This window comes from Polaribacter sp. IC066, assembly GCF_007997085.1.
GTDB lineage: Bacteria > Bacteroidota > Bacteroidia > Flavobacteriales > Flavobacteriaceae > Polaribacter.
The window spans coordinates 1-57,671 of sequence record NZ_VORR01000008.1; the positions used below are offsets into that span (position 1 = coordinate 1).

General features: G+C 30.6%; 53 protein-coding genes and 1 pseudogene (1 of these 54 running past the window's edge). 25 read left to right on the top strand and 29 right to left on the bottom strand.

Annotated elements, in window-relative coordinates:
• Nucleotides 1–1,736: 1,736 nt before the first annotated feature.
• Entirely contained in the window at nt 1,737–2,033 is a 297-nt protein-coding gene (locus tag ES044_RS03845; protein WP_147118592.1) for a hypothetical protein, read from the bottom strand.
• A gap of 235 nt (nt 2,034–2,268) precedes the next feature.
• On the opposite strand from ES044_RS03845, the gene ES044_RS03850 reads away from it, so the two are divergent.
• Nucleotides 2,269–2,550, top strand: coding sequence for a twin-arginine translocase TatA/TatE family subunit (locus ES044_RS03850; RefSeq protein ID WP_189663217.1), 282 nt, complete (start codon nt 2,269–2,271; stop codon nt 2,548–2,550).
• Nucleotides 2,551–2,638: 88 nt separating this feature from the next.
• On the opposite strand, the gene ES044_RS03855 is transcribed toward ES044_RS03850, so the two are convergent.
• The 3 genes from ES044_RS03855 to ES044_RS03865 all read right to left on the bottom strand — a co-directional run bounded on the left by ES044_RS03855 (nt 2,639) and on the right by ES044_RS03865 (nt 4,277).
• Nucleotides 2,639–3,280: an O-methyltransferase gene (locus ES044_RS03855; RefSeq protein ID WP_147118593.1), complete on the bottom strand. Its 642-nt coding sequence runs from the start codon at nt 3,278–3,280 to the stop codon at nt 2,639–2,641.
• Between the two features lie 163 nt (nt 3,281–3,443).
• Nucleotides 3,444–3,707, bottom strand: coding sequence for a hypothetical protein (locus ES044_RS03860; protein WP_147118594.1), 264 nt, complete (start codon nt 3,705–3,707; stop codon nt 3,444–3,446).
• 3 nt (nt 3,708–3,710) lie between these two features.
• Nucleotides 3,711–4,277: a sigma-70 family RNA polymerase sigma factor gene (locus ES044_RS03865; protein WP_147118595.1), complete on the bottom strand. Its 567-nt coding sequence runs from the start codon at nt 4,275–4,277 to the stop codon at nt 3,711–3,713.
• A gap of 257 nt (nt 4,278–4,534) precedes the next feature.
• On the opposite strand from ES044_RS03865, the gene panB reads away from it, so the two are divergent.
• From panB to ES044_RS03880, 3 genes are all read left to right on the top strand, one after another.
• Nucleotides 4,535–5,353 carry a 3-methyl-2-oxobutanoate hydroxymethyltransferase gene (gene panB / locus ES044_RS03870; protein WP_147118596.1) on the top strand — a complete coding sequence of 273 codons (819 nt, stop codon included), beginning with the start codon at nt 4,535–4,537 and terminating at the stop codon, nt 5,351–5,353.
• A gap of 162 nt (nt 5,354–5,515) precedes the next feature.
• Nucleotides 5,516–6,472 carry a 2-hydroxyacid dehydrogenase gene (locus ES044_RS03875; protein ID WP_147118597.1) on the top strand — a complete coding sequence of 319 codons (957 nt, stop codon included), beginning with the start codon at nt 5,516–5,518 and terminating at the stop codon, nt 6,470–6,472.
• Nucleotides 6,473–6,709: 237 nt separating this feature from the next.
• Nucleotides 6,710–7,108, top strand: coding sequence for a DoxX family membrane protein (locus ES044_RS03880; RefSeq protein ID WP_147118598.1), 399 nt, complete (start codon nt 6,710–6,712; stop codon nt 7,106–7,108).
• A 143-nt stretch (nt 7,109–7,251) separates the two neighbouring features.
• On the opposite strand, the gene ES044_RS03885 is transcribed toward ES044_RS03880, so the two are convergent.
• The 4 genes from ES044_RS03885 to ES044_RS03900 are packed head-to-tail and all read right to left on the bottom strand — an operon-like array spanning nt 7,252 to nt 13,823.
• Nucleotides 7,252–8,109 (bottom strand): class I SAM-dependent methyltransferase, encoded by an 858-nt coding sequence (locus ES044_RS03885; RefSeq protein ID WP_147118599.1) that lies wholly within the window; start codon nt 8,107–8,109, stop codon nt 7,252–7,254.
• 45 nt (nt 8,110–8,154) lie between these two features.
• Nucleotides 8,155–10,032 carry a tRNA uridine-5-carboxymethylaminomethyl(34) synthesis enzyme MnmG gene (gene mnmG, locus ES044_RS03890; protein ID WP_147118600.1) on the bottom strand — a complete coding sequence of 626 codons (1,878 nt, stop codon included), beginning with the start codon at nt 10,030–10,032 and terminating at the stop codon, nt 8,155–8,157.
• Nucleotides 10,033–10,077: 45 nt separating this feature from the next.
• Nucleotides 10,078–10,491 (bottom strand): rRNA maturation RNase YbeY, encoded by a 414-nt coding sequence (ybeY, locus tag ES044_RS03895; RefSeq protein ID WP_147118601.1) that lies wholly within the window; start codon nt 10,489–10,491, stop codon nt 10,078–10,080.
• A 2-nt stretch (nt 10,492–10,493) separates the two neighbouring features.
• Complete coding sequence (locus ES044_RS03900; RefSeq protein WP_147118602.1) at nt 10,494–13,823, bottom strand: DUF4175 family protein; 3,330 nt, start codon at nt 13,821–13,823, stop codon at nt 10,494–10,496.
• A 614-nt stretch (nt 13,824–14,437) separates the two neighbouring features.
• Here ES044_RS03900 and gltX point away from each other — a divergent pair.
• From gltX to ES044_RS03915, 3 genes are all read left to right on the top strand, one after another.
• The gene (gltX, locus tag ES044_RS03905) at nt 14,438–15,958 is read left to right on the top strand and encodes a glutamate--tRNA ligase (RefSeq protein ID WP_147118603.1); all 1,521 of its coding nucleotides are present in this window, start codon (nt 14,438–14,440) and stop codon (nt 15,956–15,958) included.
• 2 nt (nt 15,959–15,960) lie between these two features.
• Nucleotides 15,961–16,518: a hypothetical protein gene (locus ES044_RS03910; RefSeq protein ID WP_147118604.1), complete on the top strand. Its 558-nt coding sequence runs from the start codon at nt 15,961–15,963 to the stop codon at nt 16,516–16,518.
• A gap of 164 nt (nt 16,519–16,682) precedes the next feature.
• Nucleotides 16,683–17,606: an SPFH domain-containing protein gene (locus ES044_RS03915; RefSeq protein WP_147118605.1), complete on the top strand. Its 924-nt coding sequence runs from the start codon at nt 16,683–16,685 to the stop codon at nt 17,604–17,606.
• 412 nt (nt 17,607–18,018) lie between these two features.
• Here the strand turns inward: ES044_RS03915 and ES044_RS03920 are convergent, their stop codons facing one another.
• The 3 genes from ES044_RS03920 to rnr form a co-directional block, all read right to left on the bottom strand.
• Nucleotides 18,019–18,210, bottom strand: a complete 192-nt coding sequence (locus ES044_RS03920) for a twin-arginine translocase TatA/TatE family subunit (RefSeq protein ID WP_018943876.1) — start codon at nt 18,208–18,210, stop codon at nt 18,019–18,021.
• A 43-nt stretch (nt 18,211–18,253) separates the two neighbouring features.
• Nucleotides 18,254–18,943, bottom strand: a complete 690-nt coding sequence (locus ES044_RS03925; RefSeq protein WP_147118606.1) for a head GIN domain-containing protein — start codon at nt 18,941–18,943, stop codon at nt 18,254–18,256.
• A gap of 217 nt (nt 18,944–19,160) precedes the next feature.
• Complete coding sequence (rnr, locus tag ES044_RS03930) at nt 19,161–21,386, bottom strand: ribonuclease R (protein ID WP_147118607.1); 2,226 nt, start codon at nt 21,384–21,386, stop codon at nt 19,161–19,163.
• 145 nt (nt 21,387–21,531) lie between these two features.
• Between rnr and ES044_RS03935 the strand changes: the two genes are divergently transcribed.
• The 4 genes from ES044_RS03935 to ES044_RS03945 all read left to right on the top strand — a co-directional run bounded on the left by ES044_RS03935 (nt 21,532) and on the right by ES044_RS03945 (nt 24,563).
• Entirely contained in the window at nt 21,532–22,428 is an 897-nt protein-coding gene (locus tag ES044_RS03935; RefSeq protein WP_223269142.1) for a diacylglycerol/lipid kinase family protein, read from the top strand.
• A gap of 281 nt (nt 22,429–22,709) precedes the next feature.
• A complete protein-coding gene (locus ES044_RS18435; RefSeq protein ID WP_189663218.1) occupies nt 22,710–22,886 on the top strand; it encodes a hypothetical protein in 177 nt (58 codons plus the stop codon).
• A gap of 660 nt (nt 22,887–23,546) precedes the next feature.
• Nucleotides 23,547–23,975 carry a ribose 5-phosphate isomerase B gene (gene rpiB / locus ES044_RS03940; RefSeq protein WP_147118609.1) on the top strand — a complete coding sequence of 143 codons (429 nt, stop codon included), beginning with the start codon at nt 23,547–23,549 and terminating at the stop codon, nt 23,973–23,975.
• Nucleotides 23,976–24,122: 147 nt separating this feature from the next.
• Nucleotides 24,123–24,563: a GNAT family N-acetyltransferase gene (locus ES044_RS03945; protein ID WP_147118610.1), complete on the top strand. Its 441-nt coding sequence runs from the start codon at nt 24,123–24,125 to the stop codon at nt 24,561–24,563.
• Between the two features lie 2 nt (nt 24,564–24,565).
• Here ES044_RS03945 and ES044_RS03950 read toward each other — a convergent pair whose 3' ends face one another.
• Entirely contained in the window at nt 24,566–27,058 is a 2,493-nt protein-coding gene (locus tag ES044_RS03950) for a TonB-dependent receptor domain-containing protein (protein WP_317131217.1), read from the bottom strand.
• Nucleotides 27,059–27,086: 28 nt separating this feature from the next.
• Nucleotides 27,087–27,941: a FecR family protein gene (locus ES044_RS03955; RefSeq protein WP_223269143.1), complete on the bottom strand. Its 855-nt coding sequence runs from the start codon at nt 27,939–27,941 to the stop codon at nt 27,087–27,089.
• Nucleotides 27,942–28,118: 177 nt separating this feature from the next.
• Between ES044_RS03955 and ES044_RS03960 the strand changes: the two genes are divergently transcribed.
• Nucleotides 28,119–28,706, top strand: coding sequence for a porin family protein (locus tag ES044_RS03960; RefSeq protein WP_147118613.1), 588 nt, complete (start codon nt 28,119–28,121; stop codon nt 28,704–28,706).
• Nucleotides 28,707–28,904: 198 nt separating this feature from the next.
• Here the strand turns inward: ES044_RS03960 and ES044_RS03970 are convergent, their stop codons facing one another.
• From ES044_RS03970 to ES044_RS03985, 4 genes are read right to left on the bottom strand one after another with little or no spacing between them, the layout of a single operon-like run.
• Nucleotides 28,905–29,474 carry a pseudouridine synthase gene (locus ES044_RS03970; RefSeq protein WP_223269144.1) on the bottom strand — a complete coding sequence of 190 codons (570 nt, stop codon included), beginning with the start codon at nt 29,472–29,474 and terminating at the stop codon, nt 28,905–28,907.
• A 1-nt stretch (nt 29,475) separates the two neighbouring features.
• Nucleotides 29,476–30,273 (bottom strand): aldose 1-epimerase, encoded by a 798-nt coding sequence (locus ES044_RS03975; protein WP_147118615.1) that lies wholly within the window; start codon nt 30,271–30,273, stop codon nt 29,476–29,478.
• A 10-nt stretch (nt 30,274–30,283) separates the two neighbouring features.
• Nucleotides 30,284–30,646: a hypothetical protein gene (locus ES044_RS03980; RefSeq protein WP_189663219.1), complete on the bottom strand. Its 363-nt coding sequence runs from the start codon at nt 30,644–30,646 to the stop codon at nt 30,284–30,286.
• Nucleotides 30,639–31,247: a hypothetical protein gene (locus ES044_RS03985; RefSeq protein WP_147118616.1), complete on the bottom strand. Its 609-nt coding sequence runs from the start codon at nt 31,245–31,247 to the stop codon at nt 30,639–30,641. Before ES044_RS03985 ends, ES044_RS03980 begins: the two co-directional genes overlap by 8 nt.
• Nucleotides 31,248–31,362: 115 nt before the next feature.
• Between ES044_RS03985 and recA the strand changes: the two genes are divergently transcribed.
• Together recA and ES044_RS03995 are read left to right on the top strand one after the other, a co-directional pair.
• Complete coding sequence (gene recA, locus ES044_RS03990; protein ID WP_147118617.1) at nt 31,363–32,379, top strand: recombinase RecA; 1,017 nt, start codon at nt 31,363–31,365, stop codon at nt 32,377–32,379.
• Between the two features lie 74 nt (nt 32,380–32,453).
• Entirely contained in the window at nt 32,454–32,993 is a 540-nt protein-coding gene (locus ES044_RS03995; protein WP_147118618.1) for a GNAT family N-acetyltransferase, read from the top strand.
• A 243-nt stretch (nt 32,994–33,236) separates the two neighbouring features.
• Here ES044_RS03995 and ES044_RS04000 read toward each other — a convergent pair whose 3' ends face one another.
• From ES044_RS04000 to ES044_RS04010, 3 genes are all read right to left on the bottom strand, one after another.
• Nucleotides 33,237–33,395, bottom strand: coding sequence for a PspC domain-containing protein (locus ES044_RS04000; protein WP_147118619.1), 159 nt, complete (start codon nt 33,393–33,395; stop codon nt 33,237–33,239).
• A gap of 359 nt (nt 33,396–33,754) precedes the next feature.
• On the bottom strand, nt 33,755–34,186 hold the full coding sequence (gene dut, locus ES044_RS04005) for a dUTP diphosphatase (protein ID WP_147118620.1): 432 nt from the start codon (nt 34,184–34,186) through the stop codon (nt 33,755–33,757).
• 4 nt (nt 34,187–34,190) lie between these two features.
• Nucleotides 34,191–35,039 carry an alpha/beta hydrolase gene (locus tag ES044_RS04010; RefSeq protein WP_147118621.1) on the bottom strand — a complete coding sequence of 283 codons (849 nt, stop codon included), beginning with the start codon at nt 35,037–35,039 and terminating at the stop codon, nt 34,191–34,193.
• 74 nt (nt 35,040–35,113) lie between these two features.
• Here ES044_RS04010 and ES044_RS04015 point away from each other — a divergent pair, with 74 nt between their 5' ends.
• The 3 genes from ES044_RS04015 to ES044_RS04025 are packed head-to-tail and all read left to right on the top strand — an operon-like array spanning nt 35,114 to nt 38,085.
• Nucleotides 35,114–36,109 carry an NAD(P)H-dependent glycerol-3-phosphate dehydrogenase gene (locus ES044_RS04015; RefSeq protein WP_147118622.1) on the top strand — a complete coding sequence of 332 codons (996 nt, stop codon included), beginning with the start codon at nt 35,114–35,116 and terminating at the stop codon, nt 36,107–36,109.
• Between the two features lie 43 nt (nt 36,110–36,152).
• Nucleotides 36,153–36,812, top strand: coding sequence for a hypothetical protein (locus ES044_RS04020; RefSeq protein ID WP_147118623.1), 660 nt, complete (start codon nt 36,153–36,155; stop codon nt 36,810–36,812).
• Between the two features lie 4 nt (nt 36,813–36,816).
• On the top strand, nt 36,817–38,085 hold the full coding sequence (locus ES044_RS04025; protein ID WP_147118624.1) for an MFS transporter: 1,269 nt from the start codon (nt 36,817–36,819) through the stop codon (nt 38,083–38,085).
• Here ES044_RS04025 and ES044_RS04030 read toward each other — a convergent pair whose 3' ends face one another.
• Complete coding sequence (locus ES044_RS04030) at nt 38,086–38,847, bottom strand: DUF547 domain-containing protein (RefSeq protein ID WP_147118625.1); 762 nt, start codon at nt 38,845–38,847, stop codon at nt 38,086–38,088. It abuts the gene before it with no gap.
• Between the two features lie 22 nt (nt 38,848–38,869).
• Here ES044_RS04030 and ES044_RS04035 point away from each other — a divergent pair, with 22 nt between their 5' ends.
• Nucleotides 38,870–39,574: a TIGR04283 family arsenosugar biosynthesis glycosyltransferase gene (locus ES044_RS04035; protein ID WP_147118626.1), complete on the top strand. Its 705-nt coding sequence runs from the start codon at nt 38,870–38,872 to the stop codon at nt 39,572–39,574.
• A gap of 152 nt (nt 39,575–39,726) precedes the next feature.
• Here the strand turns inward: ES044_RS04035 and ES044_RS04040 are convergent, their stop codons facing one another.
• Together ES044_RS04040 and ES044_RS04045 are read right to left on the bottom strand one after the other, a co-directional pair.
• On the bottom strand, nt 39,727–40,062 hold the full coding sequence (locus ES044_RS04040; protein WP_147118627.1) for a hypothetical protein: 336 nt from the start codon (nt 40,060–40,062) through the stop codon (nt 39,727–39,729).
• Between the two features lie 431 nt (nt 40,063–40,493).
• A complete protein-coding gene (locus tag ES044_RS04045) occupies nt 40,494–42,140 on the bottom strand; it encodes a glycerol-3-phosphate dehydrogenase/oxidase (RefSeq protein WP_147118628.1) in 1,647 nt (548 codons plus the stop codon).
• A 105-nt stretch (nt 42,141–42,245) separates the two neighbouring features.
• Between ES044_RS04045 and ES044_RS04050 the strand changes: the two genes are divergently transcribed.
• Nucleotides 42,246–42,725: a TerB family tellurite resistance protein gene (locus tag ES044_RS04050; RefSeq protein ID WP_147118629.1), complete on the top strand. Its 480-nt coding sequence runs from the start codon at nt 42,246–42,248 to the stop codon at nt 42,723–42,725.
• A gap of 86 nt (nt 42,726–42,811) precedes the next feature.
• On the opposite strand, the gene ES044_RS04055 is transcribed toward ES044_RS04050, so the two are convergent.
• Complete coding sequence (locus ES044_RS04055; RefSeq protein WP_147118630.1) at nt 42,812–43,033, bottom strand: hypothetical protein; 222 nt, start codon at nt 43,031–43,033, stop codon at nt 42,812–42,814.
• 324 nt (nt 43,034–43,357) lie between these two features.
• Here ES044_RS04055 and ES044_RS04060 point away from each other — a divergent pair, with 324 nt between their 5' ends.
• Nucleotides 43,358–44,833 carry a Na+/H+ antiporter NhaC family protein gene (locus ES044_RS04060; RefSeq protein WP_147118631.1) on the top strand — a complete coding sequence of 492 codons (1,476 nt, stop codon included), beginning with the start codon at nt 43,358–43,360 and terminating at the stop codon, nt 44,831–44,833.
• Between the two features lie 246 nt (nt 44,834–45,079).
• Entirely contained in the window at nt 45,080–45,568 is a 489-nt protein-coding gene (locus ES044_RS04065; protein WP_147118632.1) for a hypothetical protein, read from the top strand.
• Nucleotides 45,569–45,774: 206 nt separating this feature from the next.
• Here the strand turns inward: ES044_RS04065 and ES044_RS04070 are convergent, their stop codons facing one another.
• The 5 genes and pseudogenes from ES044_RS04070 to pheS all read right to left on the bottom strand — a co-directional run bounded on the left by ES044_RS04070 (nt 45,775) and on the right by pheS (nt 48,546).
• Entirely contained in the window at nt 45,775–46,167 is a 393-nt protein-coding gene (locus ES044_RS04070) for a hypothetical protein (RefSeq protein ID WP_147118633.1), read from the bottom strand.
• Nucleotides 46,168–46,355: 188 nt separating this feature from the next.
• Nucleotides 46,356–46,613, bottom strand: a complete 258-nt coding sequence (locus ES044_RS04075) for a hypothetical protein (RefSeq protein ID WP_147118634.1) — start codon at nt 46,611–46,613, stop codon at nt 46,356–46,358.
• A 146-nt stretch (nt 46,614–46,759) separates the two neighbouring features.
• Nucleotides 46,760–46,888: pseudogene (locus ES044_RS19430) on the bottom strand (PIN domain-containing protein); the annotation flags it as partial.
• A 143-nt stretch (nt 46,889–47,031) separates the two neighbouring features.
• Entirely contained in the window at nt 47,032–47,199 is a 168-nt protein-coding gene (locus ES044_RS19435) for a PIN domain-containing protein (protein WP_189663220.1), read from the bottom strand.
• A 327-nt stretch (nt 47,200–47,526) separates the two neighbouring features.
• Nucleotides 47,527–48,546, bottom strand: a complete 1,020-nt coding sequence (gene pheS / locus ES044_RS04090; RefSeq protein WP_147118635.1) for a phenylalanine--tRNA ligase subunit alpha — start codon at nt 48,544–48,546, stop codon at nt 47,527–47,529.
• A 134-nt stretch (nt 48,547–48,680) separates the two neighbouring features.
• On the opposite strand from pheS, the gene ES044_RS04095 reads away from it, so the two are divergent.
• The 4 genes from ES044_RS04095 to ES044_RS04110 form a co-directional block, all read left to right on the top strand.
• A complete protein-coding gene (locus ES044_RS04095; RefSeq protein WP_147118636.1) occupies nt 48,681–51,686 on the top strand; it encodes a PEP/pyruvate-binding domain-containing protein in 3,006 nt (1,001 codons plus the stop codon).
• A 197-nt stretch (nt 51,687–51,883) separates the two neighbouring features.
• Complete coding sequence (gene gdhA, locus ES044_RS04100) at nt 51,884–53,221, top strand: NADP-specific glutamate dehydrogenase (RefSeq protein ID WP_147118637.1); 1,338 nt, start codon at nt 51,884–51,886, stop codon at nt 53,219–53,221.
• A 157-nt stretch (nt 53,222–53,378) separates the two neighbouring features.
• Nucleotides 53,379–54,734, top strand: coding sequence for an NADP-specific glutamate dehydrogenase (gene gdhA, locus ES044_RS04105; protein WP_147118638.1), 1,356 nt, complete (start codon nt 53,379–53,381; stop codon nt 54,732–54,734).
• Nucleotides 54,735–55,083: 349 nt separating this feature from the next.
• Nucleotides 55,084–57,671, top strand: the 5' portion of a protein-coding gene (locus tag ES044_RS04110) for a M66 family metalloprotease (RefSeq protein ID WP_190311490.1). Its footprint extends 1,228 nt past the window's final position; only the first 2,588 of its 3,816 coding nucleotides appear in the window; its start codon is at nt 55,084–55,086; its stop codon lies off the right edge, out of view.

Here is a 57,671-nt window from a genome sequence, read left to right on the forward strand (position 1 = left end):
CGTAAACTTTGGTTTTTTAAAGGTCTATTTTCATCTTTAGATGGTGGAACGGAACTATTTCGACTATTTTTACGATGCGTTAAGTCCTCGATTTTATCAAGTAGAGTCTCAATTATTGATTCTAATTATATAATTCTTGACTCTAATTCTGCAATACGTTTTTTGTCGGAGTTCAATTTATAATGCTTTGATACAAAGGAAACAAACACAATTTAAAAGCACTAAAAATCAAACATGTAATTGTTACCTAGTAACTAACAAATGTTAACAAGAAAGTTCTTTTTCCTAAAAGCAAAGATAGAATTGTTAATAACTAGCTCTTTTTTGAAATCTAGGCTGAATAGTTACAAATAAACATAACAGATAAATACAAGCTTTGTAGCTTTCATTTATCTGCTATTTTTTATATACTTGGTTGTGCCCAATACGATCAAGTTAACATTAAAAAGATTACTATTAGAAAAGGGCTCAATAATAACATCATTATTAAAAATCTCTTTTTTAAACTGATATCTTCACGCCATTCCAGCAGAAATCCCTTCTTAAAATATTTTCTTAACATTATTATTAATTTTTGAGGTAATTTAATTTTTTAAGATTTATAAATCTATCTACTACAAGGTGCAACTTTTATTAAATCACATTCTGTTCTTCACACCAAGAGCTTATAATTTATAAAAGTAAAAATAATATCCTTGCTAATCGTAATACACTTTTAACTATTTTAAAGCAAGTTGTTAAAAAAATTTCCTTGCTCTCACGATTTTCAAAATCTAAACTCGTCTACTTATTTTTAACTTCTTTTATAGCTTACACATATTTTGACATAAGGTGGTAAACCTCTACTTCTTAATCCATAGAATTTTTAGCAATTATTTATTTGTAAATTTAAGAATTAAAAATGTAAAAGTCAATCCCTGTTTACCATGATATTTGGGTATCCCCGTAAATCGGTAGAAACCTCGTAGTAAACAGAGAGAAGATAAAACTAACTGTATGATAATTGGTGTTTTAAAAAATCGTAAAACGGTCATCAAACTATTTTTTTTGGCTTTAAGAGCCATCAAACAAATACAACACGAAAAAATATAACTGTTCTTTTTTAAGTTAGATGCCCCACTTTTAGAAGATATTAGAGAAGAAATATGAACGATTCATATTGATACATTAACGCCTATTAAAGCATTGATAAAATTGAATGAGAGAAGCGGATGTTCGTAAATAAATAAATTTGTTACACCTAAAAAAACAAAATTAACTATCAGTTTTTTTTGTTTACCCTTAAAAAAAGCGCAAATCTTAACCTTTGCGCTTCGTTGTTACTTTTTAAATGTTCTTTTACAATCTACTAACTTATTTTTTTTTCTTTAAGTGTTATAACGCACAATAAGACTTAATACGTACTTAATGATACACAACCAAGAGGCATTCATAGCGCACTATAGTAACCCCTAATAATGAGTTTTCAGTGTACATTTCATAATAAAACTGTATTCTCAAGTATCATAAGAACCCTTAAACGAAAGTCACCTTTTTAGACCGTTTTATCATGGTAATTGCAGTTTAAAAATTATTTTCTAAATTGTTCTTTTCAATTTTAATAATTTGTTAGTAGCCGTTATATAGCTGTTGTAAATAGGCTCAAACTGCATCAATTCATCAAACCTATAAAACCCTTTAGGCTCGCCACTCAGAACTTTATCACCGTTTTTTAACACCATACTCTTAAAAGGTTCTCATGTCTTAATTTGTTGAAGGGCAATAGCGCCTTTAAATTTACTAACTTGAATAATTTCAGCCGCTAATAGTTTCTTTTGTCCAGAAACTTTATCTAGAAAATATACTTTAGCACTAATGTTGTTAGCGCCCCTAACCTTTTTAATAAGATTAGTTTCTACATAGAACATAAATTTAGAAGACGGTCTGCACTCAAACTGCTGTTTTAAAAGCACCTCAATGGCATTCATGTCTTTTAACATTAAGTTAGAAGTTACAGATTTCTTTTCTTTTGTGGTAAACGAAAATATTACCATCAACAGCGCAGCTAGCGCCAAGACTTTTTTTAGGAGATACATAATACATTTAAAGGGGTTACTTTTGTAAAGTTAATCTTTTTTAGAATAAAAACAACTAATTAAAAATAATGATCATTAGCAGATCCCATATCAACATCCGAAAAATCAACCAAAAATAAAATAGTAAAACAGATAAAATATTAATAAAGGTTATGAAATAGTTTAATTAATTTACTAGTATCTTTGTACTATTATGAAAATACATTTTTTATTTATTGGAGGACCTGAAATATTTATCATCATGTTAATTGTGGTGATGGTTTTTGGTGCTGATAAAATTCCTGAAATTGCCCGAGGTTTAGGCAAAGGAATTCGTCAGGTTAAAGATGCTACTAACGATATTAAAAGAGAAATTAGTGATACCTCAAAAAGTCATGGTTTAGATGCAGATCTAGGCAAAGACATTAAAAAAGAGGTTGAGAGTGTAAAAGAAAATATTGATGATTTAACAGGGCCTATAAAAAGACAGTCCTAAATTTTTTGACTTTTTTATTTTCTTTTATAATTTTAGTAAAATCACTAAAGCTTTAGCAAAAACTGAATAAATTTAGTTAAAATTAAAGTTACTTTACTCTACTAATTGTTAAACCATCTCTTATGGGCAGCAATACAGTTTCTATTCTATCATCTGTATTTAAGAGTTTATTATACTCTAAAAGCATTTTTGTGTCTATATCTTTTGGGTCTAGGGCTTCTACAATTTTACCACTCCAGAGTACATTGTCTGATAAAATAATACCGCCAGCATTCATTTTATCGATAATAAGATGAAAATATTTAACGTAATTAGATTTATCGGCATCAATAAAAACCAAATCAAATTGCTCATTTATAGTAGGTATAATTTCTAAAGCATTCCCCACTTTTTGTTCAATTTGTTTTCTAAAACCAGACTTTTCAAAATATTTATTTTGTAAAGTTGCCAATTCTTCATTTTTATCAATCGTAATAATTTTTCCTTTGGATGCCAATCCTTCTGCGAAACACAAAGCAGAATATCCTGTATAGGTTCCTATCTCTAAAATATTTTTTGGTGCAATTAGCTTTGAAATCATCGATAAAATTCTACCTTGAAAACCACCACTTAACATTCTAGGGTTTAGTACCTTTTGCCAAGTTTCTCTGCTTAATTCTTGCAAAATTTTAGGTTCTTGTTGTGAATGTTCTACAACATATTGATCTATAGCTTCTGGTATAAAATGCATCTTATATTTGGTCGAGCGCAGCCGATACCTTATTTAGTGAAAAGTTCTCGACTGCGCTCGAGATCCACAAGTCAAAAATACAAAAACGGAACCTATATTTCTATAAATCCCGTTTCAATCTAACAAAAAATCAAAAATTGTAGTTTTTCAAGCTACAAAGCCTTTATACTTTTACTTTCTTTAATTCTATAGCTAATTTTTCTTTTTCTGCTTGTGACAGGCAATTTTTGTGTTGTTTACAATTAATCGCCTTTATTTGAAATAAAAACGTCATTCTATTATTCTGGTTAGAGTACAATCTACAAATTTTACATTGAAAAAAGTGCCCGTTTAACTTTAATTTTTCTGCCAATGTAGCTTCTTTATATTGGCTTTTGTCGCAAATCAGTGTAGCTTCATCACAAGAGATCATAAATTTTTTAAACATTTCTTAAGTATTAAACCAGTTATCTTCCATACATTTTCTTAATTGAGTTCTAGCTCTATGAATTATAACCCATAAATTAGACGCTGTTATGTCTAACTCCTTACAAATTTCTTCCGTTTCAAATTCTTGAATGGTTTTCATTCTAAACACCATCGCATACTTTTCTGGCAAGTTATCGATACACATATCTAACTGTGTCTTTAATTCTTCGTTTTCTAATTTTTTTTCAGAGTCGTTATCCCAACTTTGAGGCACACGTTCTTCAATCCAACTTCCTTCGTGCTCGCCGTCGTTATAAAAATTCATTCGTACTTCTGCTTGCCCTTTTTTAGAATTAATTTTTCTATAATGATCAATCACCTTTCTTTTTAAGATGGCCACTAACCAGGTTCTTTCTGCAGCTTTTCCTTGAAAATTTTTCGCTGATTTTAGACCAGCAAAAAAAGTTTCTTGTACTAAATCTTTCGCTAAATCCGAATCGTTTACACGCACAACCGCATAATTAAATAAATAATCTGCATATTTATCGATCCATTTGTCAGGATTTAAAATAATTTTTTCTTGAGGCATTTTAAGTTTTAAGAGTATCAAATGTACTGTAATTTTTTTTCTTTTAGTAACTTTCATATTTCCCATATGCTTCAATCAATTAAAAAAAAGATTTAGCCCATCTAAATTTAGAAAATCGACTTTTTGTTTCCTTAAAAATCAGTTAAAACTCTAAAAAAAAGACTCCTTTTCTTACATCTCCCCAAGTAATGAAACGCCAAAAAATTAAATTTTCTGCTTTTATTTGTTACTTTTACCGAAGTAAAAAACATAAATATATGTCTGTAGCAAAAAAACAGTACAAAAGAGTTACTGTAAAATCTTTGGTAGAAATGAAAGCAAATGGAGAAAAAATTTCTATGCTCACTGCTTACGATTATACCATGGCAAAAATTTTAGATAGCGCCGGTTTAGATGTACTTTTAGTTGGCGACTCTGCTTCTAATGTAATGGCGGGTCATGAAACTACCTTACCGATTACGCTAGATCAAATGATTTATCATGCAAGCTCTGTTGTAAGAGCTATTGAACGCTCTTTAGTAGTGGTAGACTTGCCTTTTGGTAGTTACCAATCTGACCCAAAAGAAGCGTTGCGTTCTGCCATTAGAATTATGAAAGAATCTGGTGGGCATTCTATAAAATTAGAAGGTGGTAAAGAAGTAAAAGAATCTATAAAACGTATTTTAAATGCAGGTATTCCGGTAATGGGACATTTGGGTTTAACACCCCAATCCATCTATAAGTTTGGTACTTACACAGTTAGGGCAAAAGAAGAGGAAGAAGCAGAACAATTAATGGAGGATGCTTTAATGCTAGAAAGAATTGGTTGCTTTGCTATTGTTTTAGAAAAAGTGCCTGCAACATTGGCTAAAAAAGTTGCCGATGCTTTAAGAATTCCTGTTATCGGAATTGGCGCTGGTAATGGTGTTGATGGCCAAGTTTTAGTTACTCATGATATGATTGGAATGACACATGAATTTAATCCTCGTTTTTTAAGAAGATATTTAGATTTATATGCAGACATGACGGGTGCTTTTAAAAACTACATTAAAGATGTAAAAAGTGGTAATTTTCCGAGTGATAAAGAGCAATATTAAGAAATCTATTGCAACTTACCCAACAGCAAGCAACTGTTGTAAAAATTGATTCAAATAGTTATCTTATTTAATACATTGCAACGGGTTTTAACCCGTTGCAAAAAGATTTAGTTCTCATTCAATTCCTAGGAGTTTTAACACCTTATCTAAAATAAAATTCTCTTGAAAATACTTCATTTAGACATCAACCATCCGCTTTTACTGCATCAACTAAACGATTTAGGTTTTACAAACGATGAAGATTATACCTCATCAAAACAAGAAATAGAATCAAAAATTCATTTGTACGACGGTTTTATAATCCGAAGTCGATTTTCAATTGATAAAAATTTTATAGATAAAGCCACAAAGTTAAAGTTTATTGGTAGGGTCGGTGCTGGTTTAGAAAATATTGATTGCGAGTATGCATCTTCTAAAAACATAACCTTAATTGCGGCCCCAGAAGGCAACCGAAATGCTGTTGGTGATCACGCTTTAGGAATGCTTTTATCGCTTTTTAATAAATTAAATAAAGCAGATAAAGAAGTTAGAAATGGTAAATGGTTGCGCGAAGAAAATAGAGGAATTGAGCTTGATGGAAAAACTATTGGCTTAATTGGTTACGGAAATATGGGCAAATCTTTTGCCAAAAAACTTCGTGGTTTTGATGTTAACGTGCTTTGCTATGACATAAAGCCCCATGTTTCAGATGAAAATTGTACACAAGTTTCTTTAGCGGAAATTCAAGAAAAAGCCAATATTTTAAGTTTACATACACCACAAACTAGCCTTACCAAAGGTATGATCAATGCTGATTTTATCAACAGTTTTAAAAATAATTTTTGGTTGATAAACACCGCACGCGGATCTTCTGTAGTTACAAATGATTTGGTAAAAGCCTTACAATCTGGCAAAGTTTTGGGCGCAGGTTTAGATGTATTAGAATATGAAAAATCTTCTTTTGAAAATCTATTCAAGAAAGATAGTATCTCTGGTGTAAAAGAAATGCCCACGGCTTTTAAGTATTTAATCAATTCAGAAAACGTTTTACTAACACCTCACATTGCTGGCTGGACACTTGAAAGCAACCAAAAGTTAGCCCAAACTATTGTACATAAAATTAAAGCAAAATTTTGTTAACTTCGAGCTTTTAAAGCATCACCCAGAAATAACTAATTTTAGAAATTGTTATATCAAAACAATAATCATCTTTGTTGCAGTGATTTTAAAAAAAAAAAGGAAGCAATAAAGAAATAATTAATTGTAGCAGCCACTAAAATTGGTTTATATAAACCTTTACCTCATTTTTGTAAAGCATAATTAGCAAAAAACAGCACTTCAAATAATAAATTTTACACATCACTTAAAACAACATTCATGAAATTCTTATCAGAGTATCCCACAGAAGTTTTAATACTCCTTTTTTTAATTGTTACTTTCTTACAATCCGGAATTGATAAATTAATAGACTGGAAAGGAAACCTTGCTTTTATTAAAGATCATTTTAAAAACTCGCCTTTTAAAAATAGTGTGCCTTTATTATTATCGGTTATTTTAGTTTTAGAAATTATTGCCGGAATCTTAATGTTGATTGGTGTTTACCAATTATATAGTTCTGGAGCTAAAGAAATTGCATTATTAGGAACAGCGCTTTGTGCTATCGTTTTAATTTTTTTACTTATTGGGCAACGTCTTGCAAAAGATTATGCAGGAGCGATGTCTTTAGCCGTCTATTTTATCATTACACTTTTCGGTGTTTATTTATTAAATAGTTAAAAACTATTACAAAACAACATCCTAATCATTTTTATCTATAAAAAAAGAGCTTAAAACATACGTTTTAAGCTCTTTTTTATTTTTAGTAAAGTATTTAGATGGTAAATTAATTAAAATAAAAATAAACCTTTTAAAAATCGTTTTTACTGCTTTTTAAGTACATAAAGTATCGACGAATACTCATTTGTCTTTTTTGCTCTGCTATTAGAAACAAAACCATGATAAAAAGATCTCAAAGGGTTCATTTTTCCTGATTTATATTTTTCACTTAAAAGAGCAACATAATACGCATCAAATTTCATAGGCACTCTTTTCTCTACAGTCATACCAACATTAGAAAATAATTTAGAAATTGATGTTTGAGAAAAATGCCATAAATGTCTTGGCACATCAAAAGCTGCCCAATGCTCTTTATACCATTTTGCATCATCACTGTTAAAATTAGGAACTGCAACTATTAATTTACCGTCTTCAGAAAGTAGCTGGTATAAACTTAAGATATATTCTTGCAAATTTTCTACATGTTCTAAAACATGCCAAAGTGTAATAACATCAAATTGTTGGTTTTTAATTTTTGATAAATCTTCTTGTAATAAAACTCCTTTTTTTACGGCAATATTTCTTGCTTCTAAACTAGGTTCTGTTCCAAAAACATTCCAAGAATTATTTTTACAAACTTTTAAAAAATCTCCTGTACCTGCGCCAACATCTAAAATATTTTTTGAAGGCGTTTTAAAAGAATTAATTAAACTTACTTTTCTTTTTAAAGTGATGTTTTTTACGGTTTGATACACCTTGTCTAATAAAGATTTTTTAGAATCTGTATGAGAAATATAATCTTCGCTTTTATAGTAGGCTGCTAAATTTTTAGGAACAGGTACTGTAACTAACATATCAAACGCAACATTCTTTTTTATTTGATATACTTCGCCAGAAACTGTATGATCTTTGCAATCTAAAAAAGGCTGTAAATTTTTATAAAAGTCTGTATCTTTTATCATTTATTTTGAATTGTTCCACGAGGAACATCGTTAACTTTTTTTATTTTATCTACCCATGTGTACTAACAAAACAGAAATATCACTTGGTGAAACACCGCTAATTCTGCTTGCTTGAGAAATTGAAGTTGGCTGAATCTTTCCTAACTTTTCTCTTGCTTCATAAGATAACGATTGTAATTTCTGAAAATTAAAAGCTGCCGGAATTTTTACATTCTCTAGCCTATTCAATTTATCTGCGTTATTCTTTTCTTTTTCTATATACCCAGAATACTTTAAATGAATTTCTGCTTGCTCTATAACTTCCTCATCAATAGCGTGCTCTTTTACAAAATCAGATAGCTTTTTAATGTTTTTAAAATCAGAAAAATCTAATTGTGGTCTTGCAGCAATTTTATACAACTTCATGGACTGATTGATCAGTGCCAAATTCTTTGCTTCTAAAATAGGGTTTATTTCATTTTGCTTTACACTCGTCTCATTTAAAAACTTAATTAATAAATCAGTTTTGCGTTGCTTTTCAAGCACTCTATCCATCCGCTCTTTAGATGCCAAACCTAGTTTATACCCTAAAGGCGTTAACCTTAAATCTGCATTATCTTGTCTTAACAAGGTTCTATATTCTGCTCTCGAGGTAAACATTCTATATGGTTCTTCTGTTCCTTTTGTAATTAAATCATCAATTAAAACAGCAATATAAGCCTCGTTCCTTTTTAAAATAAACGGCTCTTTTCCTTGCGTTTTTAACGCTGCATTTACGCCAGCCATTAAACCTTGTGCTGCCGCTTCTTCGTAACCCGTTGTGCCGTTTATTTGACCTGCAAAGAATAAGTTTTCTATTAATTTTGTTTCTAAAGAATGTTTTAATTGCGTTGGCTGAAAGAAATCATATTCAATGGCATACCCATATCTTAAAAACTTTACGTTTTCAAAACCTTCTACAGCCCGTATTGCTTTGTCCTGAATATCTTCTGGTAATGACGTTGAAAATCCGTTTACATACATTTCTACGGTAGTCCAACCTTCTGGCTCTACAAAAATTTGATGTCTGTCTTTTGTTGCAAAACGATCTACCTTATCTTCTACCGAGGGGCAATATCTTGGCCCGGTAGATTTAATTCTACCATTAAACATTGGTGATCTATCAAACCCCTCTCGCAATAAATCATGCACTTTAGGGTTTGTATACGTTAACCAACAAGAGCGTTGCTTTGTTAATGCTTTTGAACTTGGCAGATAAGAAAACTTTTCTGTAACCCCATCACCGGGTTGCTCTGTCATTTTAGAATAATCTAAAGAACGACCGTCTACTCTTGGCGGCGTTCCTGTTTTCATTCTACCAGCCTCAAAACCTTTGGCAACTAATTCTTCGGTAATTCCTGTAGAAGCTCCTTCTCCTGCTCTACCGCCGCCAAAACTTTTATCACCAATATGAATCAAACCATTTAGAAAAGTACCTGCAGTTATAATAACCGTTTTAGCTTTTATTTCTAAACCTAAAACCGTCTTAACCCCGATTATTTTATTGCCGTCAAACAACAAGCCATTCACAGAATCTTGATAAAAATCTACATTTTCTGTCTCCTCTAACATTGTTCTCCAACAATCTGAAAACTGCATCCTATCAGATTGAACTCTCGGACTCCACATTGCTGGTCCTTTAGATTTATTAAGCATCTTAAACTGTATCGCTGTTTTATCAGTTACAATACCACTATACCCTCCTAAAGCATCAATTTCTCTAACTATTTGTCCTTTTGCGATTCCGCCCATTGCAGGATTGCAACTCATTTGCGCAATGTTCTGCAAATTCATTGTTAATAATAAAGTATGTGCGCCCATATTGGCAGCAGCAGCAGCAGCCTCGCTTCCTGCATGTCCTCCACCTACTACAATTACATCGTATGTTGTTGAAAATAAACCCATTATCTTATAGTTCCACGTGAAACTTTTATTTTATTAATTTGATACTCAATTATTTAACAGCACTAAAGCCTCGTCTTCTTGATTTCTCATTTGCAATTTTTCGTCAACAGTTTTATCTTTGAAACCACTATAATGTAAAATTCCATGAATTATAACCCTGTGTAACTCCTCATCAAATGACACCGTAAAATCTTTTGCATTGTCAACTACTCTCTCTATAGAAATATAAACATCTCCCGAAATTAAATTACCTAGAGAATTATCAAAACTAATCACATCTGTTAAGGTATCATGTTGTAAAAACTCTACATTTAATTTATGCAGATATTCGTCGTCACAAAAGATAAAATTAATTTCTCCCTCTTCCCGATTATGCTTTTTGATGATCTCTGTAATCCAATTTTCTAAACGACCCTCATCTTTTAAATTAAAGGATGTTTCATAGTTAAACGTTATCATATTTATTCTTTTTGATCGTATGAAAAATATTCTCTGACTTTCTTTTTGTAATTAAGTTGCAAAGGTAAGGATTGTCTATTTAAAATCTCTATTTGATTATAAAACTGCTTTTTAAAATCTAAAGCTTTTGCCTTATTCCTTTGCTCCTCTTTTTGATTTATATTAGACTTTCGCTTTTGATCCTTTCCTTGTTCTAAAGCTGCCTTTTCTAGTTTCAATAACTCGTAATTTAAATTTTGCATTTTTTGCAGCGTGGCTCCATTAAAACCTTTTTCTAATATTTCGTTTTCTAGCGCTTCCATCGTTTTTAATGCTTTTTTAGCATTGTCGTTTCCATTCGGATTTCCGCTTTCACTTTCTTTAATGGCATTCTGTAATTCTTGCCTTAATAAAGATTGTTTTTTAAAAATTTCATATAACTCGCCATCCAAGTCATCATTAGCTTCGCCTTCACCATTTCCTTTTCCATTTTCACCAGATTTTCCGTTTTCACCTGGTGTAGTACCCTTTTTTTCGCCCGCATTTTCTCCACCTTCCTTCATTCCATCTTTCATCTTTTCAGACAACCCTTCTTGCTTTTTAATTAAATCTGGTAAACTAAAGCCCTGTCCTTTTCCTTTTTTGCCTTTGCCCATTTTCATAGACATATTGTTTTTCATACTACTTAACATCGTACTTAAATAATCTGCTAAATTATTAGTAGCAGTCATTACATAACGCTGATTTGAAATCCCGTTATTAAATCTATTTTCAGAAAAATTATCTAAAGAAGACTCTAAATTATAATGTATGGCAGATAAATCATCTTGTATTTTAGTGGATATTTTAGGAACTCGCATTGCCAAGACATAAAGGCTATCATCAATATGTTCAAAATACGTTTTAATCTCGTTTTGTTTTTTTAAATCTTTTCCAAAATCAGGATGCGAGGTAGAAGTTTCATTAAACTTATCCATTAACATTTCTTGTTGGAATGAAAAAATAACGAGATTTTCTAGAATCTTACGCAAATCATCCATGTTTTCCTCCACAGATTCCGCCTGCATATCCATCATCGATTGTTGCATTTTCGCACTCATCTCCTTCATCTTATTAGCTGCTTCTTTTTGGCTTTTCTTTGCTTCTTGCTGCTTTTTACTTTCTAAATTTTCTTCCGCAATTTTTAACGATTCCTCAATACTTTCCTTTTCTTGATCAACATCTGGCAGCTCCATAGGCTCCTTTAATTTTTCATTGTCTTTGGCTACCTCTTCTAATTCTTTTTTAATTTCTTCAAACCCTTTCTTAATTTCTTTTTGCGGCTCTAATGTATGCTCTTCTTTTATCTCAAGTGCTTCCTGTTTTTTAGAAAGCTCATCAAGCTTATTTGCAATTTGCATCGTTTTTTGCTCTACATAAAAACGCTTAATCATTTCTAATGTTTTCTCTAAACTACGCTGTTGCTGCTTATTTTGTTGTGCTAATTCTTTAGCTTTTTGCACCAACTTATCCTTATTTAATTTATCCGCCATTTTTTGAATTTCATCCAATAGCTTCTGCTGCTTGTCTAACTTTTTAAGTTCTTTAATACGTTCTTTTAAATCTTCTTTTTTTTCTTGCAAAGATTCATCTTCTTCCTGCTTTTCCTCTAAATTTTCTTGCAACTTATCTGTTTGCCGTTGCATCATTTTTTTATATTGCTCTTGACGTTTGATAAAACTTTCTACCTTTTTTTTATCATTCCAATTAATACTTTTTTTATTCTGTAAATCTTGTTGAATATCTTCTAACTGTTCTTGCTGCTTTTTTTGCTTCTGTATAGAATTCTCTAAATCGTTTATCGTATTTCTTTGTTCCTTTAACAACTCCTCCTCTACTTCATCCTCTGTTTTTTGTCTGTACTTAAAAATATTACTCTTTACCTTTTTATTCCCGTTTACCGCATCATTATCAAAAACCTGAAAATACAATTCATAGTTTGTTCCATTTTCTAAATTTAATCCTTCGGGAAATTGATAAAAAAAAGTTTGAATATTTTCATTCGATATATCCAAATCCCATTGTTGTTTATGATCTAAACGATCTTCATCATAATAGACCAACTGTAATTTTTTTAATCCGTAATCATCCGAAATTTGACCCGCAAATTCTGCCGTACCACGTAAAATACTATCAATGTTTGAACTCACGGAAATCATTGGAAACTCGTCTTTTATAATCTGTACAGAAAATTGTAAATTCTCATAATCTTTTAGGTTTTTATTAGATGATGTAATTTGATAATTCAGTGCATTTTTAATTCTTTTCTTATACTCAAAATTATCATCAGAAATAGTCGTAAACAATTCTCTTTTTTTATTGTTGATAAATGCCACAGCATTTGCCTGCGCTGTTTTCACTCGCCACGTAATCGCTGTTCCTTCTGGCACCGTTAAATTTGTAGCGTTCTCAATTGTTTCACTTTTTCTACCTAAATACTTCGGGTAGTTAACTTCTAAAGCTATGTTATTAATCGTTGGCGTACCAATAACCTCAACAAAAAAATCTTGAGATTGAACTCCGTTAGCCTCTAAATAAAAGTTAATTGGTTTTTGCACATCAAGAAATGTGTAAGAAAAAGAAGCATTTCCATTATTTTGTAAGTAATATTCTTGACTGTTATACTTTATTTTTGCTTCGTTTGGCATTACGGTACCCAATGTTTTTATAACTATACTCATCGATTTACCTTGAACAACACTTAAATCTTTATTTATCAAAGAAAATAAAAATGGTGCTGGCGGATTATACGCTGTTCTATAATTAACAACGCGCTCTAAACTTTGGGTTAAAGAATTATTAGATACTGTAAATAAACTAACTACATAAATTAATACAGGTACAACTGCATATTTTAAATATTTTTTATTCTGCTTAAAATCAATCGCTTTTACAAAAGAAATTGGCGCTAATTCTAATGATTTTTGATGGATACTTGCCAATATTAAATCAGACTCTTGTCCGTTATTTTTAAGCTGCAACACATTTAATAACTTGTCTTCTACTTCTGGAAAGTGATTCCCGATTATTCGAGAAGAGTCTTCTAAAGTGATTCCTTTTCTAAGTCCAATTAACATTGCCACCGGAACAGCTATAAATTTGATCAATAAAAAACCTTCTACCATAATAAAAGCCCAAAATAAAATAGTTCTTGCTAGAGGCTTTAACCATAAAAAATATTCTAAAAAAAGGGTAAAGAAAAAATATAAAAATCCCAAAGAAAGAAATAATATCACCCCTTTTATCAATTCATTCATGTAATATTTACGTGTAAATTGATGTAACTTTTGTTCTATGTTTTTGTATTCGCTCATAATTAACTCATAAAAATAATGATTTTGCGCTGATTTGCAACCAATTATTTGTTAAAAGGAATTATAACATTTGTTAAACAAAATTTGATAAAAATTAACAAAGGTATAAAACATCAAAATTTAGATGCCAAATTTCTAGTTTTAGCTATTACGCAAATCTCTTTGCTCTCCTTGTTTCAACTAGTAAAACTAAAAAAGGTGCCTACTTATATACCCATGTATACACACTTTAGAAATACTCAAAAGATAGAACAAGAAAAATATTCTTTTAATAGTGCCCCCTAAAACTTCAACAAATAAACCCAAGATACCGCGAATACTTAAAAAATTAAGGACAAACAGTGAAATACATCTGCCTGACGAAAAAGTAGATTCAACTTGCCGTATTATAATTCATAGCTTCACTATTTTTCAAAATTGAGATTCACTAAAATAATAACGCTGTAAAAAAGAGAACATCAAAAACTTTCAATTTTAAAAATATTAAATGATACACTATTTTAAGCTCATAATAAATTATAAAAATGATCTTACCATAGTTCGTCAATTTTCTATACTCTAATTTCTATTCTCTCTTATAAAAACTATCTTTGTATCTTTAAAATAAACAAACCATGGAATCTAATGTACGTGTGCGTTTTGCACCAAGTCCTACAGGCCCTTTGCATATTGGTGGTATAAGAACAGCCTTGTATAATTACTTATTTGCCAAAAAACATAACGGCACTTTTATTTTAAGAATAGAAGATACTGACCAAACACGTTATGTAAAAAATGCAGAACAATATATTATTGACGCATTAAAATGGTGTAATATTCCGTTTGATGAAGGTCCAGCAAAAAATGAAAAATTTGGTCCTTATAGACAATCTGAACGTAAAGATTTATACCAAGAGTATGCAACTAGGCTCATAAATTCTGGTTGGGCTTATTATGCTTTTGATACGTCTGATGCTTTAAACGAACATAGAAAAAATCATGAAGCAGCAGGAAAAACTTTTATTTACAATTGGCATAACAGAGAACAAGGCAGTCTTGTAAATTCTTTAGTTTTATCTGACGAAGAAATACAAAGTAGAATTGCTTCAGGCGAAAATTATGTGATCCGTTTTAAAACAGCCAAAGATGAAATTTTGGAAATGGAGGATGAAATTCGCGGAAAAATTACAATAGATACCAATACGTTAGATGATAAGATTCTATTTAAATCTGACGGAATGCCAACCTATCATTTAGCAAATATTGTTGATGATCATTTAATGAAAATTAGCCATGTAATTCGTGGTGAAGAATGGTTGCCTTCTTTGCCTTTGCATATTTTATTGTATAGGGCTTTTGGTTGGACCGCTCCAAAATTTGCGCATTTACCCTTAATTTTAAAACCAGTTGGTAAAGGTAAATTAAGTAAAAGAGATGGTGATAAATTAGGCTTTCCGGTGTTTCCTTTAGCTTACACCAATGAAGAAACTAATGAGATTGCTAGAGGATATAAAGAAGATGGATATTTTGCAGATTCTTTTATAAATATGTTGGCTTTTTTAGGATGGAATCCAGGCACAGAACAAGAAATTTTTTCTTTAGATGAATTGGTGCAGCATTTTGATCTAAACCGTGTTAGTAAATCTGGTGCAAAATTTAGCCCAGATAAAGCAAGTTGGTTTCAGCAACAATACATGCAAACTAAAGATGATGCACTTTTAACTGACTTATACATCCCTATTTTATTAGAAAAAGGAATCGATAAAGAAAAAGAATACGTTTTAAAAGTAGTTTCTTCGATTAAAGAAAGAGCGATTTTTGTAGCTGACTTTTGGGAATTATCCTCATACTTTTTTGAGGCTCCAAAAGAATATGATGCAAAGGCTTCTAAAAAAAATTGGAAAGAGGATACAGCTACTTTAATGCAAGAATTGACTGCTATAATCGCTAACGTTAGTAACTTTACATCAGAAAATACAGAAAAAGAAATCAAAGAATGGATTACTGCCAAAGAAATTGGTTTTGGTAAAATAATGCAACCTTTACGTTTAAGTTTGGTTGGTAAATTAGCAGGTCCTCATTTATTTGATATTATTGCCATGATTGGGAAAGACGATACAATACAAAGAATTAACAACGCAATCGAAAAACATTAAGTATGAGAAAATTATTAATCCTATTTTTAACGTTATCTAGTTTTATTACGCACAGTCAGTTTAGAGGAGGCAATCAGCAAAATCGTCGTCAACAAGAAATGACACAGACACCTAGAGAAGCTCCGAAATTTAAGTATGAAGTAGAAAAATATTTAGGAATTGTTATTTATGATATTGAAAAAGCTGCAAAAAAATCGAAGATAAAACTCTCATCAGATGTAGGGAAAAAGTTTTCTAATACGTTAACTGCTTACAATAAAGAGATAGCAGCCATTAGAAGAATTAACAGTTTTACCTTAAGAAGCACCAAAGAAATGGTTGAAAACTTTCAGGCAAATGCTCAAAAAACTAGAGATGCATCAGGTCAAAAGAAGATACAAGAAACAATGATGGAAAGTCTTAAACCAATATCAGAAATTTTAAAGAAAAAAGATCTACAATTAGATAGCACTATAAGCGATCTTTTAACCGAAAGACAGTATAAAAAATGGGTTAAATACAATAGAAAACTCTATAAGGTTATTCCTACACAAGAAGAGGAAGAAAAAGAAGAAAAATAACTAAATAGTGTTATAAAAAAGCCTTAAAAATATTAATTTTTAGGGCTTTTTTATGAATTTTAACTAAAATATAGAACATTTTTAGCTAAAGACGTATAATAAGTAAACACTAAAAATCCGTATCTTTACAAGACATATAAATATGAACTATTAAAATAACTACCATGAGTGCAACACTTATTATTATTATTGTTTTGTCAGCAATTCTTCTTTTTGCCGCTTTTTTTATGGTAAAACAGCAAACTGCTGCTATTATTGAACGATTTGGAAAATTCCATAGCATTCGTCAGTCTGGACTTCATTTAAAAATTCCTTTAGTAGATCGAGTTGCCGGAAGATTAAGTTTAAAAATTCAGCAATTAGATGTTATTATAGAAACTAAAACGTTAGATGATGTTTTTGTAAAATTAAAAGTTTCTGTACAGTATAAAGTGATAAATGAAAAAGTTTATGATGCTTTTTATAAATTAGATTATCCGCATGAGCAAATAACCTCATACGTTTTTGATGTAGTACGAGCAGAAGTACCAAAAATGAAATTAGACGATGTATTTGTCAAAAAAAATGATATTGCCATTGCTGTAAAATCAGAGTTAAATGATGCAATGATGGAATATGGATATGATATTATTAGAACTTTGGTAACTGATATTGATCCAGATTCACAAGTAAAAATAGCAATGAATCGAATTAACGCTGCAGATAGAGAAAAAACAGCGGCTCAATATGAAGGTGATGCACAACGTATTTTAATTGTAGAAAAAGCAAAAGCTGAAGCAGAAAGCAAGCGTTTACAAGGACAAGGTATTGCAGACCAAAGAAGAGAAATTGCACGTGGTTTAGAAGAAAGTGTAGAGGTTTTAAATAAAGTTGGTATCAACTCTCAAGAAGCATCTGCTTTGATTGTAGTAACGCAGCATTATGATACTTTACAGTCTATTGGGCAGCACACAAATAGTAATTTAATATTACTACCAAACTCTCCACAGGCCGGAAGCACCATGCTAAATGATATGGTAGCAAGTTTTACGGCAAGTAATCAGATTGGTGAATCCATGAAAAATCAAAGACTAAAAGATAAAGAATAACTTACTATATTCTCTAAAATAAAAAAAGCCAAAACATAAATGTTTTGGCTTTTTTTTGTGTCAACTTTAAATAATTTTAACTTTGTAACAAATACACAAATTATTAAATCGTAACCTCTTTAAATCTTGCTAAAATAGAACTCATTTCACTAACTTTTCTTCGTCCTATAGCTTTTATACTTATATTTTACTTCGTATTTTTATCTTCTAGTACACATTTTAAACCATTTCGAATAAATGATATAAAGAATACGATCTGTTTATGCTTTAAATTCTTATTTGGTACTAGTTTGTAAATTCTTCCTGTACATAACTATTTTTCCTATCACCCATAACGCATCTAATTTTATTGCACAAAAAAGCTCAATCCGTAATCTACAGATTGAGTTTTTATTCTATATGTAAAAAAGAATTATTTCTTTTCTTCTAATTTTTCTTCACCTTCTTCTTTAGAAGCCTTTTTAAACTCTTTTAAGCCTCCACCGATTCCTTTCATTAACTCTGGTATTTTCTTACCACCAAACAATAATAAAAGCGCTATCGCGATAAGAATCATAGATCCTCCACCAGGCATTCCTAATAAAAAAATATTTAAAGTATTCATGATTTATAAATTTTAATAGTACAAAGATACGAAAAGGTTTTTATTAATCTCTTTTTTGAATGGTACCACCTATTACTTTTTTATCTATTGAAACTTTTGGATTTCCTTTGTAAAAAATAGAACCACCAAAACTTACTTTTGCATTTAAAGTTTCTCCTGCCATAATTTCTGCTTTTGCACCTGTACCCGCCTTAACCGTAGCATTTGACACTGTGTTTAAATCGAAACCATTATACACACCATATAAGTCTACGTCTACTATTTGGTTCTGTACAGCACCCAATAACTTTATAATACCACCAGAGGAAGCTCTTACGTCTAAATATTTAACATTTAATACGAGATTGATAAAGGCTCTTTCTTGCGCATTTACTTCTAGTTTATCTTGCGTAATTTCTTTACCCGAAATGGTTGCACCTTCATTGGCATCAATAACATCTAATTGTTTATTATAATATAAAGTTACTAAAACCTCGCCGTTTGCTAAATTATCTTCTGGATTTAAGGAGAAAGGTAATGATATTTTTAACGTATTATTTACATTTTTAATCTTTACTTTTTCTGATTTTTTACCTGTAATTACCAGTTTGGCTTCTGTAGACGCTATTAATTCTAAAGTAATACCATTGTACACTTTTAAAATTGAATAATCTCCCAAGTTTTTAGTAACGGTTGTTTGTGCTATTTGCGATACACTAAACATAATTGAACATACAAAAAATATTTTTTTCATAATTTTTAAATTTGGTTTCTAATCTACTAAAATCAACAAGCATAACATTATAAAGACTTTATTAGTTTTTTATTGTGACAAAAACGAGAAAGTTTTAAATCTTTAACCATTTAATTTATGTGCTTAAAAAAACTATTGCAAAAAATTATGTGTATTTGTTTGTGAATTCTCATTTTTTACAAGAATTACAATTCTTAATACACATAATTTTAAATGATTATGATTTATCTTCTATCAAGTTAAAATCTAAATGTTTACGTTCTAAATCGGTCTTTTTTACCTGTATTTTTACAGCATCACCCAATTGATACATATTTTTTGTAGACTGCCCAACAATTGCATATTGGTCTTCATCAAAAATATAAAAATCACTTTTTATATCTCTTATTCTTACCATTCCTTCACATTTGTTTGCTGAAATTTCTACGTAAATTCCCCATTCTGTAACGCCAGTAATTACACCATCAAAAACTTCATCTTTATGATCTTGCATGTATTTAACTTGCATGTATTTTATAGAAGATCTTTCTGCTTTAGACGCTAATTCTTCTCGATGCGAAGAATGCTTACACTTGTCTTCATACGGAAGCGCTTTTGGAGTATCTCCGCCATCTAAATAATGTTGTAGCAATCTATGAGTCATTACATCTGGATACCGTCTTATAGGTGATGTAAAATGACTGTAATAATCAAAAGCCAATCCGTAATGCCCAATATTTTGTGTGGTATACACCGCTTTAGACATCGTTCTGATTGTTAATGTTTCAATCATATTCGATTCTGCTTTTCCGTTTACATCACTTAACAACTGATTTAAAGATTCTGATGTAGATTCTTTGGTATCTGTATTAATTTTATAACCAAATTTGCTAATAATATTCTGCAAAGAAGCTAACTTCTCATCATTTGGTTCATCATGAATTCTATAGATAAAAGTTTTACCAGACGCTTTGCCTTTATTACTTCCTATAAATTCTGCTACTTTTCTATTGGCTAATAACATAAATTCTTCAATTAATTTATTAGCATCTTGAGACGTTTTAAAGAAAACGCCAATAGGATTTGCATCTTTATCTAAATTGAACTTTACCTCTGCCCTATCAAAAGAAATTGCGCCTTGTTTCATACGTTTTGCGCGCATAATTTTTGCCAATTCATCTAATTTTAAAGTAGCTTCTACAATTTCTTTAGTCACTGTATATGCTGCATCAATAATAGAAATATCCGAAGGCATTTGATACGATTGCATCTCCTCCGTAAGCTCACAATTTTCTATAATTGCTTGTGCCTCTTCATACGCAAATCGCTGATCTGAATAGGTTACTGTTCTACCAAACCATTCATTGATAACTTGTGTTTTTTCGTTAATTTCAAACACAGCAGAAAAAGTTAATTTTTCTTCATTTGGTCTTAAAGAACACACCCCATTAGACAACATTTCTGGCAACATCGGTACTACTCTATCTACTAAATAAACTGAAGTAGCTCTTTTATACGCTTCATCATCTAAAATAGTATTTGGCTGTAAATAATGCGAAACATCTGCAATATGAATCCCTATTTCGTAATTCCCGTTTTCTAATTTTGTAAAAGATAAAGCATCATCAAAATCTTTTGCATCTTTAGGATCTATGGTAAAGGTTAAGTCTTTACGCATATCTCTACGTTTAGAAATTTCTTCTTTGGTAATTTCTAACGGTAAACTTTCTGCTTCTTTTTCTACTTCTGGCTCAAATTCATACGGCAAATCATATTCTAATAGAATAGAATGCATTTCTGTATTATGATCTCCTGGTTTTCCTAGAACTGTTGTAATTTTCCCAAACGGATTTTTAGAATTTTCTGGCCAATCTATAATTTTAGCTTGTACTTTATCACCATGTTCTGCACCATTCATTTTATTTTCAGAAATAAAAATATCTGCATACATTTTGTTATTGTCTGGTATTACAAAACCAAAATTTTTGTTCTTTTGTAAAACACCCACAAAATCTGTTTTTGCACGTTCTATAACTTCTACAACATCTGCCTCTAATTTATTACTTCGTTTTCTTTTATAAACATACGCTCTTACCACATCTCCATGCAAACCTTTGCCTAAATTTATATTAGGCGTAAATACGTCATCTTCATAATCATCGGTCATAAAATACCCGTTACCATTAGAGGTAATATCTAAAGTACCTAAAGAATATTTTCTATCTTCATTAATCTGAAACTTTCCTTTATCACCTTCTTTAATTTTCTTTGTTCCTGTTAATTCTGCTAATTTCTTTAAAATCTGATTTTTACCATCGGTATCAGAAATGTTTAATTTTGCAGCAATTTGTTTATAATTATAAAATTTATTACTGTCTTCGTTTAAAATTCTAAATATATTTCTAGTTAAGTCTTTTACAACGTTCCCTTTTTTCTTATATATTTTTTTCTTCTTTTTTGTCATTAATTCTTACTTCTTGTTATATGATACCAAAATACGATTTTTACAGCTACGTGTTTATTAAAAAATAGTTATCAATCTATTATTGTACTCTGGCTTTTTTTAAATTATTATTTATGTCTCATTTCGTCAAGCTCAATGCTGGCTCTTGTTTATAATTGCAAATCCTACTTCTGGAAATCGGAATTTTTCTAAACTTTGGAAAGAAATTCAGCATGTGTTAAACCATCTAAAAATAGACTTTTCTTTTGCTTTTACACAGTTTTCTAAACATGAAGTTAAATTGGTGGAAACGGCAATTCAACAAGGTTTTAGAAACATTATTTCGATTGGTGGAGACGGAACATTACACCATGTAGTTAACGAAATAATGATGCAAAGGTATGTAAAAACTTCTGATATAACTATTGGAGTGATTCCTTTAGGTACTGGAAACGATTGGATAAAGACCTATAACATTCCGAATTCTATAGAAAAATCAATTAATATCATTCATCAAAATAAAACAATTTTACAAAATATTGGAGTTTTAGAAACTGAAAGTAATACTATTTCTTATTTTAACAATATAGCAGGTGTAGGCTATGATGGTTATGTTGTTCACAAACTAGAGAAATTAAAACGTTTTGGTTCTATTGGATATTTATTAGCCGGAATTGCTGGTTTACTATACTATAAAAAAACTATTTTTAAAATTATTTTTGATGATAAGGTTATAGAAACCAATTGTTTAATGGTTTTAATCGGAATTTTTAAATTTTCTGGGGGCGGCATGCAGTTTACTAAAAATGTAAATCCTACGGATGGTTTATTAGACATTACCATTGCTAAAAATTTAAATTTAGCAGATTTACTATTAAATATCAAAAAATTATATAACGGAAATACTACGCATCATCAAAAAATTGAGACCTATAAAACCAAAGAAATTGCGGTAATTTCAACTACTTCAAAACCTTTTATTCAAGCGGATGGTGAACTCGTTGGCACTGGAAAAATACACGTAAAAATTATTGAAAAAGCAATTAATTTCTTGGTGAACTAACGTTTAAAAAAATCTAATTTATCACCCTAAAATATAAAGAATTTATAAATTACACTACCTCTTTAGTTTGGTATCCTACTTCATACATACGTAGTTCTTATTTGTAAAACTGAATCTTTATTATTATCATGAGATTTTTTTCAAAGCAAAAATAAATGAAAAATTATAAGTACTTCTTATAGAATTCTTTAAATTAAGTATAAATACGTTAAAAAAATCTTAAATTTTCTGTAACGTTTGGCAAAATATTACGTCTTTATATTAGAAGAAGATCTTTTATTATGAAAAGCTTGCGAAAAATTATAGCATTATTTGCCTTTATCCTTATTGCGGGTATCTGTATTACTATAGCTACCATAAATACTTCTTTAAATAAAAGTGACCTTAAAAATGAATCTACTGTAGAAATTAATAAAGACACACTTTATCGTTTAAAAGTTAAAAGGAAGAATGCTTAATTTACGTTTACCTTTTTTGATACCAAGTACTGCAATCATACTTACAATACCTTTATCAACTTCTAATTCATTTAAAATTAATAGTATTGTTTTAGAATAGCTGTTTGCTTTTTAAAAAACTAAAAACTTAATTTTTCAGACTTATGAACATTCTATATTATAATTATATTTCTTTTCTCAAATTTTAAAAAACAATGATGGTTATAATAGTCTGTGAATAGCTACTACAAAATAAGTACATTTAGTTTTTATATGTGAGTTATTAAAAACCACTGACATCTTATGAGTTTTTAATCACTTAAAAATCAACTCTAAAATAGAGTTGTTAACAAAACTTATAAACAGCAGTTAACCTAAAATACTTAGTAGTTCATAACCCAACCTATGTAAACAAATTGTAAATTTTATGTTGATAAACTTTTATCAAAAACTTATAATAAAGTTTGCGTATGTGGTAAGCTCCCCTGTATTGAAATAAAAATTAGAATGACCAAAAAAAGTTTCGAGTTTTTCATATCAACTTCTTAACAATTACTTAAAACGCTAAAAACTTAAAAACTAATAGGTTATTAAAAATGCTAAAATTTTGATTGTTTATAACTGTTGATAACCGTTAATTTATATATTTTTGCTGAACAACTCAATTAAAATCAATCTATTATGACAATTGCAATTGGTAACGATCATGCAGGTACCGAATACAAATTCGAAATTATAAAACATTTAGAAAATAAAGGATATACAATTCTAAATTTTGGAACCGATACAAATAATTCTATGGATTATCCTGATGCTATTCATCCCACAGCAAATGCTGTAGAATCTGGTAAAGCAACATTAGGTATAATTCTTTGTGGTTCTGGTAACGGTGCTCAAATGACTGCAAACAAACATCAAGGAATAAGAGCTGCTTTGTGTTGGAATAATGAATTGGTAGCTTTAACAAGACAGCATAATAATGCAAACGTTTTAACCATTCCTGCTCGCTTTGTGTCTTTACAACAAGCCATTGGTTTTGTAGATGTTTTTCTTACCACAGCGTTTGAAGGTGGAAGACATGGAACTAGAGTTGATAAAATTTCTTGTTAAATAAAAATTATTCGATATTAAATTTTTAAAAAAGAATTTTACTCAAAATATTAGAAAGTGTATTGAATCTGATATTAAGCATTGTCAGTTCGAATGGTTTTGCTTTTTTAAGCAAAATTGTATCGAGAACATCTAGAATTTAGAATTATGAATTTTATAACAAAATCATTCCAAGAATTAACAACAACAGAACTCTATCAAATTTTACAATTACGATCAGAAGTTTTTGTAGTAGAACAAGATTGTGTATACCAAGATATAGATTTTAAAGATCAAAAAGCGTTGCATGTTTTTGGTGTAAAAAATGATAAAATTGTTGCCTACACGCGTATTTTTAAACCTAAAGATTATTTTGACGCTGCAAGTATTGGTAGAGTTGTTGTGCAAGAGAATGAAAGAAAATTTGGCTTTGGGCATGAGGTAATGAAAGCATCTACAAATGCAATAAAAGATCATTTTAATGTTGATGAAATTACAATTTCTGCGCAAGTATATCTAAAAAAGTTCTATGAATCTCACGGATTTAAAAAAGTAGGTGAAGGTTATTTAGAAGACGGAATTCCGCATATTAGAATGGATAAGAAGTAGTACTAAAAATTGACTCTAAAACTTAAATTAGGTGTAAAAGGTAAAGAATAATTATTGATTATTTTTACATTATTTGTACTCGCATTGTCTACAATATAATAAGAATCTAGCATATTTTGTTTGTCAGTTATATTGGTACAACCAAAACGAATGGTAGATTCTACGGTTTTAGAAAGCTCAAATTTATAACTCCCAGAAATATCAATTCTAAAAAAATTATCTAATCTTTCTTGGTTAGGATTATCGTAGTTTACAATAATTCTATTGCCATTTTGTATGGTTTCATTTCCTTTTACAGGTTTTGTATAAGGTCTTCCAGAACGCAAAATACCACCAAAAGAAACTTTTAAATTTTGAGTGAAGTTGTAATTAAAAGCTGCGCTTAAGGAGTGAGAAATTTCTAAACTATTAGAAAATGTTTGCGGATTAAAAACATCAAAAGTATATTCGTTTTTTGAATATGTATAACTTACCCAAGTGCTAATTTTTTTGGTTTGTTTATTCACTAAAAGCTCTACTCCTTTTGTTTCATAGTTGCCAATAGAAATAAAGTTTTGTGTGTTGTTATAGAAACCTTGATTTGCTGCCGTAATACCATCTATTTTTTTGTAAAAACCAGTAATATCTGCATAGATTTTATTTTTAGAATATTCGATACCAAAAGAAGCTTGTTTACTTGTCATAATAGGCGTATTTTCATCGTCAGAAAGAATCCACCTTCTTTTTTCTATACCTAAAAAATTATCTTCAAAATCTATTTTTTGTGTGGTAGTTTGGTTTTTAAACTCTCCTTCTAACTTTATAGCAAATTGGTCATTTAATTTTTGTCTGATATTAATTCTTGGTTCAATCACCAGTTTTTGAAATTTATGAAAGTAATTTGCCCGAACTCCAAACCTTGCGAAGGTGTTGTTTTTATGATACTCAATTTCTGAAAACAAGGCACTTTTAACCAAAACATTTTTTTCTATTTTAGAAAAAGTAGGTGCGTTTACAGTTGTGGTATTCTTAACGCCAATTTCATTAAAAACAAATCCGTTTATAAAATGTAAAGCATCAGAAAATTCATAGGTAGAATTCAGTTTTAATTCAGTTTCTAAAACATTATTAAACTGTGTTTGAAATTGATCGGTATCCTTATTATAATCTGACGAATTTATTTTATAATCTGAAATAAAAATAGATAAGTTAGTAGAAAATTTAGCATTCCAATTGGCATCCCAATTCATATTTGCACCTAAATTTTCTTGTTTTAACGCACTATTTTCTTCAATTGTAGTGTTGTTAGAAGTGTACTGTTCTAAATATTCTAAATTATTTTTTATGTGGATAAAGTTGGTTCTAATGGCATGTTTATAATTAAGATCATATAATAGTTTAAAAGAACAATCAAAGAAATAAAAATTCGATTCTGTGTTATTTACAGTATTTGATGCAACTGAATTATCTTGAAAACTTCGCGAAAAATAATTATTATAAGTTGGTGTATTTACGATATCTGTAAAAGATCTTCTTGCAGAAATATGCAGCTCTAAATTTTCTTTTATAGGAATCTGTACAAAAGCATCTGTACTTAACAAATTGAAACCGCCGCCACCAGAAAGTTTATTGGTAATGCTGTTAGCAGTTTGCATGTTTATGGTAGATGAAACTCCGTCTGAAAACGCACTACTTGTGCCGTTTTTAGTAACACTAACTTTTTCTGTTAAATAAGGATTATAAGCAGAAATTAACCCAAAAAAATGACCAGAATGATACATTTTAATGCCATCCCAAAGTATTAAATTTTGATCATTTCTACCACCTCTCACATTAATATTAGAAATAGTTTCGTTTACACTTTCTATACCCGGTAGAATTTGAATAGTTTTTAAAATATCTGGTTCTATTAAACCAGGAAGAATGCCGAATTTTTTGGTGTTTAAAACAACACTTCCATCTACATTTTTTTGCAAACCAGAAGTTAAAAGTTTTGGCATTGTAATTTCTGATAACGCTTCTGTTTTTTCTTCTAAAAAAATTTGTTCGCAATTTAAACCATAAAATAATGCTTTAACCGCTATCTTTTTTGTTTTAAAACTTATAAATGAAATGCTTAAAGTAGCTTTTACAGGAACATTTTTTAAAGTAAATATTCCTTTATTATTGGTGGTAGTTCCTAAAGTAAAACCAGCTACTTGAATAGATGCCAATACCAAGGGTTTTAGTGATTGTGAATCTAAAACCGTTCCGCAAATACTTACTGTTTTGTTTAAAAAAGAAACCGTAATATATCTATTGTCAAGTGTTTTAAAGTGTAAAAAAGTTTTCTCGTTTAAAAAAGCTAAAAGTTCATCTATGGATATTTCTTTTTCTGGTTGCGCTACATAAATATTTTTGATATCATTATCAGAATAAGAAAATTTAATATCGTAGGTTTTTTCAAGTTGTAATAACAACGAAGAAAGTGCTACTTTTTCAGTTATACTTTGACTGTAAAGAGTATTTAAAGTCAAGAAAAGACTGATAAAAAAAAAGCTACTTTTATGGAGCTGTGTTGAATACAGTAATTTTTTTACCATTAATTTTATAAGATAATTGTAAAGGGATTGTTACTGATTGCATGGCTATTTGTACATCTGTATGTTTAAAACCACCAGAATATAAAACATTCAAATTTATATTTTCTGTTTCTATTGTATAACCAAATTGGTTTTCTATTTCTGCTAAAACAAAACGCAACGAGGTACTTTTAAAATTAGATTCTTTTTGTAACCAAGACTTCTCTCTTATATCAAACGTTTTTTTAGTCGCTATCTCGTCATTTATCACTCTAAAAATTGTTCCTTTTGGTAATTTTACAAGTGTATCTTTATAGGCAACACTAACCAAACCTTCATAGGTTTTAACCTCAAAATAATTAGTTCTTTTCTTTACGTTAAATTGTGTTCCAAGCACGGTAACAGAACCTATATTTGTTTGCACAGTAAATGTTTTACCTTTTTGAACTTTAAAAAAAGCTTCTCCTTTTAAAGTTAAGCTTCTGCCCTCTTCCCAATTTTTTTTAGTGTAAATAATTTCTGAATTTGCGTTTAAAAAAACTTCAGAATTATCTGGTAAAGTAACATTTTTAGTTTGTGCGTATGTTGTTTTAAAACTAGAGGTATTGTTAAAAAGTAAGAAATAACCGCTGGTAAATAAAACTAGAAGTGCTGCGGCATATTTAAAGATTTGTTTAAAATTAAGAGAAACAACTTTATTTTTTTTAGCCGTCTTTTTTGTCTTCAATTTTAAGCTTGCAAGGGCTTTTTGAACATCAACTTTAGGGGTTGCTATTTGAGGAGCATAATGCGCAATTTTCTCTAAAGTTTTAAAAGCTTCTGTTTTTTTTAAACGCACAAGTTCTTCTTCAGATACTTCTCTATTCAGATTGTTTAATGTATTGGGCAGCAGAAACAAGTCAAGGAATTGGTAGCATGATCTCTGGAGGGCAAGTACCAGCATTAGATGCACAATGTTTAGCAGATTTAAAAGCAAACGGAGGAAGATAATTTATCAACTAAAAACACAAAATAGATGAAAACAATATATATTACAATAGCATTAATGATTACAAGTATCATATCATTAAGTGCCCAAGACAGAAAAAATAAATCGACAGCCGGCATTAAAGGTGGTTATAATGTATCTTCTGTTAGTTTTGACGGATCTTCAGAAACTGAAAAGTTACACGGGTATCATATCGGTATTTATGGAGAATCTTACATAGGTAAATACCTTTCTATTCAGCCAGAAATTTTATATTCGAAACAAGGGTATAAAATTATAGATGAAAACGGAACTTACACGCAAAAGTTAGATTATATAAATGTGCCATTAATGTTAAAAGTATATCCTGTAAAAAGCTTTTTTATAGAAGCTGGGCCACAAATAGGATTTTCTATTGCACATAAAGAAACTTTTGATTCTGGTTTTATTTTATATGATACTTCTAAAGAATTTGAGCCAAGCAATTTTGATTGGGGAGTAAATTTAGGGGTAGGTTTTAAAAGTGATGCCGGCGTAACATTAGCTGCAAGATACCATCTGGGTCAAAGTGATATTTACGACGAAGACAAGCCAAAAAATAGAGTTTTACAAATCTCTTTAGGATTTGAGTTTTAAGTTTTATCACAATAATTTTACTGAAATAAAAAGAGCGAAAAATAATTATTTTTCGCTCTTTTTTTGTTTTATAAAGTAAGTATCCAAAGCCAACTATAAAGTGTAAAATGATGATTTCTGTTGCAACATATAAAGTGGTAGTAGAAGTATCCATACTACAAAATTAGAAAGAATTCTTTTTATTTTATTTGACAAATGTCACATAATAGCATCAACTTCAATAACACCACTTACTGCTAAATCTTCTAATTTTATTTCGCCAATTCTAACACGAATTAAACGCAACGTAGGAAAACCGACGGCAGCAGTCATTTTTCGAACTTGTCTAAATTTTCCTTCTCTAATTACTATAGCAACCCAACTTGTAGGTCCATGTCGTTCATCTCTAATTTTCTGACTTCTCAATGCAAATTTAGGATCTTCAATTAACAATGCTTTTCCTGGTTTTGTGATGTACTTTTTGCCATCAAAACCAATTTCTACACCATTTTTTAATTGTTCTACTGCTTGTTGTGTTATAATTCCGTCTACCTGAACATAGTATTCTTTTTCGTACTTATTACTCCTAATTTCATGAGAAACTTTGCCATCTGTTGTTAAAAAAAGTAATCCTTCAGAAGCAACATCTAAACGCCCAATTGCCATTGTTCCTTCTGGAAAATCATGCAAATCTCCTAATAATTTTTTCTTCCGCTTTGCGGGATTTATAAATTGAGAAATCATTCCCCAAGGTTTATGAATGATAAAATGGCGATGGTTTTCTAACAAATTAAAGCACTTTTATTTTTACAGAAAAACTATTTTTTTCTTCGGATAAAGACATGTTTTCTTCCGAAAATTTTTGATCTGTGTACGATGTATATTGTGTAATGGGTTCTATGCAAATCATGTTGTCAACTTCTGTCCAGAGCATAAAATTGTTAAAACCTTTTGTTGTAATTTCTAGATCTTTTTTATCGCTATTTTTTAGAATAATTTTATCTGTATTTAAAACAGGAAAAGCATTAGCGCCTGCTTTATAAATTTCATCTAAAGTGAATCCTTTATCGCCAGAGACTAAAGTTTCTTTGCCAGTTTCAGATAATAAAAAAGCAGGATGATAGCCGAGCATAAAAGGCATTCTTTTTTCTGAATTGATGATAAAATTGATGGTTAAAATATCATTATCTAGTTTAAAATTCTTTTCAAACGAGAAATCAAAAGGCCAAAATAAATTTGCTTCTGTAGATTTCTCTGGAAACTTGCTATTTGTAATTTGGGTATTTTTCTGATATTTTTTGATAAAATTAGCACTTTTTTTATCCGAAGAAACCAAAGTATAGACCATTTCACGCAGCATACCGTGCTGATCTTGAACTGCATCACCATTTTTGGTATGTACTTTAAAATTATTTTTATCTGTTGGCCCAATTATAGGAAACATTTCATCATCAGATTTACGCCAACCTTTACTTCCCTTTTGATGAATGTATTCTTGGTTTTCTTTTTTAAAACTGATCAATTCGCCGTTTTCAATTTTAACTTCTGATTGCTTGTCTTCAGAAATTAGTAAAACTACATTTTTCATTTGTGTATAATTATTTTAATCTATCCGGATTTTTGCCCAATTTTTTTGATTCAGAGTAAACTCTTCTTTCTAATTTTTTAATATCTTCTTCTGCAGGTAAGTTTTCAGGTTTAATTCCTCTTTCAAGTAGTATCTTTCTAACAGAACTATTATTCGTTATATGTTCTTTAGAAATACTGTTTTCTGTTCTTAAATCTTTGTCTTTGGTATTAAAAATAGTTATTTCTGTCGCAAAATCTTTTGCTTTTATAGTAATTGTTGGTAAATAATCTGCTAAAGCTCTATTATTAGGAATCCCTAATTTAGTTTTCATTTGTTTTGTAGAATTCCCAAATAAAGATTGATCTCCTTGTGTAATTTCAGAATTATGCATTTTTTTCTATAAATAAAATTATGTCAATTATATCCATTTGTAAATTAACTCTAAATATTAAAAAATCATTTTCTCTGGCTATTCGATTTTTATCATTATCTATTATTTTTTGCCTTTGACTTACTCTATGATGAGGTTCATCAAATTCTAAAAGTATTTTATTATTGATTATACAATCATAATAATATTTGTCAAGATTAAATTGATATTTAAAAAAGAGTTTATTGTGATGACAATACTTTTTAACTAACTGTAAAACCACGCTTTCATTTCTTATTGAAAAAAAATTATTTAGTTTGAAACTACTTGAGAGCTCTTGTATAATTAAAAAAGCTTCATTGTCAATTTGATAGTCAATAATACTTCTTTTTGCATTTGAACCGAGTTTAACTTTTTTATTACATTTTACAATTTTCCCAAGAATATGTTTATGCATGATGATATTTTGTGCTCTTTTAATGATATTGTGAAAATTTCTCCATTCAGAATATCCTAAAAGTTGTTGTAAATCTCTGGCAAACCAAAATTCTATGCCAGAATCAGTAGTTTGCGAATGGTCTTCAAAATTGTGAGCCAAAGTTTGTATAATTTCCTTTTTCATAGGTTGAATTTTATATTGTTATAAAAGTACGAAAATGAAACTAAAATATTAGGAAATTAAAAGTAGTTTTTCGTAACTTGTCTCACTTAAAATAACAACATTTTCAGCACAATATATGGCAGCAGATAAAGAAAATAAAGAAAAAATAGCAAAGCTTAAAGCATTACAACTTACACTAGATAAGTTAGATAAGACCTATGGAAAAGGAGCCGTAATGAAAATGGGCGATTCTGTGGCAGAAGATATAGAATCCATTTCTTCTGGTTCTTTAGGATTAGATTTAGCATTAGGCGTTGGTGGTTATCCAAGAGGTAGAGTCATTGAAATTTACGGTCCAGAATCTTCTGGTAAAACAACCCTTACTTTGCATGCAATTGCAGAAGCACAGAAAGCAGGTGGTATTGCAGCTTTTATTGATGCAGAGCATGCGTTTGACCGTTTTTACGCACAAAATTTAGGCGTTGATATAGAAAACCTTATTATTTCTCAACCAGATCATGGAGAGCAAGCTTTAGAAATTACAGAGAACTTAATACGTTCTGGAGCAATAGACATTGTTGTTATCGATTCAGTTGCAGCGTTAACGCCAAAAGCGGAAATTGAAGGTGAAATGGGAGATTCTAAAATGGGTCTGCATGCACGTTTAATGTCGCAAGCATTGCGTAAATTAACAGGTACTATTTCTAAAACAAAATGTACCGTTATATTTATTAACCAATTAAGAGAAAAAATTGGGGTGATGTTCGGGAATCCGGAAACAACAACAGGAGGAAACGCACTTAAATTTTATGCTTCGGTTCGTTTAGATATTAGAAGAAGAACGCAGATTAAAGATGGTGATAAAGTTATTGGAAACAGTACAAAAGTAAAAGTTGTAAAAAATAAAGTAGCACCACCCTTTCAAATTGCAGAATTTGATATTATGTATGGACTAGGAATCTCTAAAGTTGGTGAAATTTTAGATATTGGTGTAGAGTTAGGTATTATAAAGAAAAGTGGTTCTTGGTTTAGTTATGGTGAAACTAAATTAGGCCAAGGAAGAGATTCTGTAAAAGGACTGATTAAAGACAATCCTGAATTAGCAGAAGAACTTGAAGGTAAAATAAAAGAAGCTATTGAAAATCAAGATTAAGTATTAAAAGTTCCAACTATTATTATGAAACTGCTATTGGAGTAATCAACCAATAGCAGTTTTTATTTTTAAAGATGATCAAAATATCAGAAAACATACAATTAAAAGAAGTTTTAAGTTCAGATTATGAATTTCTTTTTAGGTTAATGCAAGAAATATATACACCAGCATATCAGCATTTTTGGACGGATGAAGGCGCTTGGTATATAAATTCACAATATTCAAAAGAGAATATTTTAAAAGAACTTTTAGACAAAAAAGCAAGGTATTATTTTATCCTTTTTAAAGGTAAAATTATTGGTAACTTTAGGTTTATTTGGGATGAAAAATTGGAGGGTTTACCAGAAGAAAAACAAGTAAAATTGCACAGAATTTATCTGCATCCAAAAACACAAAGAAGCGGAATCGGTAAACTTTTGTTAGCTTGGTTAGAGGAAAAAGCGGAACAAAAAGGCTATCAAATTATTTGGTTAGATGCCATGAATGAGCAACAAAACGCTTTTCAATTTTATAAAAAATTAGGGTATATCTATTATTCGCATACATTTTTACCTTTTGAGTTAATGCATGATAGTGTTAGAAAAATGAGTCAGGTTTATAAAGTGCTTCACTAGTGTTTATTAAAAAGATGTAAGACCACTTCGCTAAAAGACACAACCTATTTGCCGCTAGGAAAAGAAACAAGACTTTTTAACTAACTCTATTTCAGTGGCGCGTAAATCACGAAAAGAACAGTTTATAGTACAAATTTATTCATAATTAAAATGTATAACTGAAATCTATACCCAACAATTTATGCGTAATAATTTGTATTTCATATAGTTATTTAGCACTAAAATATTTTTAGCAGACACTTGTTAAAGTGCTTGTGTAGTCAGTAGTTTTACAATCCATAAAATTAAATACAAACCAAGACCAAAACCCGCAAAGAAAACCGCTAAAACAAAACCTATTCTAATATACTTTGCTTCGATATTTATTTTTGGGCTTAACCATTTTGATACTCCTAAAATCATACTTTATTAGTGAAACTCAATTTTGAAAAATAGCGGAGCTATAAATTTAAAATTGTAAGTTGAACTAATCCCGATTTTTAGCGGGATCTTGGGTTTAATATCCCGACGCTCTGCGTCGAAATATTAAAAGGATATTCTTTTTTGATATTTCGATAGCTCTGCTTCTAAGTTGTTCATTAATAGTTGTACCAAAGAAATCATTAACCTTTATCAAAAACTAGGGTAGCAAATAAAACAGAAAGTAGCGCAAACTTTTTTGCGAATCATCACCTTTCTCTGTGAAACTTTGTAAGTCTCTTTTAATATCTATGTAATAATTTTAATTAGATACCAGTTTCAGAATTATTAAAAAGTAGTTTTTAAACTCCAGTGCTCCCAAACCCACCAGAACCCCTTTCAGTTTCAGATAAAATTTTAACTTCTTGCCAGTTTATGCGTTCGTGTTTTGCAATAATTAACTGCGCAATTCTTTCACCGTCATTGATCGTAAATTCTTCATTGGATAGGTTCACTAAAATTACACCAATTTCTCCACGATAATCTGCATCTACAGTGCCAGGAGAATTTAAAACAGTAATTCCTTTTTTAGCAGCCAAACCACTTCTAGGTCTTACTTGAGCTTCAAAACCAACGGGTAAAGCAATGAATAAACCTGTTTTCACAATCGCTCTTTCTAAAGGTTTAAGTGTTATAGACGTGTCTATATTAGCTCTTAAATCCATTCCTGCAGCACCATCAGTTTCATAAGTAGGCGTTGCGTGTTTCGATTCGTTTATAATTTGTACGTTCATATATTTATAGGTTGTATAAAAATGTAATTACTTCTAAAAATTCAGTTTTCCAAAAAGCCTCATTATGTTTGCCTTCTGTTACAATTTTTGTTTTTATATTATTTGCAGGAAAACCAACATCTATCAATAGTTTAGCCATATTTTCTGTGTCAGGAACCATAGAATCTCCTTCTTTGCCGCCCACTAAAAAATAAAGTTTGGTGTTTTTCTGATTTCCATTTTTATTTGCAAAGTCATTTATTTTATTAGAAAACCAAAAAGAGGTTGATAAGGCACCAATTTTACCAAAAACGTTTGGGTATTTTAATCCGCCATAAAAAGAAATTAATCCACCTAAAGAACTCCCAATAATCGCAGTATTTTCTCCATTTATTTTAGTTCTGTAATTAGAATCAATATAAGGTTTTAGTTCATTTGCTAAAAAATCAACATAGATTTCACCTTTTCCGCCACCATATTTTTCATGTGGATAAGGGGTGTATTCTTCAATTCTTTTTTCTCCACCATTTTCTACACCAACAACTATAAAGCCTTTTCCAGTTTCTTTAAATAGTTGATTTAAAGTTTCATCTACTTCCCATTCTCCTGCATAAGAAGTTTTTTTATCAAACAAATTTTGCCCATCATGCATGTAAATTACAGGGAACTTCTCTGTTGATGTTTCATAATTTGGAGGTAAATACAACCAAATTTTATGAGAAACGGAGTTTAAACCTTTAATGACAAATTCTTTCTCTAAAACAACAACAATATTTTTAGATGCTGTTGAGGTGTTCTCTTTTTTTAAGACTTTCTTTTTGCAAGAAGATATTAGAAAAATCAGAGAAAAGAGAATAGATAGTATTTTTTTCATTCAATATTTTCTAGTGGAAGCAAATATAATAAATCAACCTAGTTTTCTTACATTTGAAAACTAAATATATACGTATGATTGAGCATCAGAAGATTGCTGTTTTTGGAGGTGGAAGTTGGGCAACTGCTATTGTTAAAATGCTGACAGAGAATTTAGAAACTGTAGGTTGGTACATGAGAAGTACTCAAGCAATAGAACACATAAAAAAGAATGATCACAATCCTAAATATTTACGTTCTGCAGAATTAGATGTAAATCGTTTAGATTTATCTGATGATATCAATTATATGGTTGCCAAATACGATGTGCTAATTTTTGCAATTCCGTCTGCTTTTTTAACGAGTGAATTGTCTAAACTAAACGAATCATTAACAGGTAAAACTATTTTTTCGGCTATTAAAGGAATTATACCAGAAACTGGCTTAATTGTAGGCGAACATTTTAATAAAGAGTACGATATTCCGTTAGAAAATATTGGCGTAATTACTGGACCCTGCCATGCAGAAGAGGTGGCTATGGAGCGTTTATCCTATTTAACAATTGCTTGTCAAGATGAAGATAGAGCAAAAAAAATGGCAGGCGCTTTAGAAAGCTGGTATATTAATGTAAAGACTACAGATGACATTATTGGAACAGAATATGCAGCCGTTTTAAAAAACATTTATGCTGTGGCCGCTGGGATGGCTCATGGTTTGGGGTATGGTGATAATTTTCAGTCTGTGTTAATGAGCAATGCAATTCGAGAAATGAAACGCTTCATTAAAAAAGTGCATAAAATGAAGCGTAATATTAACGATTCTGCTTATTTGGGAGATTTGTTAGTGACCGGATATTCAACTTTTAGTAGAAATAGAATGTTTGGCAATATGGTTGGGAAAGGATACACAGTAAAATCTGCACAGCATGAAATGAGTATGATTGCAGAGGGTTACTATGCTACCAAAAGTGCCTATAAAATTAAGGAAGAAAAGGACATGAAAACTCCTATTATCGACGCTGTTTACAATGTTTTATATGCGGATAAAAATCCTAAAAAAGAATTTAAAAAGTTGACGAATAAACTGGATTAATTGTTTAATTTTGAACAATTATTTAGGTTTTTAAACTTTTACCATGAAAACAATACAAGAGGTTGTAGAGAGTACCATTAGAAAAACACCATTTATAGAAGAAGCTTTAAATGAAAAACTGATTAATGTTTCTTCGTTAGCAAGAATTATTTTACCAGAAGTTTCAGCAGCTTTAAAGAAAGATGTAAAAGTTGGTGCGGTAATGATGGCGATTAACAGACTTTCTCCTGCAAGCGAATTACGCATCAGAAAAAATATAAAAAGATTATCTCTTAATTTGGGAGATGTAATTGTACGTTCTGATTTGTGCGATTTTACATTTAAAAATACACCAACACTTTTAAAAGAAATTGCAAAAGTGCTCACAAAATCTTCTGAAAGTTCAGACTACTTCTTAACAGTTTCTCAAGGTATTTTTGAAACGAACATTGTAACAAGTAAGAACTTAAAACTTTTTGTTGATGAAATTTTCGAAGAGGAAACTTTAACGCATAGTATGCAAGAGTTGGCTTCGATTACCATAAAATTACCAAAAGAAAATTTAGAACAATCTGGTATTTATTACTTTATTTTAAAGCAATTAGCGTGGGCAGACATTCCTTTACAAGAAATTATTTCTACCACAAATGAAATGACCATCGTCGTAAAAGAGGCAGACATCAATCAAACCTTTGCTATTTTAATGGACATGAAATTGAGCTAATTTAATGGCTAAACAAGATCCCTACGCAGCATTAAGAATAAAGGAATTCAATATTTTTCTATTCGTAAGATTCCTATTAGTATTTGGCTGGTCGATGCAATTTATTGTCATCGAATGGCAAGTATATTCTATTACAAAAGATCCTTTGTCACTAGGAATTATCGGTTTAATGGAAATTATACCCGCCTTTTCTATGGCGTTATTTGCAGGTCATATTGTAGATCAAAGAGAAAAAAGAAATTTATTAGCCCTTTGTACAGGCGCTTTCTCATTAATTAGTTTAGGCTTATTTTTATTAACAACAGATTCAATATTAAACAGTTGGTCTACAAATGCTGTTTTATATTCCATTTATGCATTGGTTTTTTTCGGCGGATTTTTACGTTCTTTTTTCGGACCTACAATTTTTTCTTTAGTAGCTTTGTTGGTTCCTAAAAAAATATATCATAACGCGGCAACCTGGAGCACAAGTACCTGGAAAACAGCTTCCGTTTCTGGAGCGCTTTGTGGAGGTTTCTTTATTGGTTGGATTGGGGTTGATAAAACACTATCTATCGTTTTTGTTTTGGTAGTACTCTCATTTATCACCCTTTTTAAAATAAAAAAGAAACCAATTTTAAACACAAAAATTGGCGAACCTATTAAAGAGAGTTTAAAAGCTGGTGTTCAATTCGTATTTAAAAATAAAGCAATTTTAGGTACTTTAACCCTAGATATGATTGCCGTTTTATTTGGAGGAACTGTCGCAATTTTATCGGTATTTGCCCAAGATATTTTAAAAGTAGGACCAGAGGGTTTTGGTATTTTAAACGCCTCTATTTCTATAGGAAGTATTGTAACGATGTTATTAACAACCTACATTCCTATCAGCAGAAATACAGGTAAAAAAATGTTGATTTCGGTATTTATTTTTGGTTTAAGCATTATTGCTTTTGGCATGTCCTCTATTTTCTGGGTAAGTGTTTTAGCGTTGTTTATAAGTGGCGCGGCAGACGGAATTTCTATGGTTATTCGTCAAACTATATTACAATTAAAAACGCCAGATGATATGAGAGGCAGAGTCTCTTCTGTAAATTCTATGTTTGTAGGGTCTTCTAATGAATTAGGTGCTTTTGAAAGCGGTTTAGCAGCTAAAATAATAGGACCTGCAGCTGCGGTTATCTTTGGCGGATCGATGACTTTAATTACAGTAATAACTACAGGAATTGTAAGTCCTACAATTAGAAATTTAGATCTTACCGAAGAGATTGAAGAGAATGAAAAAGAGGATTAATTATTCAGGAATTGTTTTATAATTGCCCAATAATAAAGTCCAATCGTAACTTTTAAAATTTATATTTTTTGGTTTTTCGGGTGTAATTCCGTATTTTAAAAGAATCTTTTTTGCGCCACATTTTCCACCAAAATCTCCACGAAACCAAGACATTAATGCAACAGACGTAGCTGTTTTTGTTTCTTTAGTATATGTTGTTTGTTCTTTTAAATATGCTGTTGCCATAAAATTTAGCTCTTTGTCTAAATTTTTAGCCGTGTATAAGGCAACTGGCGGACAGCTTTTTGCGCCACAATTTAAGGCAAAATGAATCCTCCAATCAATAGTGTTAACGCGTAATGTACGTTCCCATTTTGGTTTAAACCACTTTCTTAAATAACCCAAACTTATTTTTATTCTAGATTTTCTAATAATATCGTGCTCAATATTATCAAAAGACAATAATTCGCCAGCAATTTTTACTCTAGGTGTTCCAAAAAAACTTCCTCTATCTTCATATAGTTTCGGATTTTCAGAGAGCGAAATCTGAATAAAAGAATTGTAAATGTTTATCCAAAAAGCCAATTTTTGTTGGTCTGTTTTAAGTTCATTCACTAATTCATTTAAAGTACTTTCTGCTAAAAGATCAACTTCTTTTTCGTAAGAACTATCGGTCATAATATTTTGTAGTAAATCTTTAGATATTTGACTATAATTTATATTATTTTGTGCATTTAATGTAAATGTTGATAAAAAAAAGAAGAAGATTAAAAACTGTTTCATAAAAAATGACGTAAGTTTAAACATGTTAATAAGTATTATAATTCCGGTTTTTAATGAACAGCAAAACCTTGCAAAGATTTTGTCGTTTTTATCTGAAGAAGCTAACAAACTTCCTATTGAAATAATTGTTTCTAATTCTCCAGAGTCTATTGATGAGAGTGGTATGATTTGTAAAGAATTTAACAAAATTACTCATTTTGATGCTACCATTAAAGGAAGAGCTGCTCAAATGAATGAAGGTGCAGCCAAAGCTAAAGGAGATATTTTACTTTTTTTACATGCCGATGTAATTTTACCAAGAGATTTTTATCATCAGGTTATTTTAGCTATTAAAGAAGGAAATAAGGCAGGCTTTTTTGCATACAAATTTGATAAAGAAACTTTTTTATTAAAGATAAATGGTTCTTTTACTAAAAAAGATGGTTTTTTCGCAGGAGGTGGTGACCAATGTCAGTTTTTTACAAAAGAAACCTTTAAAGTTTTAAATGGTTATAATACAGCATTTTGTATTATGGAAGATTTTGAAATGATGGATAAAGTTAGAAAACAAAAAATTCCTTTTAAAATTATACAGTCTAAAGCAACGGTAAGTGCTAGGAAATATGAAGCTAATTCTTGGTTAAAGGTAAACCTAATTAACGGTTATGTATTTTTAAAGTATCGGTTAGGCGTAAACCCAATACAGCTGCGTAAAACGTATAAAGGGTTATTGCGTGAAACTGTTTAACGAATAATTTATCCCTCTTTTTATTACAAAAATAATCTTAACGAACTCTTTATTTTCTCTCTAAATTTTTGTAGATAATAGGAGGTTTTATAAATTCAAAAAACCGTTTTTCGAAATTCAAAAAACGGTTTTAATTATTATTTTAAATAAGTTTACTTTATTACTTTAAGTGCAGTAATCGATTTAATTTTTATTTTCTCTCCAGTTAACTCTCCTTCGTCGTCTGTTAATTCTAGTTCTTTTGTAATCCAAGTTACAGAGAATTTAATGTCAATATATTCCTCTTCAAATAAATTATATTCAAGGTCTTCGTCAAAATCGTAAAATAAAATTTCGTTTTTCGACTCGTCTATAAACTTATAGTATTCGTTATCATCGATTCCTTTATAAGTTGCTGTAATTATATTTTGGTTTACTTGTTTTTTAGTGGTAAAAGAAAAAGCTGCGGCAATAAATAGCACGAATGCTATGGTATATAATTTTTTCATGATTTTGTAATTTTAAGGTTGTTTTTTGTAAAATATAGTAGCTATTCTTTTGTCTTAAAAGAAGATGCTTTTTGTTGAAGTAAAACGAACTATATTTTCATAAGCCTTAAAATTATAAATTTAGTTATAGTAAAGATATATTATTTTTCAATTGAAATTTAAAAAACAGATAAAAATTTCATGAAATTTTTATCTGTTTTTTAAATGGTTATTTAATTGATTTACAATGTGTTGTTGGTTTATTTTTAGTTTAATTTCAAAATTTTACTGTTAAATAGAAATAATAATTAGCAGAAAAAATCCTGAAAAGTGCTTAACAAATCCATTTTTGCCTATATATTTTAAGGTAATTACAGTATTTTAAAACTTAAATGTAGTTTTTTATTTCTTTCATATTATAAACCACTGACGTATAGTATCTTAAAAATATTTTATTCAAAAGTAATGGCAGTTTTTATATGTTTTTCTAATTCAGATTGATGTGTACGAGTAGTTGCATCATCCCAAGAAAAATATTGTTTAAAGAGTTGAAAAACCAATTTTTTAAATGCACATACGCTGTGCGCGTCAAAAAATAAACGACCAGTTCTACGCATAAAAAAATCAGTTGGGTTGCAAGCCATTTCGTAATGTATCGAAAACCAAACTTCTGCTTTAATCATTTTTTCTTGTTGATTTTCATCAGCCAAATCATCAAACTTCTGTAAAATAATGTCTGTTTGTTTGCCATAATTATAAACCAGATATTCAGCATCTTTTTCATTAAAATCTACTTCTGCAATTCTATTATGAATAGCATCTATATAACTTTTTACTTCTGATGAATCGTTAAAAGTTCCGCCAGAAAGCACAATTTCTTTCGTTTTAATATCGCTAAATTCTTTATCAAATCTTCTTTTGTATTTTTTAGCAACTACATCTACAATGCGTTCTGCCATTTTTCTATAGCCTGTTAATTTTCCGCCAGCAATAGAAATAAGTTCGGAGTCCGAAACAAATATTTCGTCTTTTCTAGACAATTCAGAAGCAGATTTACCTTCTTCATGAATTAAAGGACGCAAACCGGCCCAAGAAGATTGAATATCTTCTAAAGAAATAGTTATGTCGGTAAACATATTGTTTACTGCGGCTATTAAATAGGTTGCATCGACTAAACTAGTGTTTACATGGTCTTTGTCTTCTTGATAATTGGTATCTGTGGTTCCGAAATAGGTCACCTTTCCACGCGGAATTGCAAACATCATTCTACCGTCTGGTACATCGAAATACACAGATTGTTTTACAGGTAATTTATCATAAGCAACTACTAAATGAACGCCTTTTGTAAGGTGCAAACGCTTGCCTGTTTTTGAGTGATTCATTTGTCGCAACTCATCTACCCAAGGTCCGCAAGCATTTACTACATATTTGGCTTTTATAGTAAATTCATCGCCAGAAATAACCTCTTTTACCTTTGCGCCAGCAACTCGATTATCTTCGTAAATAAATGCTGTAGCTTCTGTATAATTGATGATTTTTGCTTCATAATCTACTGCTGTTTTTAAAATCTCAATGGTTAAACGGGCATCATCCGTTCTGTATTCTGCATAATAGCCAGCGCCATTTAGAATACTTTTTGGTAGCAGTGGTTCTTTTTCTAAAGCTTCTTCTTTGTTTAACATTTTACGTTTGTCCTCACCTTCTACAGAAGCCAAAATATCATATACTTTTAAGCCAATAGAGGTTAACCAAGAACCATAGGTTCCGCCATCAATTAAAGGCAATATCATTTTTTCTGGAATCACTAAATGTGGGGCTAAATTGTGAACAATAGCTCGTTCTGTGCCTACTTCTTTAACTAGCCAAAAATCGAATTGTTTTAGATAACGCAAACCACCATGAATTAATTTAGTCGATTTGCTTGAGGTGCCAGAAGCAAAGTCGTTTTTTTCTATCAAGGCCACTTTCATTCCTCTTGAAGCAGCATCTAAAGCAATACCAGCTCCTGTGATACCACCACCAATGATTAGAACGTCAAATTCTGTAGATTCTAAATCGTGAATACTATTTTTTCTATTAAAATAAGAGAAGTTGGTCATATTAAAAATTGATTTTATAAATGATACTCATATAAAAATGTAAGTCTAAAATACAAAAAAGCAGAACATTCGATTTGACTTTTAGAAATTTTTTAGGTAAAAAAGATGTTTTTAATTTTATTTACACATATTTTTACAGAAAAAACTAAAATGGCAATATCAGATTTATATTCTACAGGAAAACACAAACAAGAAATTGGGCATTTTGCCAATATTGTAAAAATTGCAAAAGCAGATGGAGAAATTACCGAAGGTGAAGAGGCACTTTTAATTAAAGCTGGTAAAAGCTTAAATATAACAGTAGAAGAATCGATTCTTATTTTAATAAATCCAGAAAAATTTCCCACAAACCCTCCTGCAAGTTATGATGATAGAATAGAACGTTTGTATCGTTTGGCTAAAATGATTTTAGTAGACGGAGACGCAAAATTACCAGAGGTTAAATTGATGCGAAAAATTGCCATTGGTTTAAATTTCTCTAATGAGAATGCAGAAAAAGTGTGTGATGAAGCGATTCATTTAGTGAGTAATAAAAACGATTTAAATGATTTTATAGTCGCTATTAAAAAAGTAGACAGCGTTTAAAAGAAGTTATTATTTATTTCAAATTTTTGTAGGCAAAGCAGCAATATTTTTTTGGTTTTGATTTTGCCAATACTGTTTAATATTTTCTATTCTTTATGTTTTGCCCAAACTTTTAGGTCATTTCTTTTGTTTTTAAATTTATATAAGCCAAAAGATCTGCCGTAATATGTTTGGGTATATTCAATAACAATATCAAAAATTTTACTGGTAGCAGGAGTTCTAGGAAATAAAGAAAGAACATCCTTCCTGTTTTTTTTTGGTTTTATTTCTTTTTCTCTGTAAACATAAAATAGTAGGTGTTTTTTCAAAAGAATAAAATAGGATCTTAATTCTTTTATTTTCTGGTAGATTATTCGCAGTTTCATTACCAATTTCGTTGGCATTTGGCTATAAATCGTTGTTTTTATCCATCACTTTAAAAGAATCTATTCTTTTTGTTGATAAACTTACGCTACTTAAAGTTGGCTTAAAGGCGACAAAAATAATTTTTGTGCTTCAATAAAATTCTGAAGTCTTGATGTGGGTTTTGTTTAAAATTTTTGATAAATACAATTTATAATGACAAGACCAATTTTAAAAATATGATTTTATAACATTGATAAATTGTTACCTTTAAGCAAAATAATTTTTTTATGGAATATGGATTTTTATCAGTAATACCTCCAATTATTGCCATCATTTTAGCATTAAAAACCAAACAAGTGTATATCGCTTTGTTATTTGGTATTTGGTTCTCTTGGTTAATTATCGAAGGTTGGAATCCTTTAACAGGAACTTTAGCGATGATTGAAGGCATGGTAAATGTGTTTCAATCTCAAGGAAATACAAGAACCATTATGTTTAGTGCTTTGGTTGGCGCATTGTTAATTTTTATTCAATATTCTAGAGGAGTAGAGGGTTTTATCAATATTATCAACCGAAAATTAGTGAAATTAGAAAGTAAAAAAACTGGGTATAGTAGAGTAATGGTGCAAATTTTAGCAACGGTAACAGGTTTATTATTGTTTGTAGAAACAAGTATTAGCTCTTTAACAGTGGGAACTTTATACCGTCCAATTTTTGATAAGTTAGGAATTCCAAGAGAGAAATTAGCGTATATCGCAGACTCTAGTTCTGCACCTTCGTCCATTTTAATTCCGTTTAATGCTTGGGGTGCTTTCATTATGGGATTATTACTCACACAAGGAATTGAAAAACCGTTTGCTGTGATGATTGCATCTATTAAATATAATTTTTATCCTTTGTTGGCAATCTTAATTTTGTTTATTATTATTTTATCAAAAAAGGATTTTGGTCTTATGAATAAGGCCGAAAAAAGAACCAAAGAAACAGGCGCGTTGATGAATAAAAATTCAAAGCCTATGGTTTCAGACGCCGTTACCTCTTTTCCGCCAAAAGAAGGAATAGAAGCGAAAGCCTATAATATGATTGTACCATTATTAACCATGGTTTTGATGATGCCGATTAATTTGGTCTATACCGGTTGGGATGCCGTAAAAACATCTACATCATTTTTAGAGCATGTTTCGCAAGCAATTGGCGAAGGCTCTGGTTCGTCTTCGGTTTTATACGCTGTAATAACCTCGTTATTGGTTGCCATGCTCATGTATTTTATACAAGGAATTATGAACCCGAAAGAAGCTGTAAACTTAACCTTAAAAGGAATTAGCGAGTTAATGCCTTTGGCTTTGTTGATGTTGTTAGCGTTTGCAATTGGTGATGCTTGTAAGGAATTAGAAACCGGAATTTATGTAGCCAATGCCACAAAAGAACGGTTATCACCAGAATTATTACCAGCTGTTGTTTTTTTAATAAGTTCTTTTATTGCATTTTCTACAGGAACTTCTTGGGGAACTTTTGCAATTATGTTAGCAATTTCAGTGCCAATGGCAAATATTCATGGCGCAGATATTACCATTGTTGTTGCGGCAACTTTAGGCGGAGGAATTTTTGGAGATCATTGTTCACCAATTTCTGATACTTCTATTATTTCTTCTATGGCTTCTGCAAGTGACCACATAGATCATGTAAAAACACAATTACCCTATGCCTTGGTTGGTGGCACAATTACGGTTGTTATGTATTTGATAATTGGTTTTTTTGGCTGATACTAAACGCAAAGGCGCAAAGAAGTCGCAGAGTTCGCAAAGAAATAGTCTATAATTTTTGTTTTTTCTGGATGATAAAAGAAGCAAGAGTGCCATTTCAAAATGAGTTTTTTTAAGCGATTGAGAAATCACAGAAAGCAAGAAATGTAAAATTGTGCAACTTTATGTGATTTTTCTCTTTGGTAGAAAAGACAAAACAGAGACCTCACAGGTTTTTTAAACCTGTGAGGTCTGAAAACACAAACTATGAAAGAAAATAAATTAATAAAAAAAACAACCAACACAATTAGTGCTGGCGCTGATCAAATTTTTGAACAATTTAAAAACAGAGTTTCTAAAATAGGCGATTTAGGATCTAGCACTAAAAATAAGTTTGTTGATTATGTTAAGGATGTTTTTAATGTTTTACCGCTATTAGAAAAAGCAGGATTTAGAACAAATCGATTAATTGTAGGGGTTTCAGTGCCGCCTTCTATAGAAATTCATTTTAGCAGATTTAAAGAAATTGATCAAGAAGATATAGAAGTTTTGTATGAAGAATACAAGGATAAGAAAATGTTTAAATTGATTTTAAAAGCATTGCTAATGTCTAATGATTTTCAATCGAAGTTGTCTTCGGATACTTTAGTGTTTTCAGAAACCTGTATTGAAATTTCGATTCCGCCAAAAGTAAGTATTAAGTATTTAAGAAAAGATATTGTAAGTTTAAATAAGATAGAGGCGGAGTTTGATTAAATAAAATTAAAAAAAAAATCAAGAGTGTCATTTCGAAATGAGCTTTTTTAAGCGATTGAGAAATCACATAAAGCAGAAAACGTAAAGTTGAGCAAGATTATGCGATTTCTCTTAACGTTGAAAAGACAAAATTGTGTCTAAACTTAAAAAGGATACTTTTCCTTTGCGAACTTTGCGAAAAAACTTTGCGTATTTGCTTTAAGTTTTTACGCTAAAATTCCATGTTTCTTAATCTCATCAATCATGCGCAAAGCACTTTCTTTAATGGTGTTTGCTTTAAATAGAAATGTTTTTTCATACAGTGTGTTTCCTTCAAAAAAAGTTACCTGAAAACGGTTGTTTAATTCAAATAATTCAGGTTGTATAAATTCAATTTTCGCAAAAGAAGTTGCCGGAAGATTGTCTAGCTTTTTGCGCAATAAAGAGGTAGTTTTTGTTTCAGAAAAACCTTGCGAAACAACGACTATCATTTCTATAGCCACCTTTTTATTGTTAATAATGTATACATTCCAATCATTTGTTTTATAAATATCATTGTATTCATAAACAACGGCCATTTCTATGTTGGTAACTTCAGGAATAATTATATCTTTTTTCACTTTATTGCTTTTTCTTTATATTCTTTTGGGTGATAAAATTGAGGTGAATCAATGAAATTATCATAAGAATAAGGATGTTATTTTTTTGGTTTTTAAAAGGGATAAATTCAAAAGAGTAGGTAACCCAAAGACAATTAATCCAATCTTTAAGCTAACTAAACTAATTGATTTTTTTTAATTAGTTTCAATTACCAAACTTTATAGAAATCTTCTTTAGAAATTACATCACCATCACAGTCATCAATCGTTAATGTATCTTCACATAAACCACCAAATTCGTCTTCAAGATTGTCTTCAGCATATTTTAAAATTTTTCCGCTTTTGTAAACCGTTATTTGTTTTAGAACTTCGTCAGCATCATTCGTTTCAAAATACCAAGTAGAGGTTCCCCAGTTTGCGTATTCATCATCTCTATTTTCGTCCCAAAATTGTGTAAAGTAGTTCATTGTATAAATTATTTTTGATTTTTTATTTGTTTTATCATATCTTTCTATGAATTCGCAATTGAGCTACTTTAAATTTAGCTGTTTAAAAATAAGATAAAACGCTCTAATTTACTGTAAAGTAGTTTGTTTTAGTGTCTCATTAATTTTTAGAACTCGTTTCTTATTTTTAAAAGAGTGTCAGTTGTTAATAACCAATGTATAGCTCTTTTTTTTGAGCCATTTATTAATTTTTTATCAGCAGTCCAAACTGGCGCATTTAACGCTAAAGAAAGTGCTACAAATAGAGTCTCAACTCATTCATGTTTTGAGTTAATTTAAAAGCATCATTCCAAGCAGATCGTTGAACATTTATAATATCAATTAATTCAATTTTTTTGAATACAATTCGGATTAAAAAATCGAAATCTTTTTCAGAATATCATGATATTTTTAATAATTTATTTTGATGATTTTTAAGGTTTTCTAGTACAAAAGTTGGCGAATAAAAGTCAAAAACTCCTATAGAATTAGGTAAAAGGTCTCTAATTTTTCTTTCGGGATTAAGCAATCCACTAAAAATGATATTAGTGTCTACAACAATTTTCACTTCAGAAATCTATTACCGTTTTTTGCCACTAAGAATTATTTATTTCTGTAGAAATTTCATCAATCTGCTTTTGAGAAGCTTTACTTTTTGACGCTATTTCCCGAAATTTTAAATAATCTAAAATTCTTTGCCCCCCCCATAACATACCGCATCCGAAGGGATTTTAATTAATATTTCGTTATTTGTTCTTTCAATTTGCATATTTAAATATAATCTTTTTTTATCAGATAGATTATTTTTTGTGAATATTGATGAATATAAACATTCTTATAAATTAAATAACTCCTTTTCGAATCCTTTATTGAGTAAAAACGTAATGATAAGTTGTTATATAACCGACTTAAATTGTTCTAAAAAACGCTTGTCATTTTCGTAAAACATTCTGATATCTGGTATTTGATATAAGAGCATTGCTATACGTTCAATTCCCATTCCAAAGGCATAACCAGAATATTTAGTAGGATCAATGTTGCAATTTTTAAGCACATTGGGGTCTACCATTCCGCAGCCCATAATTTCTAGCCAACCTGTTCCTTTGGTAATTCTATAATCGGTTTCTGTCTCCAATCCCCAATAAATGTCTACTTCTGCACTTGGCTCTGTAAAAGGGAAGTAAGAAGGACGTAATCTAATTTTAGATTTGCCAAACATTTCTTTTGTAAAATATAAAAGTGTTTGTTTTAAATCGGCAAAAGAAACATCTGTATCAATGTATAAACCCTCTACCTGATGAAAAATACAATGCGCACGGGCAGAAATATCTTCATTTCTAAAAACTCTTCCAGGAGAAATGGTTCTAATTGGTGGTTTATTTTCTTCCATATAGCGAACTTGCACAGAAGATGTATGTGTTCTCAATAAAATATCTGGGTTCTGCTCAATAAAAAACGTGTCTTGCATATCTCTTGCCGGATGGTATTCTGGCAAGTTTAACGCTGTAAAATTGTGCCAATCATCTTCAATTTCTGGGCCTTCAGAAACGGTAAAACCAATTCTATTAAAAACCTCAACAATTTTATTTTTTACTAATGATATTGGGTGGCGAGAACCTAGTTCAATAGGTTCAGAAGGACGCGTTAAATCTCCGTAAAAAGATTGCTGACTTGTAGAATTGTCTAGTGCATCTGATAATTCTGCTACTTTTTCTTCCGCAGACTTTTTTAAGTTGTTTAATGCTTGTCCAAAATCTTTACGCATTGCTGCATCTACATTCTTAAATTCTGCAAATAAATCTTTTAGTAAACCTTTACTTCCTAAATATTTAATTCTAAAAGTTTCTACTTCATCTTTGGTCGTTGCTTTAAAAGCGTTTACATCACCAATAAGTTCTTTTACTTTGTCTAGCATTAGCTATTAAATTAGACGGCGAATTTACACATTTTTATTTTTGTTGAATCTAATTTTTGAGTTGAATACTTAATTTTATTAAAGTTTTACGCTATAAAATTAATATATTGTAAGTTATAAAAACGGAATTAAAAATGAAGGAAAAGATCTTATCCAATTTAAAAAATTTTGCATTTAAGGAGGTTACTTTTGATAAGTTAATGCAAAAAAGAATTAATAAGGTATTAATAGTTTGTTCTAATTACGATTATTATATGCTTGAAGAAGATGGTAGAATCGAGGAACGAATTTTTGATGAATACACTTCTTTAAACTTAAGGCATCCACCAAATTTTATTCATGCAAATTCTGCCAAAAGAGCCATTAAAATGATGGAATCTCATCAAATTGATATTGTAATTACTTGGTTAGATATTGGTAACTATAATGCTTTTGAAACATCAAAAAAAATAAAAGAAGCCTTTCCAGAGGTTACAATTGCTGCTTTAAGTTATCATTCTTCGTTATTAAGAAGTAAACTTCAAAAGGAAAATACAGATAGTATAGATTTTGTTTTTCATTGGAACGGAAATGCAGATATCTTTTTGGCGATTATAAAATTAACAGAAGATAGAATGAATGCCGAAGTCGATATTAATGTTGTTGGTGTTAAAGCCATCTTGTTAGTAGAAGACTCGCTAAAATTTTATTCTAGATATATTCCTCTTATTTATAAAGTGATCCTTAAACAAACACAAGGGTTTATGTCTGAAGGATTAAACGAGCATAGAAAAATGATGTTAATGCGAGGAAGACCAAAAATTTTACTAGCTACAACCTTTGAGGAAGGTATTGGTTTGTTTGACACGTATAAAGATAATTTGTTAGGCGTAATATCGGATGTTAATTATTATAAAGATGGCGTTAGAAATAAAGAAGCAGGATTTTTACTTTTAGATTATGTACGAAAATACAAACGGTATTTTCCTTTTTTAATTCAATCTTCTAATGCGGATAATGAAAAACGAGCGTTAGAGCTGAAAGGTAAGTTTTTATATAAACATTCAGAAACTTTAGGGGTTGATATAAAGAATTATATTATTAAATATTTTGCTTTTGGAGACTTTGAGTTTTGGGATCCTAGGCAAATGAAAGTTTTAGCAACCGCTAAAGATTTAAGTGAATTTCAAAAAGCAATAAAGGTTGTTACCGAAGATTGCTTGATGTATCACGCAACAAGAAGCGAGTATTCTAAATGGTTAAAATCAAGAGCCCTTTTTCCTTTAGCAAATTTATTGAACGTTATAGAATATGATGAATTTGAAAACAATGATCAAATAAGAGACTTCTTAATTAATTCTATAAAAGCTTATCGAGTGTATAGGTCTAGAGGTGTAATTGTAAAATTTAACAAATATAAATACGATGAGTTTGTTGGCTATGCAAGAATAGGTGAAGGTGCTTTAGGAGGAAAAGCAAGAGGTTTAGCTTTTATAGATTCATTTTTAAAGCGTAATAATTTATATAATAAGTTTGAAAATGTAAGCATAACCATACCAAGAACCGTTGTAATAAGTACCGACGTTTTTGATCAGTTTATAGATACCCACAAACTAATTAAATTTGCCGCAGAATGCTCAGACGATGATAAAATACTACACGAATTTATTTCAAAGGATTTACCAGAATGGGCGCTAGAAGATATTAAAGCATTTTTAAAGACAACAAAATGCCCTATTGCTGTACGTTCTTCTAGTATGTTAGAAGATTCAAATTACCAACCATTTGCAGGGGTTTTTGCAACGTATATGATTCCCAATTCTGAAATAGACAAAAAAGTTGAAATGGTTTCTAATGCAGTTAAATCGGTGATTGCATCTGCTTTTTTTGAAAATAGTAAATCATATTTAAAAGCAATATCTCATACAATAGAAGAAGATAAAATGGCTGTAATCTTACAAGAAGTTACAGGGAAACAATACCAAGATGTATATTATCCAAATATTTCGGGAGTAGCACGTTCTATTAATTTTTATCCTATTGGAGACGAAAAAGCAAGTGAAGGCATTGCTAATATTGCTTTAGGGTTAGGAGAAATAATTGTAGGCGGCGGACAAACACTGCGTTTTTCGCCCTATTATCCGAAGAAAGTCTTGCAATTATCTTCTCCAGGATCAACGCAAAGAGATACGCAACAGTATTTTTATGGTTTAGATTTAGATCCAGATAGTTATAAAGTTTCAACCAGTGAAGCGATCAATAAAAAGAAAATAACTATTAGAAAAGCAGAAAATCACGGTTCCTTAAAGTTTGTTGCATCAACCTACGATTTACAAAACAACACTATCAGACCCGGTGTAATGCATGACGGAGTTCGTGTAATTACGTTTGATAATATTTTGAAATACAATACGTTTCCGTTGCCAGAAATTTTACAAGAACTTTTACGTGTTGGGCAACGAGAAATGAGAAATCCAATAGAAATAGAGTTTGCTATAAAATTAGATGTGCCGTCAGGAAAACCAAAAGAATTTAGCTTTTTACAGATAAGACCCATCATAGAAAGTGTGGAAACGGTTACTAAATTACCTGAAAATTTAGATATTTCTGAAACCATTATTTATTCTGAATCTGCTTTAGGAAATGGGAAATATGAAAATATTTGCGATGTAGTTTACGTAAAACCAGAAACTTTTGATGCTGTTAATACAAGAGATATTGCCAATGCAGTTGAAGAAATTAATAAAAAATTTGTGGCGCTAGACAAACCTTATATTTTAATTGGTCCTGGACGTTGGGGATCAAGCGATTCTTGGTTGGGAATTCCTGTGCTTTGGTCTCAAATTTCAGCAGCAAAAATAATAGTAGAATCAGGTTTAAATAACTTTAGAATAGATCCAAGTCAAGGAACCCATTTTTTTCAAAATTTAACTTCCTTTAAAGTGGGGTATTTAACGATAAATCCGTTTATAGACGATGGTTTTTTTGATGTAGCGTATTTAAATAAACATGATGCCGTTTTTGAAGATTCTTATTTGAGGCATATTTCCTTTAAAAATTCACTTACTGCTATTATTGATGGTAAAAATAATAAAGCAGCTATTTTTAAAGAAGGAATTTCATTAGGCAGCAGTAATAAGAATGTAGAAGAAACATTTTAAGAATGACCATTATAAAGGTTTATGCAGAATAGATAATAAAAAAAGGATTTTAAATGAATACATATTCAAATTCGCAAAAAACGTTTAATTTATTGTTAAATATTTAAAAACACAATACCTATTTTATTTAATAATCGATTTTAAAATGTATTTTTGATATGAAATTTATTGAATAAAAAGTTAATAAGTATATCAGTATGAATGTAAAAGAAATTTTAACGAATTTAGAAACTAAACACCCTGGGGAAAAAGAATATTTACAGGCTGTTGAAGAGGTTTTAGAGTCTATTGAAACTATATATAATGAAAATCCACAGTACGAAGCGGCTAAAATTATTGAGCGTTTAGTAGAACCCGATAGAATTTTAACATTTAGAGTTTCTTGGATTGATGATTCTGGCCAGGTTCATGTAAATATAGGGCATAGAGTACAATTTAATAATGCAATAGGACCTTATAAAGGAGGAATCCGTTTACACCCAAGTGTAAATTTAAGTATTTTAAAGTTTTTAGGATTTGAGCAAATATTTAAAAATGCTTTAACAACGTTGCCAATGGGCGGTGGAAAAGGTGGTTCAGATTTTAATCCTAAAGGAAAATCGGACACTGAAATTATGCGTTTCTGTCAGGCATTTATGTTAGAGTTATGGAGAATGATTGGGCCAAGTACAGATGTACCAGCAGGAGATATTGGAACTGGGGGTAGAGAAATTGGTTTTATGTATGGTATGTATAAAAAACTACAACAAGACCATACAGGCGTTTTTACAGGAAAGGGTTTAAATTGGGGAGGAAGCTTAATTAGACCAGAAGCAACAGGTTTTGGTGGCGTTTACTTTACAAAAGAAATGTTAGAAACCAAAAACGATAGCTTTAAAGGAAAAACAATTGCACTCTCTGGTTTCGGAAATGTAACTTGGGGTGTTGCTTTAAAGATTACCGAATTAGGCGGAAAAGTAGTTACAATCTCTGGTCCGGACGGATATATTCACGATGAAAGAGGTTTAGATGAAGATAAAATAAGTTACTTATTACAGTTAAGAGCCTCTAATAACGATATTGTTTCTCCGTACGCAGTTGAGTTTCCAGAAGCTAAATTTTACGCAAATGAAAAACCTTGGAGCGTAAAATGTGATATTGCAATGCCTTGTGCAACACAAAATGAATTAAACGGAGAAGATGCAATAAAATTAGTTGCAAATGGTGTACAATACATTGCAGAAGTTTCTAACATGGGTTGTACGTCAGAGGCTGTTCATTTATTTCATAAGGCTAAAATTTTATATGGACCAGGTAAAGCGGTAAATGCTGGTGGCGTTGCAACTTCTGGTTTAGAAATGTCTCAAAACGCAATGAAGCTAAACTGGACGAAAGAAGAGGTAGATGCTAAATTGCTTCAAATAATGCATTCTATTCATACAGCATGTTTAAAATACGGAACAGAAGAGGATGGCTATATAAATTATGCTAAAGGAGCAAATATTGCGGGCTTTATTAAAGTAGCAGATTCTATGCTAGATTTAGGAGTTATATAAAAAAGATATTTTGAAAACTAAAACGCATTATTTTTATGATGCGTTTTTCTTGCTTCTTGTAGAAATATTAAATGTGAGATTTATAAGGATCTAAATTTCGTTATACTGAAATATTATTATCTTTACAGTATAAAATTTACAAAATTCATAAAAAACGATGGCAGAAAATATCGATCACAAAATTACCGACTTCATGGAAATGGTTACAAAGAGAAATAACCATGAGCCAGAATTCTTACAAGCAGTTAAAGAAGTTGCAGAAACTGTAATTCCTTATATCGCTAATCATGATATTTACAACGGTAAAAATATCTTGTTAAGAATGGTAGAACCAGAAAGATTAATTTCTTTTAGAGTTTCTTGGGTAGATGATGATGGAGAGATTCAAGTAAATAGAGGATATAGAGTTCAAATGAATTCTGCAATTGGTCCTTATAAAGGTGGTTTGCGTTTTCATCCAACGGTAAATGCTAGTATTTTAAAGTTTTTAGCGTTTGAACAAGTATTTAAGAACTCGCTTACAACTTTGCCTATGGGTGGAGGAAAAGGAGGTTCTGATTTTGATCCGAAAGGAAAATCTGACAATGAAATTATGCGTTTCTGCCATGCATTTATGACGGAATTATACAGACATATTGGTCACAATACAGATGTACCTGCAGGAGATATTGGTGTTGGTTCTAGAGAAATTGGTTTTATGTTTGGTATGTATAAAAAGCTGAACAATACTTTTACAGGAGTTTTAACGGGTAAAGGAGCATCTTGGGGTGGTTCTTTAATTAGACCAGAAGCAACAGGGTATGGTACTGTATATTTTGCAGAAAACATGTTATTGCGTAAAAAAGATTCTTTTGAGGGTAAAAAAGTGGTTATTTCAGGTTCTGGAAACGTGGCACAATATGCTGCTGAAAAAGCGATAGAATTAGGAGCAATTGTTTTAACATTATCAGATTCTGGGGGCTATATTTTAGATGAAGAAGGTATCAATACAGAAAAGTTGAAGCATGTAATGTATATTAAGAATGATAAAAGAGGAAGAATTAGTGAATATGTAGAGAAATATCCGAATGCAAAATTTGTTGCAGGAGGAAGACCTTGGTCTGTTAAATGTGATATTGCTTTGCCATGTGCAACTCAAAACGAGTTAGATGGTGACGAAGCTAAAGTATTAATTGAAAATGGTTGTATGTGTGTTTCTGAAGGGGCAAATATGCCTTCTACACCAGAAGCAATTTATGAATTTACAAAAGGAAAAATCTTATTTGCTCCAGGAAAAGCATCTAACGCCGGTGGTGTTGCAACTTCTGGTTTAGAAATGAGTCAGAACTCGTTACGTTTAAGCTGGTCTCGCAAAGAGGTAGATGACAAATTAAAAGATATTATGGAAGATATTCATGATTCTTGTGTACAATATGGTGAAAACGAAGACGGAACCATCGATTATATTAAAGGGGCAAATATTGCTGGTTTCGTAAAAGTTGCCGATGCAATGTTAGCACAAGGAGTTGTGTAAATAAAGAATCATTTAATTTTTTTAGAAACGCATCAAATTATTGATGCGTTTTTTTTTACAATTTTTTAGAGTAATTTTTGTTGATCTTTTAGTAGAAAATATCTAAAAAGAACACTTTAGTTTTCAAAGAAATAAGAATTATAATTTTATCTTTTATTATATCTTTGCAAACTAATATTGTTATTTAATCGATAGAATTCCCCGACGCTCTGCGTCGGTGGTCAAGAGGAAATTTTGAAAACCTGGGTTTTCATCAAACTAAAAATAAGGTTTTTTTCAGCTTGATATCTCGATGGCTCTGCCTCGAGGTTGTTCATTTTTAGTAAACATAACCTACATAAAAAATTATATGAAAAAATTTTTACTTTGCACTGTATTAATAGCAACAAGCTTTTTAGCTACTGCACAAGGAACAATTAAAGGAGTTTATTTTGCACAAACGCACGTTGTTGCACCAGACTATAAAATACCAGGTGTAAACGAAAGTTTAAAATTAATTAGCAATAGAGAAGCACTTGTAAAAGTGAACATAATATCTGCAAGCGGTGAAGTTTCACCTGTGGTAAAAGCAAATTTAGACTTAAATGGCACTTTGTTATCTGTTATCTTAACAGGTCCTGCTAATTTGCCAACTTCTTTCAATGATCAAATAGGACAAGTTGTTCATAGTTTTGATGATAGTTTTACGGGTGTTATTCCTAAAGAATGGCTTCAACCTAACTTAAAGGTTTCTATTGAAACACCTACAGAAACAAAAAACTATAATGACTTATTGATTAGCGCACCTAATAAAATGTTGATGACCAATTTTGAAGTAAATGTATTTACAGAGCAAAATAGCGAATATCCTTCAGGTTGGGAAGAAGAGTTTGCGGAAAAGTTGCCAGCATCAGAACTTAACGTACAAAATGTACGTGTTTTATTTAAAGAAACGTCTGTACTTCCAACAGGAGGAAGAATCGCGGCTAGGATTACAAATGCTGCAGACTACCAAACACTTACTGGTTTTTCTGGATTTGGCGGAAATGGTGGTCCTCAAAACTTAATAGCAACAGAGTGGAAAGCTGCGCTTAGAAATGCTGCAGGTAAATTTTATGGGAATATGAAGTACACACATGTTTCATGGAAATTTGAAAACAGAGCAAATAAAGGTGTTGGTGGTGGTTATTCTTCAGTAGGTAGAAGAGGTCCAAATAGTCTTGGTATACTGCTACATGAAATGGGTCATGCACTATCGCTTCCTCACTGGGACGGTCCTGCGTACCCTTACAAAGGTGATATGAATGGAATTGTAGCGTCAACAGTTGCAGGAGGAATACATTCTGGTCCTATATGGATGTATGATGTAAGAAGTAAAAAATTTATTCCACCATTTCAAGATGGTGTTACTCCTTTAACTTATAAAAATGATCCAATGAGTGGTGGAGGTAATAATAGAAAAGAACCAGGTTTTTTAACAAATCATTTTTCTGATTATTCTGTAAATCAAATGAGAAATATGTTAGAAAGACACCTTGTAGTTTATAATGAGGCTCTTGGAAAATATGCAAAATGGAATACTACAGATATGGAGTATACAAGAGTTCAAACAAATACAAATAGTTTGAATTATCCAATACAGAGAGATGTAGATGTAATAAGCATAATGGCAGCTGTTAGTAGTAAAACACCGCAAGCAAATATTGTATATGAACCCGTTGGTCCTTATAAAAGTGGTTTGATTAGAGTTTTTGATCCAAGAGAAGCAACAGATCGAACAGATGCGGTTTCTAATTCTTTTTGCCCATCCAATGGTTGTGATACTACGTTAAAAATTGTTCAAGGAAGTACAACTAAATATATTATGCTTTCAATGGGGTTAGATGCAACTCTAGAAGCTACAGATGCAGCAAGTTTTATAACTAGAGCAGTAAACCTACCTGCAAGTGACGGTCAAATTGTTTCTGTTGAATTATTATCTACGCCCAATGTTGAAGTAGATGGTTTATCTAGTTCTCCAACTGTTATAGAATCTTGGTCAAACCCAAGTTTATCTGGTGTGATTCCAACTTTTACGCAAGTAGCTGATGTAGTTTCGGGAACCACAATAGCTGCTTTGCCAACAACATCAAATAATGATATTATCGGTAGCTGGGCTCCTGCAATTAATAACACACAAACGACTGCATACACTTTTACACCAAATTCCGGACAGTCTACTAATAGGACTGCTCAAATGACAATTACTATTCTTTCGAGAATTGTTCCAACTTTTACACAAGTAGCAGCTGTAGAGACTGGAACCACAATAGCCGCCTTACCAACAACATCAAATAATGGTATTTCTGGTATTTGGGCTCCTGCAATTAATAATACACAAACGACCACCTATACGTTTACACCAAATTCTGGACAGTCCACAAATAGCACTGCCCAAATGACAATTACTATTCTTTCGAGAACTGTTCCAACTTTTACACAAGTAGCAGATGTCGCTTCTGGAGCTACGGTAGCTGCTTTGCCTACAACATCAAATAATGGTATTACTGGTACTTGGGCTCCTGCAATTAATAATACACAAACCACTACTTATACGTTTACACCAAATTCTGATCAGTCCACAAGAATGACTACTCAAATGACAATTATTGTTGGAGTTGACAACAATAATAACGGAGTAATAGATACTAAAGATTCAAATTTATATGTAACAGGAAACAGTACTGTTTTTATAGCACCAGGCTCTTTTATGTACGTGGCAAGTGATTTGAATGTAGCATCTGGAGCTTCTTTTGTGGCTTCTTCTAATGCAACTGCAAGCTCTTCAATCATAGTAAAAGGAAATGCTGTGGGAGAGATCACGTATAAACGGTACATTTCAGATACAGATTGGCACATTGTTTCTGCTCCAGTTATTGGACAGGGTATTCCAGATTTTGTTGCAGAGGCAAGCAACAA

Excerpts from the sequence above, each read along its gene's own strand:
- ES044_RS03845 (WP_147118592.1), bottom strand. The coding sequence starts at position 2,033 with ATGGTAATATTTTCGTTTACCACAAAAGAAAAGAAATCTGTAACTTCT.
- ES044_RS03850 (WP_189663217.1), top strand. The coding sequence starts at position 2,269 with ATGAAAATACATTTTTTATTTATTGGAGGACCTGAAATATTTATCATC.
- ES044_RS03855 (WP_147118593.1), bottom strand. The coding sequence starts at position 3,280 with ATGCATTTTATACCAGAAGCTATAGATCAATATGTTGTAGAACATTCA.
- ES044_RS03860 (WP_147118594.1), bottom strand. The coding sequence starts at position 3,707 with ATGTTTAAAAAATTTATGATCTCTTGTGATGAAGCTACACTGATTTGC.
- ES044_RS03865 (WP_147118595.1), bottom strand. The coding sequence starts at position 4,277 with ATGCCTCAAGAAAAAATTATTTTAAATCCTGACAAATGGATCGATAAA.
- panB (WP_147118596.1), top strand. The coding sequence starts at position 4,535 with ATGTCTGTAGCAAAAAAACAGTACAAAAGAGTTACTGTAAAATCTTTG.
- ES044_RS03880 (WP_147118598.1), top strand. The coding sequence starts at position 6,710 with ATGAAATTCTTATCAGAGTATCCCACAGAAGTTTTAATACTCCTTTTT.
- ES044_RS03885 (WP_147118599.1), bottom strand. The coding sequence starts at position 8,109 with ATGATAAAAGATACAGACTTTTATAAAAATTTACAGCCTTTTTTAGAT.
- mnmG (WP_147118600.1), bottom strand. The coding sequence starts at position 10,032 with ATGGGTTTATTTTCAACAACATACGATGTAATTGTAGTAGGTGGAGGA.
- ybeY (WP_147118601.1), bottom strand. The coding sequence starts at position 10,491 with ATGATAACGTTTAACTATGAAACATCCTTTAATTTAAAAGATGAGGGT.
- ES044_RS03900 (WP_147118602.1), bottom strand. The coding sequence starts at position 13,823 with ATGAGCGAATACAAAAACATAGAACAAAAGTTACATCAATTTACACGT.
- gltX (WP_147118603.1), top strand. The coding sequence starts at position 14,438 with ATGGAATCTAATGTACGTGTGCGTTTTGCACCAAGTCCTACAGGCCCT.
- ES044_RS03910 (WP_147118604.1), top strand. The coding sequence starts at position 15,961 with ATGAGAAAATTATTAATCCTATTTTTAACGTTATCTAGTTTTATTACG.
- ES044_RS03915 (WP_147118605.1), top strand. The coding sequence starts at position 16,683 with ATGAGTGCAACACTTATTATTATTATTGTTTTGTCAGCAATTCTTCTT.
- ES044_RS03920 (WP_018943876.1), bottom strand. The coding sequence starts at position 18,210 with ATGAATACTTTAAATATTTTTTTATTAGGAATGCCTGGTGGAGGATCT.
- ES044_RS03925 (WP_147118606.1), bottom strand. The coding sequence starts at position 18,943 with ATGAAAAAAATATTTTTTGTATGTTCAATTATGTTTAGTGTATCGCAA.
- rnr (WP_147118607.1), bottom strand. The coding sequence starts at position 21,386 with ATGACAAAAAAGAAGAAAAAAATATATAAGAAAAAAGGGAACGTTGTA.
- ES044_RS18435 (WP_189663218.1), top strand. The coding sequence starts at position 22,710 with ATGAAAAGCTTGCGAAAAATTATAGCATTATTTGCCTTTATCCTTATT.
- rpiB (WP_147118609.1), top strand. The coding sequence starts at position 23,547 with ATGACAATTGCAATTGGTAACGATCATGCAGGTACCGAATACAAATTC.
- ES044_RS03945 (WP_147118610.1), top strand. The coding sequence starts at position 24,123 with ATGAATTTTATAACAAAATCATTCCAAGAATTAACAACAACAGAACTC.
- ES044_RS03960 (WP_147118613.1), top strand. The coding sequence starts at position 28,119 with ATGAAAACAATATATATTACAATAGCATTAATGATTACAAGTATCATA.
- ES044_RS03975 (WP_147118615.1), bottom strand. The coding sequence starts at position 30,273 with ATGAAAAATGTAGTTTTACTAATTTCTGAAGACAAGCAATCAGAAGTT.
- ES044_RS03980 (WP_189663219.1), bottom strand. The coding sequence starts at position 30,646 with ATGCATAATTCTGAAATTACACAAGGAGATCAATCTTTATTTGGGAAT.
- ES044_RS03985 (WP_147118616.1), bottom strand. The coding sequence starts at position 31,247 with ATGAAAAAGGAAATTATACAAACTTTGGCTCACAATTTTGAAGACCAT.
- recA (WP_147118617.1), top strand. The coding sequence starts at position 31,363 with ATGGCAGCAGATAAAGAAAATAAAGAAAAAATAGCAAAGCTTAAAGCA.
- ES044_RS03995 (WP_147118618.1), top strand. The coding sequence starts at position 32,454 with ATGATCAAAATATCAGAAAACATACAATTAAAAGAAGTTTTAAGTTCA.
- ES044_RS04000 (WP_147118619.1), bottom strand. The coding sequence starts at position 33,395 with ATGATTTTAGGAGTATCAAAATGGTTAAGCCCAAAAATAAATATCGAA.
- dut (WP_147118620.1), bottom strand. The coding sequence starts at position 34,186 with ATGAACGTACAAATTATAAACGAATCGAAACACGCAACGCCTACTTAT.
- ES044_RS04010 (WP_147118621.1), bottom strand. The coding sequence starts at position 35,039 with ATGAAAAAAATACTATCTATTCTCTTTTCTCTGATTTTTCTAATATCT.
- ES044_RS04015 (WP_147118622.1), top strand. The coding sequence starts at position 35,114 with ATGATTGAGCATCAGAAGATTGCTGTTTTTGGAGGTGGAAGTTGGGCA.
- ES044_RS04020 (WP_147118623.1), top strand. The coding sequence starts at position 36,153 with ATGAAAACAATACAAGAGGTTGTAGAGAGTACCATTAGAAAAACACCA.
- ES044_RS04025 (WP_147118624.1), top strand. The coding sequence starts at position 36,817 with ATGGCTAAACAAGATCCCTACGCAGCATTAAGAATAAAGGAATTCAAT.
- ES044_RS04030 (WP_147118625.1), bottom strand. The coding sequence starts at position 38,847 with ATGAAACAGTTTTTAATCTTCTTCTTTTTTTTATCAACATTTACATTA.
- ES044_RS04035 (WP_147118626.1), top strand. The coding sequence starts at position 38,870 with ATGTTAATAAGTATTATAATTCCGGTTTTTAATGAACAGCAAAACCTT.
- ES044_RS04040 (WP_147118627.1), bottom strand. The coding sequence starts at position 40,062 with ATGAAAAAATTATATACCATAGCATTCGTGCTATTTATTGCCGCAGCT.
- ES044_RS04045 (WP_147118628.1), bottom strand. The coding sequence starts at position 42,140 with ATGACCAACTTCTCTTATTTTAATAGAAAAAATAGTATTCACGATTTA.
- ES044_RS04050 (WP_147118629.1), top strand. The coding sequence starts at position 42,246 with ATGTTTTTAATTTTATTTACACATATTTTTACAGAAAAAACTAAAATG.
- ES044_RS04060 (WP_147118631.1), top strand. The coding sequence starts at position 43,358 with ATGGAATATGGATTTTTATCAGTAATACCTCCAATTATTGCCATCATT.
- ES044_RS04065 (WP_147118632.1), top strand. The coding sequence starts at position 45,080 with ATGAAAGAAAATAAATTAATAAAAAAAACAACCAACACAATTAGTGCT.
- ES044_RS04075 (WP_147118634.1), bottom strand. The coding sequence starts at position 46,613 with ATGAACTACTTTACACAATTTTGGGACGAAAATAGAGATGATGAATAC.
- pheS (WP_147118635.1), bottom strand. The coding sequence starts at position 48,546 with ATGCTAGACAAAGTAAAAGAACTTATTGGTGATGTAAACGCTTTTAAA.
- ES044_RS04095 (WP_147118636.1), top strand. The coding sequence starts at position 48,681 with ATGAAGGAAAAGATCTTATCCAATTTAAAAAATTTTGCATTTAAGGAG.
- gdhA (WP_147118637.1), top strand. The coding sequence starts at position 51,884 with ATGAATGTAAAAGAAATTTTAACGAATTTAGAAACTAAACACCCTGGG.
- gdhA (WP_147118638.1), top strand. The coding sequence starts at position 53,379 with ATGGCAGAAAATATCGATCACAAAATTACCGACTTCATGGAAATGGTT.